This window comes from Xanthomonas sp. D-109, assembly GCF_017746095.1.
In the GTDB taxonomy this organism is placed as follows: Bacteria; Pseudomonadota; Gammaproteobacteria; order Xanthomonadales; family Xanthomonadaceae; genus Xanthomonas_A; species Xanthomonas_A sacchari.
Genome location: NZ_JAGHWV010000014.1, coordinates 886 through 53,156, shown reverse-complemented (window position 1 = coordinate 53,156; position 52,271 = coordinate 886). Strand labels below are relative to the sequence as shown.

Sequence of the window (52,271 nt, the reverse complement as noted above, 5' to 3'; positions counted from 1 at the left end):
CTGCGCGTGATTTGGAGTTGTCCTGGAGGTGGCCGCGCTGCGCGACGCCGCTCAGCCTGTCTACATGGACCGCGCCGGGGGGTGTGCGACAATCCGGCCATTCGCAGCCCTCATGGATCGCCAATGCTCCGTTTTGCTCTTTGCGCGCTGCTGGGCGCGGCTTCGCTCTCCGCCTGCGCACAGTCCACCACGCCGCCGGCCGGCGCCGCCGCGTCGTCCAAGGCCGCACCCGCCGTCAGCGGCGCACCGGGCGAGCAGCGCGTGCGGTCGGCGCTGCTGCAGCTCGATCCCAACTTCAAGCCCGACTACATCGGTGCCGCGCCGTTCCCCGGTTTCCGCGAAGTGGTGGTGGGCGGCCAGGTGCTGTACGTCTCCGACGACGGCCGCTACCTGTTCCAGGCGCAGCCGTTCGACATCCAGGAAAAGCAGTTCGCCTCCAGCGAGGGCCTGCTGAGCTACCGCCGCAAGCTGCTGGAATCGGCGCCGCGTGCCGACCGCATCGTGTTCGCCCCGGCCAATCCCAAGTACACCATCAGCGTGTTCACCGACATCGAATGCGGCTACTGCCGCAAGCTGCACAGCGAGATCGCCGAGCTCAACAAGCAGGGCATCGCCGTGGAGTACCTGGCGTACCCGCGCATGGGCCTGGGCAGCCAGGACTACAAGGACATGGTCGCGGTGTGGTGCGCGGCCGACAAGAAGAAGGCGCTCACCGACGCCAAGGCCAGCGGCAAGGTGCCGAGCGCGGCCAACTGCAAGAACCCGGTGACCATGCAGTACAACCTGGGCCAGCGCCTGGGCGTGAACGGTACCCCGGCGATCTTCGCCCCGGACGGCACCCAGATCGGCGGCTACCTGCCCCCGGCCAAGATGCGCGAAGCGCTCGATAAGCGCGCGGCGGAAGCGACGAAGGCTGGCGGAAGCCGCTGAGCGGCCGGGAATGGGGAAACGGGAATCGGGAATGGGCGCGACGTCGCTCGTTCCCGCGGCCACGACCGCTGAACGCTCGTCTCTCCCCCTTGGTCGGCGGTGCGGCCTTTGCGCCACCGCTGTTGCCGCTCCGCGTTTTGCCGCTGGAGCGCCGCGTCCGCTGGCGCCCAACCACCGCTAGCGCGTCCGCTGACGCCGACCCCGCTCGGCGGCCGGCTGTGCCGATTCCCCATTTCCGAATCCCCCTTCCCAGCTCTCCGCTACAATAGCCAGCCCGTTTCCTCACACGGTTCCCCGGACATGATCGTCCTCGAGGGCGCTTCCGCCCTTTCGCCGTTCCGTCGCGCTCGGCTCGAAACCCGCCTGCAGTCCCTCGTTCCCGGCGTGCGCATCGCCGGCGCCTGGCACGTCTACTTCATTGACGGCGAGAACGCCGCCTCGCTCGACCTGGTCGCGGCCCGCCGCATCCTGCAGGCGCAGGACGCGCCGGCGCCGGCCGACGCGGGCACCTGCTCGCGCTACGTGGTGCCGCGGCTGGGCACGCGCTCGCCGTGGTCGAGCAAGGCCACCGAACTGGTCCGCGGTGCCGGGCTGGCGATCCGCCGGGTCGAGCGCGGCACGCGCCTGGACCTGGCCGGCTGGCCGCAGGCGCCGGTCGACCAGGCCGCGCTGGCCAAGCTGCTGCACGATCCGATGACGCAGTCGCTGCTGGACGATGCCGCACAGGCGCAGGCGCTGTTCCAGGCGCCGGCGCGCGGCGAGGTCGAGCGCATCCCGCTGGACCAGTTGGAAGCGGCCAACGCGCGCCTGGGCCTGGCCCTGGCCCAGGACGAGATCGACTACCTGCGCCAGCGCTTCGGCGAGCTCGGCCGCGATCCGGCCGATGTGGAACTGATGATGTTCGCGCAGGCCAATTCCGAGCACTGCCGGCACAAGATCTTCAACGCCAGCTGGACCATCGACGGCAAGGAGCAGGACCGCTCGCTGTTCCGGATGATCAAGCACACCCACCAGCAGACCCCGCAGCACACGCTCAGCGCGTACAGCGACAACGCGGCGGTGGTGGAAGGCCATCCGGCCGCGCGCTACCGCCCGGATCCGGCCAGTGGCGAGTACCGCAGCGAGGCGGTGACGCCGTCGGCGTTCTGCATCAAGGTCGAGACCCACAACCACCCGACCGCGATCGCGCCGTTCCCGGGCGCCTCCACCGGCGCCGGTGGCGAGATCCGCGACGAGGGCGCCACCGGCCGTGGCGGCAAGCCCAAGGCCGGCCTGACCGGCTTCAGCGTCTCGCACCTGCGCATTCCCAGCCTGCCGCAGCCGTGGGAGGGCGCGCGTCCGCTCAACCCGCGCATGGCCCCGGCGCTGGAAATCATGCTGGACGGCCCGCTCGGCGGCGCCGCGTTCAACAACGAATTCGGCCGGCCCAACCTGCTTGGCTATTTCCGCAGCTTCGAGCTGCCGGAGACGCAGGACCTGACCCGCGCCTACGACAAGCCGATCATGCTGGCCGGCGGCCTGGGCGCGATCGACCGCGTGCAGGTGGAGAAGATCCCGCTGCAGCCCGGCGATGCGGTGATCGTGCTCGGCGGCCCGGCGATGCTGATCGGCCTGGGCGGCGGCGCGGCCAGTTCGGTGGCCTCCGGCGACAGCGCCGAGGACCTGGATTTCGCCAGCGTGCAGCGCGACAACCCGGAGATGGAGCGGCGCGTGCAGGAGGTCATCGACCGCTGCGTGGCGCTGGGCGCGGACAACCCGATCCGCTGGTTCCACGACGTCGGCGCCGGCGGCCTGTCCAACGCCATTCCCGAACTGCTGCACGATTCCAGCGTAGGCGGCCTCATCGACCTGGACCGCGTGCCCAGCGACGACCCCTCGCTGTCGCCGATGCAGCTGTGGTGCAACGAATCGCAGGAGCGCTACGTGCTCGGCGTGCCGCAGGCGCGCCTGGCCGAATTCGCCGCGATCTGCGAGCGCGAACGCTGCCCGTTTGCCGCGGTGGGTGTGGCGACCGCCGAGGAACGGCTCGTCGTGGGTTACGGGGTGCTCGGCGGTGGGAATGGAGAATCGGGAATCGGGAATGGTGAAACGCCAGCCGACCCCGCTGTTGCCCATTCCCCATTCCCCACTCCCCATTCCCAGCATCCGATCGATCTGCCCATGGACGTGCTCTTCGGCAAGCCGCCGAAGATGCACCGCGACACCCGGCAGCCGCCGGCGCCGCGCTGGCCGGAGCTGGACACCGATGCGCTGGACCTGCGCGAGGCCGGGCTGCGCGTGCTGGCCCATCCGACGGTGGCGGCGAAGAGCTTCCTGGTCACCATCGGCGATCGCAGCGTCGGCGGGCTAACTGCGCGCGAGCAGATGATCGGTCCCTGGCAGCTGCCGCTGGCCGATTGCGCGATCACGTTGGCCGGCTTCGATACCCACGCCGGCGAAGCGATGGCGATCGGCGAGCGCACCCCGCTGGCCCTGCTCGACGCCGCCGCGGCCGCGCGCATGGCGGTGGGCGAAGCCATCACCAACCTGTGCGCGGCGCCGGTGCAGGCGCTGGACCAGGTCAAGCTGTCGGCGAACTGGATGGCCGCGGCCAACCACGACGGCGAGGACGCGCGCCTGTACGCCGCGGTCAAGGCGGTGGGCATGGAGCTGTGCCCGCAGCTGGACCTGAGCATCCCGGTGGGCAAGGACTCGCTGTCGATGCAGGCGCAGTGGGCGGTGACCGCCGTGAATCGGGAATCGGGAATCGGGAATGGGGAAAAGCGCGATGCGTCCGCCACCGATGCCGCCGCTTCTCCGATTCCCGATTCCCCATTCTCCAGTCCCGGCGCCACGCACAAAAGCGTCTCGCCCGTCTCCCTCATCGTCTCCGCCTTCGCGCCGGTGGCCGATGCGCGGGCGCAGCTGACGCCGTTGCTGGCGCGCGAGGCCGAGAGCGAGCTGTGGCTGATCGGGCTGGGCGGCGGCAAGCAACGCCTGGGCGGTTCGGTGCTGGCGCAGGTGCATGGCGACGGTGCGCTGCCGGCGTTCGGCGGGGCGGTGCCGGATCTGGACGATCCGCAGCGGCTGCGCGCGTTCTTCGAGTTGATCCGCGATGCGCGCGAGGCCGGCATGCTGCTGGCGTATCACGACCGCAGCGATGGCGGCGCGTTCGCCGCGCTGTGCGAGATGGCGTTCGCCTCGCGGCAGGGCCTGGACATCACCCTCGATGCCTGGGGCGACGATCCCTTCCGCAGCCTGTTCAACGAGGAACTGGGCGCGGTGGTGCAGGTCGCCAAGGAAGACCGCGCGGCGTTCGCCGACCTGGTCGAGCGCCATGCGCTGACCGAGTGCGCGCAGCGCATCGCCCGCCCCAGCACCGCCGCGGCGGTGCGCGTGGCCCTGGGCGGCAAGACCCTGGCCGAATGGCGTTGGGACGAGCTGTTCGATGCCTGGTGGTCGGTGACCCACGCCATGCAGACGCTGCGCGACAACCCCGACAGCGCCGCCGAGGAACGCGCGCTGGCGCGCGATTTCGCCGCGCCCGGGCTCAAGCCGAAGCTGGCCTTCGACCCTGCCGAGGACATCGCCGCGCCGTTCGTCGCCAGCGGCCAGCGGCCGAAGGTGGCGATCCTGCGCGAGCAGGGCGTCAACGGCCAGATCGAGATGGCCAATGCGTTCGAGCGCGCCGGGTTCCGCGCCTTCGACGTGCACATGAGCGACCTCATCGCCGGCCGTGTGGACCTGGCCGACTTCGTGGGCCTGGCCGCCTGCGGCGGCTTCAGCTACGGCGACGTGCTCGGTGCCGGCCGCGGCTGGGCGACCTCGATCCTGGAGCGGCCGGCGCTGCGCGATGCCTTCGCCGCGTTCTTCGCGCGTCCAGACACCTTCGCCCTGGGCGTGTGCAACGGCTGCCAGATGCTCAGCCAGCTCAAGGACATCATTCCCGGTGCCGAGCACTGGCCGCGCTTCCTGCGCAACCGCAGCGAGCAGTTCGAGGCGCGCACCAGCCTGCTGGAAGTGGTGGAATCGCCGTCGATCTTCCTGCGCGGCATGGCCGGCTCGCGGATCCCGGTGGCGGTGGCGCACGGCGAAGGCCGCGCCGAGTTCGACACGGCCGTGGACCAGGCCGCCGCGCGCGTGGCGCTGCGCTTCGTCGACGGCCATGGCGCCGTCGCCACGCAGTACCCGCTGAACCCGAACGGCTCGCCCGACGGCATCACTGGCCTGACCAGCGACGACGGACGGGTGACGATCCTGATGCCGCACCCGGAACGCACCCTGCGCTCGCTCAACCTCAGCTGGCATCCGGCCGAGTGGCCGGACGACGCGCCGTGGCTGCGCATGTTCCGCAACGCGCGGGTGTGGGTGGGCTGAACCCGGCGTTGCCCAGGCGCGCTCGCCGTGGTGGCGACGCGCCTGCGCGACGGCGACTGCGCGACGGCGACGGCGCGGTGTCGCCCAGTCCGATCGAGCGTCGACGCGCTGGGTCGCGCGTCGCTGCGTCCCATGTGGGAGGGACTTCAGTCCCGACGCAGGACCGTGTCCGGGGCCGGCTGAGTCGGTGGTCCGACAGACCGATACCGTCGATGTTTCCCGTGTATCGAATGGGATCCCTCTGCAAATCCCGCAGTCGGGACGATCCGACCGTGCGCGGTCGCGGCTGAAGCCGCTCCTACGAAAAACTGCAGGGTGTTGTCCCGCGCGCTGCCGTCAGGGCGGTCGCGTTCGTGCGCCTGCGTCACCGTCGCGGTGAACAAGCCGGTGGTGTGCACCCACCTGGCGCTCCGGGCTGCATGGTCACACTGCGGCCGCATCCATTCCGCCATCCGCCACCCGGGTCACGCCGCCGCGTGACCACGGGCATCTGTTTCGCGCAATCGGCGCCATTCGGGTCCGTCTGGCGCGATCGCGCATCTCGATTGTGCAGGTCCTGGCGCGCATAACACACGTTTGCGTCAAGTCCTTGACGAAAAACGAAATCGCTCCAAACGCGGCATGTCAAGGCTGGCAAGGTCCGTGCCGAAAAGTTGGCGCGAATGGGTTGTTTTCATTGATATTTATCGAAAAATTAACGAAACAAGCCTGAATTCGCGGTCTGTGTCACGGCGTGTGTCGCAGCAAGTCAAAAACTTGACGTACTTGAAAGGCCGGGTTAACACTCGAGTCAGTTCCGCATTCCACCTCGGTTCATCTACAGCTCCGAGCAGCGACAGGCGTGAGCCTCTCGCGTCCCGGTTGGGACGTGCGGCACCTAAAAAACCGACAGGGGGTCGGCCGGCCGGAACGCCGGGCGAGGGTGGCTTTTTGACCGAAAACCAGCCGAATTGAGGAGCAGTCGTCGATGAATCGGATTTATCGCAAGGTCTGGAACAACGCGTTGGGGATGTGGGTGGTGGCGTCGGAACTGGCCAGCGGCGATGCCCGCGGCGCGGTCGTCCGCGATCGCCGTGCCGCACGCGCACACGGCCTGGCCCTGGCCGGCGCGATCGCCCTGGCGCTGGGCGCCGGCGCCCTTCCCGGCAGCGCCCAGGCGCAGGCCGTGCAGATCGGCGACAACGCCAACGCCAGCGGCGACTACGCCACCGCGGTCGGTGCCGAGAGCAACGCCAGCGGCGCGCAGAGCACCGCGACCGGCGCGGCCAGCAACGCCAGCGGCGACGGCAGCGTGGCCAGCGGCACCCTCAGCGACGCCAGCGGCGTGGAAGCCAGCGCGCTCGGCTACTACAGCACCGCCAGCGGCGATGGCGCGACCGCGCTCGGCGCCGAGAGCATCGCCTCCGGCGCCGCCAGCGCCGCGGTCGGCGTGGCCGCCGATGCGACGGGCGAGTACGCCACCGCGGTCGGCGGTTTCTCCAGCGCCAGCGGCTTCAACAGCACCGCGCTGGGCAACAGCGCGGTCGCGCAGGGCCGCAACAGCGTGGCGCTGGGCGCCGACGCGGTGGCCGATCGCGACGACAGCGTGTCGGTCGGCAAGGCCGGCGGCGAACGCCAGATCACCAACGTGGCCGCCGGCACCGAGGCCACCGATGCGGTCAACGTGGCGCAGCTGGACGCGGTCAAGCAGACCGCCGACACCACCGCCAAGTACTTCCAGTCCAGCGGTAGCGACGCCAGCGATGCCGGCGCCTACGTCGAGGGCGCCAATGCGGTGGCTGCCGGCGAAGGCGCCAACGCCATCGGCAACGGCGCCAGCGCGCTCGGCAGCGGCGCCACCACGCTGGGCGGCAACGCCACTGCAGTCGGCAGCAACGCCACCGCCGTCGGCGCCTCGGCGACCGCGGTCGGCGGTGCGCTGTCGATCGTCGACGACAACGGCGAGGTGCTGCTGGAAGGCACCACCACCGCGGCCGCGCAGGGCGCCAGCGCGTTCGGCGCCGGTGCGCAGGCCAATGGCGCGTTCTCCACCGCGCTGGGCACCGCCGCGCGCGCCGACGGCACGCAGAGCACCGCCACCGGCTTCTCCGCCGCCGCCACCGGGCTGGCGGCGACCGCCACCGGCGGCTTCAGCCAGGCTGGCGGCGACTTCGCCTCCGCGTTCGGCTACGGCGCCAACGCCAGCGGCGGCGACGCCGTGGCGGTTGGCTTTTCCAGCCTTGCCAGCGGCGTGTCCAGCACCGCCGTCGGCGGCAGCGTGCTCGGCCTGTTCACCACCGAGGCGCAGGGCGAGGGCGGCAGCGCGTTCGGTGCCGGCGCCTGGGCCAATGGGGACTTCTCGACCTCGGTCGGCTGGCTGAGTTCTGCCGACGGCGCCTCCAGCGCCGCGTTCGGCGCCGCGTCCTGGGCGCAGGCCGACGATTCCACCGCGCTGGGCTACGGCGCCAAGGCCGCGGCCAGCGGCAGCGTCGCGCTCGGCCAGGGATCGGTCGCCGATCGCGCCGACACCGTCTCGGTCGGCAGCGCCGGCAAGGAGCGGCAGATCGCCAACGTCGCCGCCGGCACCGAGGGCACCGATGCGGTGAACCTGGACCAGCTCGACGCGGTCAAGCAGGTGGCCGACGGCACCGCGCGGCTGTTCGCCGGCAGCGGCGACGGCACTGCGCTGGCGCAGGGCCAGCAGGCCACCGCCGCCGGCGCCGACGCGCTGGCCGATGGCGACTACGCCACCGCCGTCGGTTCCACCAGCACCGCCGCCGGCCTCGGCGCCGCGGCGCTGGGCAGTGGCGCGGTCGCCAGCGGCGACCACGCCAGTGCGGTCGGCACCGATGCCACGGCGGTCGGCACCTCGGCCACGGCGATCGGCAGCACCGCGACGGTGTACGAGTACGACGAGAACGGCTTCATCGTCGGCAGCCGCGAACAGACCACCCAGGCGCTCGGCGTGGCTGCGACCGCGGTCGGCGGCGGCGCGCAGGCGCTGGATCCGCTGAGCACCGCGGTCGGCACCGGCACCTCGGCCAGCGGCGTGCAGAGCACCGCGCTGGGCTATCACGCGCAGACCTTCAAGGATGGCGCCACCGCGGTCGGCGGCCTGTCCGAAGTGGCCGGCGACCTGGGTACGGCGGTGGGCTACGGCTCGCGCGCGGCCGGCGATTACGCCACCGCGGCCGGCATCGGCGCGCGGGCGACCGCGACCAGCACCGTGGCGATGGGCATGAACTCGCTGGCCAGCGGGACCGACAGCGTGGCGATCGGCGGGGTCAGCACCGCCGCGGCGAGCGCCGGCAACAGCGTCGGCATCACCGCGGCCACCGGCGTCGGCAGCGTGGCGCTGGGGGCAGGCGCGGAGAGCCAGGGCGATTACGCGATCGCCATGGGCTACAACGCCAATGTGTTCCCGAACCTGGAGAACGGCACCGCCGACTCGGTGGCGATCGGCCACAGCGCCGGTTCGTTCGCGCCGCACACCGTCTCGCTCGGCGCGCATGCGCTGTCCGCGGGCGAGGGCGGGGTGGCGATCGGCCAGGCGGCGACCGCGTGGAACGCCAACAGCGTGGCGCTCGGTGCCGATGCGGTGACCTCCACGTTCCACGACAGCAGCACCGCGCTCGGTGCCAACAGCGCGGCCAATGGCGCCGACGCGACCGCGATCGGCTACGGCGCGCGGGTCAGCAGCTGGGTCGCGGATGCGCAGGATCGCTCGGCGTCCAGCGCGGTCGCGCTTGGCGCGTATTCCTACGCGAACCGCGACAACAGCGTCTCCGTCGGCGACGTGGGCAACGGCCTGACCCGGCAGATCACCAGCGTCGCCGCAGGCACCGAAGCCACCGACGCGGTCAACGTGGCGCAGTTGCAGGAAGCCGGCAAGTACCTGCAGGCCAGCGCCGGCAACAGCGATGCCGGCGCCTACGTCGAAGGCGACGACGCGCTCGCCGCCGGCGAGGCCGCCAATGCCATCGGCAACGGCAGCACCGCGCTCGGCGCCGGCGCCGATGCGCTCAACAGCGGCGCCACCGCGGTGGGCAGCGGCGCGGTCGCGGCCGGGCAGAACAGCGCCGCCTTCGGCACCAACGCGCAGGCCACCGGGCCGGCGGCGGTGGCGGTCGGCGGGGTGGCGGTGGACGCCAACGGCGATCCGCTGATCACCAAGAGCGGGGTGGCGGTGGACACCGGCGCCACCAGCGCCGGGGTCGGCGGTACCGCGCTGGGCGCCAGCGCCGATGCCAGCGGCTTCGCCGCCTCGGCGGTGGGCGTGGGCGCCTACGCCGGCGGCGCGCAGGCGTCGGCGTTCGGCGCGGTGGCCAATGCCACCGGCGACTACGCCACGGCGGTCGGCACGCAGAGTGCGGCCACCGGCACCAGCAGCGTGGCGGTCGGCGGTCCGGCCGACCTGATCCCGGGCCTGGGCCTGTTCGTGCAGACCCAGGCCAGCGGCGCCAACGCGGCCGCATTCGGCGCCGGCGCGATCGCCTCGGGCGACGACTCCACCGCCAACGGCAGCATGACCGAGGCCTCGGGCCTGCAGAGCACCGCGCTGGGCTACTTCGCCTACGCGCCGGGCGACTACGCCAGCGCGCTGGGCGCGCAATCCTGGGCCAGCGGCGCCAACAGCACCGCGGTAGGCTTCTACAGCACCGCGCTGGCCGCCGACAGCGTGGCGCTGGGTGCGAACTCGGTGGCGCGTCGGGCCAACACGGTCTCGGTCGGCGATGCCGGCAGCGAGCGGCAGATCGTCAATGTCGCCGCGGGCACGCAGTCCACCGATGCGGTCAACCTCGCGCAACTGGATGCGGTGCGCGCCACCGCCGAAGGCACTTCCAAGTTCTTCGCGCATGGCGGCGACGGCACGGTCGGCGCCTATGCCGACGGCGCCGGCGCGCTGGCTGCCGGCGATGCGGCCAATGCCTACGGCGCCGGCGCGGCGGCGTTCGGCAGCGGTGCGGCGGCGATGGGCGATGACGCGGTGGCGCTGGGCAACGGCAGCACGGCCGCCGGCACCGGCGGCACCGCCATCGGCGGCCGCGGCCAGGCCTACGACCAGTACAACCAGCCGATCGTCGATGCCGACGGCAAGCCGGTGCTGGTCGGCGCCAATGCCGGCGAGAACGCCACCGCGCTCGGCGCGGGCGCGCAGGCCACCGGCAGCGTCGCCACCGCCACCGGCTACGGTGCGCAGGCCACCGGCGACCACAGCACCGCCGGCGGCTACAAGGCGCGCGCGACGGGCAACTACAGCCTGGCGCAGGGCGACAACGCCTGGGCCAGCGGCGAGGACGCCAGCGCGGTCGGCGCCTACGCCTGGGCCACGGCCGATGGCGCGTCGGCGTTCGGCACCTCGGCCTGGGCCACCGGCGCCAACGCCTCGGCGTTCGGCACCGGGGCGTGGGCCAGCGGCAGCGGCGCCACCTCGATCGGGTTCAACAGCTGGGCGCCGGGCCTGAGCGCCACCGCAGTCGGCCGCGGCGCGTTCGGCTACGGCAACTACAGCGTGGCGCTGGGCTTCCAGGCGCTGGGCAACCAGGTCAACACCATCGCCATCGGCACCAACACCGTGGCCGATGCGGAAAGCGCGATCAGCATCGGCGCCGGCAGCGAGACGACGGCATCCAATGCGGTGGCGCTGGGCGCCGGGGCGGTCGCCGACCGCGCCTACAGCGTGTCGGTGGGCAGTGCCGGGCAGGAGCGGCAGATCACCAACGTCGCCGCCGGCACCGAGGCCACCGATGCGGTCAACGTCGCCCAACTGGATGCGGTGAAGCAGGCCGCGGCAGCGACCAGCAAGTACTTCCAGGCCAGCGGCAGCGCCGACAGCGATGCCGGCGCCCTGGTCGACGGCGACAATGCGCTGGCCGCCGGCGAGGCCGCCAACGCCACTGCCGACGGCGCCACTGCGCTCGGTGGCGGCGCCAATGCCGTGGCCGCCGGGGCGACCGCGATCGGCTTCAATGCCGTCTCCAGCGGTGTCGATGCGGTCGCGCTGGGCAACGCCAGCCAGGCGTCGGGCGAGAACAGCATCGCCATCGGCAGCAACGCCCAGGCCAGCGAGATCGGCGCCACCGCCAGCGGCGCCGGCGCGCAGGCCAGCGGCACCTATTCCACCGCCACCGGCAACGAAGCGGTGGCCTCGGACAACCAGGCTACGGCCACCGGCTTCCGCAGCGCTGCGTCGGGCATCGGCGCCACCGCCCTGGGCGGCTACAGCGAGGCCACGGGCTATCTGTCCTCGGCGCTGGGCTATGGCGCACTCGCCTCAGGCAGCTACGGCACCGCGGTCGGCGTGTCCTCCACCGCTTCCGGCAGCAGCAGCGTGGCGGTGGGCGAGTACAGCGTGGCCTCCGGCGAGGAGAGCGTGGCGGTCGGTGGCACCTCGTTCTTCGGCCTGATCCCGGCCGAGGCCTCGGGCGCCAACAGCGCCGCGTTCGGTGCCGGCGCCGGTGCCACCGCCGACTTCAGCAGCGCGCTGGGCAGCCTCAGCTACGCCAGCGCCGACAGCGCCAGTGCGTTCGGCTACGGCGCCTATGCGTCGGGCGTCAACAGCGTGGCCCTGGGTGCGAACTCCGAGGCGGCACGCGACAACACCGTCTCGGTGGGCAGCGCCGGCAAGGAGCGGCAGATCATCAGCGTCGCCGCCGGCACCGAGGCCACCGATGCGGTCAACGTCGCGCAACTGAACGAGGTGAAGCAGTCGGCCGATGCCACCGGCAAGCAGTTCAAGGCCAGCGGCGGCAGCGACCCGGCCGACGATGTCGGCAGCTACGTGGAAGGCACCTACGCCACCGCCGCCGGCGAGGCCAGCAACGCCTACGGCACCGGTGCCTCGGCGTTCGGCAGCGGCGCGCTGGCCGGCGCCCGCTACGCCACCGCGTCCGGCTACAACGCCACCGCCACCGGCGAATCCAGCACCGCGATCGGCGGCTCGCTGTACTACACCGACGCGTCCGGCAACGTGCTGCTCGACGGCACCACCACCGCCAGCGCCGCCGGTGCCACCGCGCTGGGCGCGGGTGCGCAGGCCAGCGGCACGTTCAGCAGTGCCAGTGGCGCCGGCGCCATCGCCAGCGGCCTGCAGGCCACGGCCGACGGCTACAAGGCCACGGCCGGCAGCGACTACAGCACCGCGGTCGGTGCCTTCAGCGCCGCCAGCGGCACCCGCACCAGCGCGTTCGGTTACGGCGCGGCGGCGGCGGGCAACTACGCCTCGGCGCTGGGCTGGGGCAGCACCGCCTCCGGCGCCTATGCCGCGGCGCTGGGCTACAGCGCCCGCGCCACCGGCGAGGATGCGACCGCGCTCGGTGCCTCGGCCTGGGCCACCGCGGCGCAGACCACCTCGGTCGGCCAGTTCGCCTGGGCCACGGCGCAAGGCGGCACCGCGATCGGCCAGAACGCCTTCGCCTATGGCGGCACCAATGCCACGGCGCTGGGCATCAACGCCTCGGCCAGCGGCGCCGGCAGCGTCGCCCTGGGCTCGGGCGCGCGCACCAGCGAAGCCAACGTGGTGTCGGTGGGTGGCGGCAACGGCGTCACCGCGCCGGCCACGCGCCGCATCACCAATGTCGGCGCAGCGGTCAACGCCACCGATGCGGTGAACAAGGCGCAGCTGGACGCGGTGGCCACCGCTGCCGGCGACACCAGCGCACGCTTCCAGAGTTCCGGCACCGCGGTGGCCAGCGCCAGCGGCGTGGACAGCACCGCGGCCGGTGCCGGCGCCACCGCCAGCGGCCTGCGCAGTTCCGCGCTGGGCGTGGGCAGCGTCGCCGCCGGTGCCGGTGCCACCGCCACCGGTGCCGGCAGCTCGGCGACCGGTGCGCGCAGCACCGCGATCGGCCTGCAGACCAATGCGATCGGCGAGAACGGCGTGGCGATGGGCTACAACAGCTTCGTCCGCAACAGCGGCAGCAACGGCGTCGCCCTCGGCGCCAATGCCGGCGTCTCGGCGGACAACGCGGTCGCGCTCGGCGCCGGCTCGCGGGTGTATGAGGCCGACACCGTGTCGCTGGGCAGCGGCAACGGCCGCGGCGGCCCGGCCACCCGGCGCATCGTCAACCTGACCGCCGGCAGCGTCGCCGCCGGCAGCACCGACGCGATCAACGGCGGCCAGCTGTACCAGTCGCTGAGCAACATGGCCACGTTCCTGGGCGGCGGCGCCGGACTGGGCGCGCAGGGCCTGTTCGTGGCGCCGACCTACGTGATCCAGGGCGCCAGCTACAACAACGTCGGCGCGGCGCTGGCGGCGCTGGACGGCAAGGTCAGCGAACTGGATGCGCGCACCGGTGGCAGCGCCACGGCGGCACGCAGCGCGCGCATGGTCGGCACCAGTGCGGTGGCCGCGCAGGCCACCGAGGCGGCGCCGGCGACCGCGACGGAGACCACGGCGACCGCGGCGACGGCCACGACCGCATCGGTGTCCGGCAGCATCGGCACCGCCCAGGTCGGCGAAAGCACGGCGGTGGCCTCCAGCGCCACGGCGGTGGGGACCGCCGCGCGCGCCAACGACGTCACCGGCACCGCGATCGGCGGCAGCGCCTACGCGCACGGTCCCAACGACACCGCCATCGGCAGCAACGCCAAGGTCAATGCCGACGGCAGCACCGCGGTGGGCGCCAACAGCCACATCGCGGCGGTGGCGACCAACGCGGTGGCGATGGGCGAGGGCGCCAGCGTCAGCGCGGCCTCGGGCACCGCCCTCGGCCAGGGCGCCAGCGCCACCGCGCAGGGCGCGGTCGCACTGGGGCAGGGGTCGGTGGCCGATCGTGCGCAGACGGTCTCGATCGGCAGCGCCGGCAACGAGCGCCAGCTCGCCAACGTCGCCGCCGGCACCCAGGCCACCGATGCGGTCAACAAGAGCCAGCTCGACAACGGTGTGGCTACGGCCAAGTCGTACACCGATGCGCGCTTCGGCACCATGGCCGACAGCTTCGAGGTGCTGCGCGGCGATGTCGATGCGCGGTTGCGCGACCAGGACCGCCGCATCGACCGCCAGGGCGCGATGAGCGCGGCCATGCTCAACATGGCCACCAGCGCCGCCGGCATCCGCACCCAGAACCGGGTCGGCGCCGGCATCGGCTTCCAGAACGGCGAGTCGGCACTGTCGGTGGGCTACCAGCGCGCCTTCAGCGACCGCGCCACGGTGACCATCGGCGGTGCCTTCAGCAGCGACGACAGCTCGATCGGCATCGGTGCCGGTTTCGGCTGGTGATCCATCGCGGACGGCGGCGGGTGCCGCCGTCCGCCACGCAATGGCCTGAGGGGGCAGACCACAGGACCTTGGCTGGGCCGGCCAACGGATTCGGAAAAGGGAGTTTTACGGCCGCAACTGTCGCCTGATCCACGAAACTTTGAAGAGGACGTCAACGTGATCGACAAGCAAAACCTTCGTATCAATGCCATCGCCGCCGCCATGCTGGCGATGTCGCTGGGAGCCTCGAGCGCGATCGCGGCGGGCGCTTCGGCACCGCTGCCGGTCAAGGAACCGGGTACCTCCGCGCCGGCCGATGCGGTGACCTCCAACCGCATCCTGGTGCGCTACAACGCCGGCAGTGCCGCGGCCAGCGACCGCAGCGCCAAGCTGTCGGCGGTGCAGTCGGCGGTGGGCCGCGCCAGCCTCGGCGGCGGCAACGGCATCTCGCGCGCGGCCGCGGCCAGCGTGCGCGCCGAATACGTGCGCACCCTGGGCATCGGCGCGGACCTGATCCGCCTGACCGGCAAGCTGAGCAAGGCCGACCTGGACAAGGTGGTGGCCGAGATCGCCGCCGACCCGGCGGTGAAGTACGCGCAGGTCGACGCCAAGCTGCGCCCGGTCGAGGTGCTGCGGGCCAAGGCGCAGGTACAGCCGCAGTTCGTGCCCAACGACCCGCTGTACGCGCAGTACCAGTGGCACTACAGCAACGCCAACGGCGGCATCAACGCGCCGGCCGCGTGGGACGTGTCCAAGGGCGACGGCGTGGTGGTGGCGGTGCTCGACACCGGCATCCTGCCGAACCACCCGGACGTGGCGGTGAACCTGCTGCAGGGCTACGACTTCATCTCCGACAAGGAAGTCTCGCGGCGTGCGACCGACGACCGCGTGCCGGGCGCGCTGGACTACGGCGACTGGGTGGAGAACGACAACGAGTGCTACGCCGGCTCCGTCGCCGACGACAGTTCCTGGCACGGCAGCCACGTCGCCGGCACCGTCGCCGAGGCGACCAACAACGGCGTCGGCATGGCCGGCGTGGCGCCCAACGCCACCGTGCTGCCGGTGCGCGTGCTCGGCAAGTGCGGCGGCTACACCTCCGACATCGCCGACGCCATCATCTGGGCCTCGGGCGGCACCGTGTCCGGCGTGCCGGCCAACCAGAACCCGGCCGAGGTCATCAACATGAGCCTGGGCGGCGGCGGCGCCTGCGACAGCGTCACCCAGGACGCGATCAACGGCGCGGTGTCGCGCGGCACCACCGTGGTGGTGGCCGCCGGCAACAACACCGCCAATGCCGCCAACTTCAGCCCGGCCAGCTGCGACAACGTGATCGCGGTCGGTGCCACCCGCATCACCGGCGGCATCACCTACTACTCCAACTACGGCGCCAAGGTGGACCTGTCCGGTCCGGGCGGCGGCGGCAGCGTCGACGGCAACCCGGGCGGCTATGTCTGGCAGAACGGCTACACCGGCGCGACCACGCCGACCTCCGGCAACTACACCTACATGGGCATGGGCGGCACCTCGATGGCCTCGCCGCACGTGGCCGCGGTGGCGGCGCTGGTGCAGAGCGCGCTGATCGCCGCGGGCAAGGCGCCGCTGACCCCGGCTGCGCTGGAGACCCTGCTCAAGCAGACCGCGCGTCCGTTCCCGGTGTCGATCCCGTCCAGCACCCCGATCGGCACCGGCATCGTCGATGCCAAGGCCGCGCTGGACAAGGCGCTGGAAGAACCGTGCGATCCGGCCACCGAGCAGTGCGCGCCGACGGCGACCGCGCTGACCAACAAGGTGGCGGTGGCGGGCCTGGCCGGTGCCGCCGGCAACGAGGCGCTGTACAGCTTCGAGGCCAAGGCCGGCGCGGTGCTGAGCTTCCTCACCTACGGCGGCAGCGGCAACGTGTCGATGTACGTGAGCTTCGGCAAGGAGCCGGGCACCGGCAACGCCGACGCCAAGTCGACCCGTCCGGGCAACAACGAGACGGTGCGCTTCACCGCGCCGCAGGCCGGCACCTACTACATCAAGCTGGTCGGCGAGAGCACCTACAGCGGCGTCAGCCTGGTCGCGCGCCAGTAAGCGCACGCGGCGCAGGGATGCGCCATGGTGTCCCAGGAAACCCGGCTCCGGCCGGGTTTCCTGCGTCTGCAGCAGGCGCACATGCCCCAGTCGCGTGCTCCGGTGGCCGACGCGCAACCGTCCACCATCGCCTGCCGGAATGTCAGGCCGATGACGGCGGCGCGTCCTGCCAGCGCCGACGTCCTGGCCGCCGGTAGACAGCGACGCCGGCGCGCGCCGGATTCGGCGTCGGGTCATGCCGAACTGCTAAAGTCGCACGGTCATCTGGGAGGGATCGCGTGAATGCGCTCGTGAAGGACACTGCCGTCGCCGTGGAGACGCCCGAAACCCGCATCATCGCGGCGTTGCTGGCCAAGGGCCGGCTCAAGGACGGCGACCTGGCGCGCGCGCGGCAACTGCAGCGCGAGTCCGGTGGCGGCCTGCTGGCGCTGCTGGCGCGCCTGGGCCTGGTCTCCGAGCGCGACCATGCCGAGCTCAGCGCCGAGGTCCTGGGCCTGCCGCTGCTCGACGCCAAGCAGTTGCCGGCCACCGCGCCGGAGAGCCTGCCCGAGGCGCAACCGCTGTCGCTGCGCTTCCTCAAGCAATTCCATGTCTGTCCGCTGGGCGAGCGCGACGGCGTGCTGGAGCTGTGGATGGCCGATCCGCACGACGCCTACGCCGCCGACGCGGTGCGCCTGGCCACCGGCCTGCAGGTGCTGCCGCGGGTCGGCCTGCGCTCGGAGATCGACGACCTGATCGAGCGCTGGTTCGGCCAGGGCCGCAGCGCGATGGGCGCGATCGTGGAAACCGCCGACGGCGACAGCGTCGCCGCCGACGACATCGAGCACCTGCGCGACCTGGCCTCCGAGGCGCCGGTGATCCGCCTGGTCAACCTGGTGATCCAGCGCGCGGTGGAACTGCGTGCCTCGGACATCCACATCGAACCGTTCGAGAGCCGGCTGAAGGTGCGCTACCGCGTCGACGGCGTGCTGATCGACGGCGAGAGCCCGCCGGCCAACCTGACCGCGGCAGTGATCAGCCGCGTCAAGATCATGGCCAAGCTCAACATCGCCGAGCGCCGCCTGCCGCAGGACGGCCGCATCATGCTGCGGGTGCAGGGCAAGGAGCTGGATCTGCGCGTGAGTACCGTGCCCACCGCGCACGGCGAGAGCGTGGTGATGCGCCTGCTCGACCGCGAGACCGTGGTGTTCGATTTCCACCGGCTCGGCTTCACCGACGCGTTCCTGCCGCAGTTCCGCAAGGTGCTGGAGCAGCCGCACGGCATCCTGCTGGTCACCGGCCCCACCGGCTCGGGCAAGACCACCACGCTGTACACCGCGCTGAGCCAGCTCAACACCGCCGACGTCAAGATCATCACCGTCGAGGACCCGGTCGAATACCAGATCGAGGGCATCAACCAGATCCAGGCCAAGCCGCAGATCGGCCTGGATTTCTCGCATGCGCTGCGCAGCATCGTGCGCCAGGACCCGGACATCATCATGATCGGCGAAATGCGCGACCTGGAGACGGCGCGCATCGCCATCCAGTCCGCGCTGACCGGCCACCTGGTGCTGTCCACGCTGCACACCAACAACGCCGCCGGCGGCATCACCCGCCTGCTCGACATGGGCGTGGAGGACTACCTGCTGACCTCCACCATCAACGGCATCCTCGCCCAGCGCCTGGTGCGGCGGCTGGAGCCGACCCATGCCGAGCGCTATGCGGCCTCGCCGGAGGAGATCGAGAAATTCGAGCTGCGCCGGCTGCAGCCGGAAGGCGAGATCTTCCTGTACCGCCCGCGGCCCTCGGCGATCGCGCCGACCGGCTACGTGGGCCGCACCACCATCATGGAATTCCTGGTGATGAACGACGTGCTGCGGCGCGCGGTGATGCGCCACGCCGGCATGGGCGAGATCGAGCAACTGGCGCGCGAGGCCGGCATGCGCACCATGTACGAGGACGGCCTGGCCAAGGCGCTCAGCGGCCAGACCACGATCGAGGAAGTGCTGCGCGTGACGGAGGAAACCTGATGCGCGCGGCGTGCGCTCCGGCGGTGACGACGTGTCGCTGCGCCATGCGCCGGCGGTCCGCGCTCGGGAACGCAGGGGCCGCGCACGACGCGCGTTCCCATTCCCGATTCCCCATTCCCCACTCCCAGCCCTGATGCCCCTGTACCGCTACAAGGCCCTGGACTCGCATGGCGAGATCCTGGAAGGGCAGATGGAAGCCGCCAGCGAGGCGGAAGTCGCGCTGCGCCTGCAGGAGCAGGGGCACATGCCGATGCAGGCCAGGCTGGCGGCCGAGGGCGGCGGCACCTCGCTGCGCGGGCTGTTCCGGCCCAAGCCGTTCGACGGCGCGGCGCTGGTGCAGTTCACCCAGCAGTTGGCGACCCTGCTCGGCGCCGGCCAGCCGCTGGACCGCGCGCTGTCGATCCTGCTCGAACTGCCCGAGGACGAGCGGTCCAAGCGCACCGTCGGCGACATCCGCGACGCGGTGCGCGGCGGCGCGCCGCTGTCCACCGCGCTGGAGCGCCAGCACGGGCTGTTCTCGCGCCTGTACATCAACATGGTGCGCGCCGGCGAGGCCGGCGGCAGCCTGCACGACACCCTGCAGCGCCTGGCCGAATACCTGGAGCGCAGCCGCGAACTGCGCGGGCGCGTGATCAACGCGCTGATCTATCCGGCGATCCTGGTCAGCGTGGTCGGCTGCGCGCTGCTGTTCCTGCTCGGCTACGTGGTGCCGCAGTTCGCGCAGATGTACGAGAGCCTGGACGTGGCCCTGCCGTGGTTCACCCAGGCGGTGCTGAGCGTGGGCCTGTTCGTGCGCGACTGGTGGATCGTGCTGCTGGTGGTGCCCGGGGTGACCATCCTGGCGGTGGACCGCAAGCGCCGCGACCCGGCGTTCCGCGCCAGTTTCGATGCCTGGCTGCTGCGGCAGCGCTTCGTTGGCGTGCTGATCGCGCGGCTGGAGACCGCGCGCCTGACCCGCACCCTCGGCACCCTGCTGCGCAACGGCGTGCCGCTGCTGGCGGCGCTGGGCATCTCCCGCAACGTGCTGTCGAACCTGGCGCTGACCGCCGACGTCGGCGCCGCCGCCGACGACGTCAAGAACGGCCACGGGCTGTCGGCATCGCTGTCCAAGGGCAAGCGCTTCCCGCGCCTGGCGCTGCAGATGATCCAGGTCGGCGAGGAATCGGGCGCGCTCGACATCATGCTGCTGAAGACCGCCGACACCTTCGAACAGGAAACCGCCCAGGCCATCGACCGCCTGCTGGCGGCGATGGTGCCGGCGATCACCTTGGTCCTGGCCTCGGTGGTCGGCCTGGTGATCATCTCCGTCCTCGTCCCGCTCTACGATCTGACCAATGCGATTGGGTGAGGTGCCACGCTTATGCGCCATGGCGCATGTGGCGCCGAACGCCCGGCCAGGGATGGCCGGGCCGGTGGTTCCGGCGCTCGTAGTGCTGCGCCACGGATGGCAGCGCGTGCGTCTAGCGCAGCGGATCAATGAATCGAAAGAGGCCATGCGCTTGCGAACCGCAGGTTCGCGCATGGCCGAACGCCCGGCCATGGATGGCCGGGCCGGTCTGTCCGGCGCCGGCGATGTGACGCCATGGACGGCAACGGCCTTGCCTGGTGCGTCCGCGCGGTGCCCCATGGCGCATGCGGCGCCGAACGCCCGGCCCCGTCCGGGCCTCAGGCGACTGCCACGGAATGTGACGCCGCGCGGTCCCGGCCGGGAACCTTCGGCCGCCGCCCCTGTCCCATTGCCAGCGGCGCCTTGCGCGCCGGCCGCGGCCGTGCGTGCGCGCGGCACGGATCCTCCGGCGGCAGGTGTGACGGCGTGCGTGACGCGCCGCTGTACCGCCGGCCGCCGCCGGCTGCCATCGTCACCGTGTTCGGCTACATAGGTCTTCCACCGCAAGGATCCGATGCAATGCGCACTCTCCGCCGCTCCCTGACCCGTTCCCCGTCCGCCGCACGCCAGGCGGGCATGAGCCTGCTGGAAATCATCATCGTCATCGTGCTGATCGGCGCGGTGCTGACCCTGGTCGGCAGCCGCGTGCTCGGCGGCGCCGATCGCGGCAAGGCCAACCTGGCCAAGTCGCAGATCCAGACCATGGCCGGCAAGATCGACAACTACCAGCTCGACACCGGCAAGCTGCCGTCCAAGCTCGACGACCTGGTCACCGCGCCGGGCGGCGTCAGCGGCTGGCTCGGCCCGTATGCCAAGCCCGCCGAACTGAACGACCCCTGGGGCCACCCGATCGAGTACAAGGTGCCCGGCGACGGCCGTCCGTTCGACCTGATCAGCCTCGGCAAGGACGGCCAGCCCGGCGGCAGCAGTTACGACGCCGACATCAAGTACGAGTGATCCGGCGCCGTGATCCGGGCCCCTGCCGGCGCGCTGCGCTTCGGCGTGCCGGCGTGCGCGCCGGCCGCGCGTGCGCGCATGCGCGGCGTCTCGCTGCTGGAGATGCTGCTGGTGGTGGGCCTGATCGCGATCGCCGCGCTGCTGGCGGCCTCGGTGCTGACCGGCGGCATCGACGGCATGCGCCTGCGCTCGGCGGCCAAGGAGATCGCCTCGCAACTGCGCTACACCCGCACCCAGGCGATCGCCAGCGGCCAGCCGCAGCGGTTCCTGATCGATCCGCAGGCGCACCGCTGGCAGGCGCCCAACGGCCGTCACGGCGAGGTCCCGCCGTCGCTGACGATCCGCTTCACCGGCGCGCGCCAGGCGCAGCGCCGCGAAGGGGAGGGCGCGATCCAGTTCTTCGAGGACGGCGCCTCCAGCGGCGGACGCATCGAGCTGCAGGCGCGTCAGGCGCGCTGGCGCATCGACGTGACCTGGCTGACCGGCGAAGTCACGGTCGGGCGTGCGCCGGAGCAGGCGGGCTCATGAACCGCCAGCGCGGCTACACCCTGATCGAGGTGATCGTGGCGTTCGCGCTGCTGGCGCTGGCACTGACCCTGCTGCTCGGCTCGCTGTCCGGCGCCGCGCGCCAGGTGCAGCGCGCCGACCAACTGAGCCGTGCCACGCTGTACGCGCAGTCGCTGCTGGCGGCGCAGGGCGTGGAGCAGCCGCTGCAGCCCGGACGCAGCCAGGGCACGCTGGACCAGGACCGCTACCGCTGGACCCTGGACGTGGCGCCTTACGCGGATCCGCGGCGGCCGCCCGACGCGGCGGTGGTGCCGGGCGCACCGATCCTGCTGCAACTGACCCTGCAGGTGCGTTGGGGCGATGCGCCGGCGCAGGCGCTGCAGTGGAAGACCCTGCGCCTGGTCGCCCCGCAAGGCAATGGGGTGCCGCAATGACCATGCGCGCGCCGCAGCGCGCCAGCGCGCGCGGCTTCACCCTGATCGAGGTGCTGCTGGCCACGGTGCTGCTGGTCGGCGGCCTGACCCTGGCCTTCGCCACGCTGCGCTCGGCGATGGCGATCAGTGGCCGCGGCGAGGCGATCGCCGGACGCAGCGAACGCATGCGCGCGGTCGAAGGTTTCCTGCGCCGGCGCCTGAGCGGCGCGCAGTCGCTGCCGCTGGATATCGACACGCACACGCTGCAGCCGGTGCGTTTCGTCGGCGAACCGCAGCGCATGCAGTTCGTGGCCGATCTGCCCGAGTACCTCGGCCGCGGCGGCCCCTACCTGCACGACCTGCGGGTCAGCGGCGAGGGCGACCATCGGCAACTGGCGATCGCGCTGGTGCAGGTGCAGGCCGGCAAGCAACTTACCGAGACCCCGCCGCGCCCGCCCGAGCCGCTGGCGCGCGACCTGCGCGAGGTGCGCTTCCGCTACCGCGGCCTGGACCCGGAGCGCGGCACCATCGGCCCCTGGCAGGAGCGCTGGGAGCGCACCGACACGCTGCCGCTGCTGGTCTCGATCGAGTTGCGCAGCGGCGACGGCACGGCGTGGCCGCCGCTGGTGGTGGCGCTGCGCCAGGCCGGTGGTGCGGAGATGCGGCAATGAGCCCGGCGCATCGCCACCGCGGCGCCGCGCTGGTGCTGGTGCTGTGGCTGATCGCGCTGCTGACCGCGCTGATCGGCGCCTTCGCACTGACCGCGCGCACCGAGAACCTGCAGGGCAAGGTGCTCGGCGATGGCGCCGAGGCGCAGGAGCGCGCCCGCGCCGGCCTGGAATACGCGCTGACCCGGCTCGCCGGCACCCCCACCCAGCCGGGCTGGCGTGCCGACGGCCGGCGCTACCGCTGGCAGTACGAAGGCGCCACGGTCGACCTGCGGGTCACCGACGAAAGCGGCAAGGTCGATCTGAACATGGCCGATGCGCCGCTGCTGGCGGCGCTGGTGCGGGCGGTCGGCGAGGATCCGCAGCGCGCCGAGCGCATCGCCGCGGCGATCGTGGACTGGCGCGACCCGGACAACCTGACCCAGCCCAACGGTGCCGAGGATCCGGACTACGCCGCGGCCGGCCTGCCCTACGGCGCCAAGGATGCGCCGTTCGAAAGCCTGGCCGAGCTGCAACTGGTGCTGGGCATGGACCCGGAGCTGTACGCCAAGCTGCTGCCCAACCTGACCCTGTACGGCGGGGTGTCGCGGCCGACGCCGGACTTCGCGCCGGGGCCGGTGCTGACCGCGCTGGGCCTGGACGCGCAGCAGGTGCTGGCGCAGCGCGAACGCACCGACCAGACCCAGCTCGGCATGGTCGGCATGGGCGGTGGCGGCACCTACAGCATCGAAAGCCGGGCGCGGCTGGGCAATGGCCGCGAGGGCGTGTTGCGCGCGGTGGTGCGCCCAGGCTCGTCGGCGCTGCCGGGCTCCGCCTACACTGTGTTGCGTTGGGAAGAAGGAACGACGGTGCGATGACGGCGTGGCGCGACACGATGGACAAACTTGGCGTACGCATCGCCCCCGGTGCGGGCGGGCTGCTGGCCTGGTGGCAGCGCTCGCTGATGGCGTGGCTGCCGCCGCGCTGGCAACTGCAGCTGGGCTGGTCGCAGGCGCGGCTGCTGCTGTGGCGCGAGGGCGAGCAACTGATGCTGGCGCGGCAGGTCGAGTCCGAACTGGGCGCGCCGCTGGCGCTGCCGTGGCCGCTGCTGCCCGCCGAACTGGAGGCGCTGCTGGGGCCGCGCCTGGCGGCGCTGCCGCGGGTGTGGCTGCTGCCGGCCGAGGCGGCGCTGCAACGCCGGCTGCGGCTGCCGGCGGCGGCGGCCGAGCACCTGCGCGAGGTGGTGAAGTTCGAGATCGACCGGCAGACCCCGTTCCAGGCCGACCAGGTGATCTACGACGTGCGCGCCGACGGCCGCCGCGACGACGCCCAGCTCGATGCCGAACTGGTGGTGGCCCCGCGCCGCGTGCTGGACGACCTGCAGGCCAGCGCTGGTGCGCTGCGCCCGACCCTGGCCGGCATCGACGTCGCCGGCAGCGATGGCGCGCCGCTGGGGGTGAACCTGCTGCCGCAGGAACAGCGCCACCGCCGCGCCGACCCGATGCGGCGCTGGAACGCGATCCTCGCCGCCACCGCGCTGCTGGCGCTGTGTGCGGCCGGCTGGCAACTGCTGGACAACCGGCGTGATGCGCTGGAACACCTGCGCACGCAGGTGGACAGCGGCGCGCAGCGCGCACGCGCCGTGGCCGCGCAGCGCCAGCAACTGCTCGATCTGGTCGAGGGCGCCGCGTTCTTCGACCAGTTGCGCGCCGAGCGCCCGGCCTCGGTGCAGGTCTGGAACGAACTGAGCAAGCGCCTGCCGGAGGGCACCTATCTGGAGAAGTTCTCGATCGAGGGCAACCAGTTGCAGTTGATCGGCCTCAGCAGCGAAGCCTCGTCGCTGGTCGGGCGCCTGGAAGGCTCGCCGCTGTGGCGCACGCCGTCGCTGACCGGCGTGCTGCAGGCCGACCCGGGCAGCCACCGCGACCGCTTCACCCTCACCGCCGAGCTGGCCGGCACCAAGCGCAAGGAGGCCGCCGATGCCGGTGCAGGTCGATAAGCGCGACCGCTGGCTGGCGCTGGGGCTGCTGCTGGCGGCGCTGGCGCTGGGCTACCTGGTGCTGGTGCATCCGTGGTGGACCGTGCCGATGCGCGAGGTCGATGCGCAGATCCAGGAACTGCAGCAGCGCGAACTGCGCGTGCGCATGCAGCTGCAGCAGGCGCCGCAGGTGGCGCAACGGCTGCAGCAGGCGCAGCGCGACCTGGCCACGCGCCCGGGCTTCCTGCGCGAGACTTCGGCCGAGCTGGCCTCGGCCGGCCTGGTGCAGCGCCTGGAAAGCGCGGTGGCCACGGCCAGCCCCGGCAACCGCAGTTGCGCGATCAGCAACCGCTCGCCGCTGGCCGCCGACAACCGCAGCGACCGCTTCACCCGCGTCGCGGTGCAGGTGCGCCTGCGCTGCGGCACGCCGGAACTGGCGGCCGTGCTGCATGCGCTGGAGAGCGGCACGCCGGCGCTGTTCATCGACAACCTCAACGTGATGGCGCAGCGCTACCAGCTCTCGCCGGGCGAGAGCGGCAATGGCCTGGACGTTGCCTTCGAACTGGCCGGCTACCTGCGCCCGAACGCGATGCCGGCGCCGCCGGCGGCGTCCGCCGGTCCCGACCCGTCTGCCGCGACGGCACCCGCCGCCGCCACGCCGGTGATGAACGCCGGCGGGTCCGCCGGCGCCGGGCCGAGCGAGCCGGCGTCCATGCCGCCGCCGCCGCCGCCACCGGGCACGCCCGGCGCGACCAACCCGCCGGGTGCGCCCGGCGCCGCGAATACCGCGCCGGCGGACCTGCCGCAACAGGTGGAGGGCCGCCATGCGAATTGAAGCGATGGGCCTGCGCACCGTGTGGCTGGGCACGCTGGCGCTGTGGGGGCTGCTGGTCTGGGCGCTGGGCCTGGGCGGGCTCGGCGAGCGCGTGGCGCCGCTGCCCGACGATCCGTCGATGCTGCAGCGGCTGCCGGGCTTGCCCGCGGCCACCACGCAGCGCCTGGGCGATTTCTCGCAGTACGGCGAGATCGCCGCGCGCCCGGTGTTCGCCGAGGATCGCCGTCCGCATCCGTTCTTCCTCAGCGCCGACAACGGCCAGGCCGCCGCGCCCAACGTGCGCCTGACCGGCGTGCTGCTCACCGACCGCTTCAAGATGGCGACGCTGACCACCGAGCAGGGCGAATCGCTGCGCCTGAAGGAAGGCGGCGACGCCGTGCAGGGCTGGCGGCTGCTGTCGCTGTCGCCGCGGCAGGCCACGGTCAGCGGTTCCGGCGGCACCCAGACCCTGGAATTGAAGGTGTTCGACGGCAAGGGCGGGCAACCGCCGACCGTGCTCGGCCAGGCCGGACGCGCCGCTGCGCAGGGGCAGATGCCGCCGCCGGCGTCCGCGCCCAATGGCCAGTCCAACGCCAACGCGCCGCGACCGCAAACCCCCTCCGCGTCCAACCCGGCGCCGAACCAGGCACCGACCCCGAGCGCGCCGCCGCCGTCCTCGCCGGCCCCCTCGTCGGAGCAGTTGCAGGCCATCCGCGAGCGGATCGAAGCGCGGCGCCGGCAGTTGCAGCAACAGCGCCAGAACAACCCCTCAGGTCAGAACCCTTGAAGAGTGATCGCATGACGCCGCGTCTGTTTTCCCTGTTCCTCGCCATCGGCCTGGTGGCCGGCTGCGCCACCACGCCCTCGCCGGACGTCCGCCGCGGCGCCGCGATCAACCCACAGGTCGGCGCGGCCGGCAGTACCCAGACCGACGGCGACGGCGGCCCGGCCGATCCCAATGCCTTGCCCGAGCGCGCCACCCCGGTGATCCGCCGCGGCAGCGGTACCATGATCAATTCCGCGGCCGCCGCGGCGCCGGCGCCGTCGCTGGGCAACGCCAGCAGCGGCAGCGCCACCTTCAACTTCGAGGGCGAATCGCTGCAGGCGGTGGTCAAGGCCATCCTCGGCGACATGCTCGGGCAGAACTACGTGATCGCGCCGGGCGTGCAGGGCACGGTGACCCTGGCCACGCCCAAGCCGGTGTCGCCGGCGCAGGCGCTGAACCTGCTGGAGATGGTGCTGGGCTGGAACAACGCGCGCATGGTCTACAGCGGTGGCCGCTACAACATCGTCCCCGCCGACCAGGCCCTGGCCGGCACGGTGGCGCCGAGCACCGCCTCGCCGGCCAACGCGCGCGGTTTCGAGGTGCGCGTGGTGCCGCTGAAGTACATCTCCGCCAGCGAGATGAAGAAGGTGCTCGAGCCCTACGCGCGGCCGAACGCCATCGTCGGCATCGACAGCTCGCGCAACGTCATCACCCTGGGCGGCACTCGCGCCGAGCTGGAGAACTACCTGCGCACGGTGCAGATCTTCGACGTCGACTGGCTGTCGGGCATGTCGGTGGGCGTGTTCCCGATCCAGTCCGGCAAGGCCGAACAGGTCGCGGCCGACCTGGAGAAGGTGTTCGGCGAGAACAGCAAGACCCCCAGCGCCGGCATGTTCCGCTTCATGCCGCTGGAGAACGCCAACGCGGTGCTGGTGATCACCCCGCAGGCGCGCTACCTGGACCAGATCCAGGAGTGGCTGGACCGCATCGACAGCGCCGGAGGCGGCGCGCGGCTGTTCTCCTACGAGCTCAAGTACATCAAGGCCAAGGACCTGGCCGACCGCCTGGCCGAAGTGTTCGGCGCCGGCGGCAACAACCGCGGCGACTCCAATGCCTCGCTGATGCCGGGCTCGCAGATGAGCCAGTTGAACGGCGGCGGCCTGGGCGGCTTCAACGGCAGCGACAGCAGCAGCCTGGGTGGCGGCTTGGGCAGCAGTGGCAGCAGCAGCGACAGCCTGGGCAGCAGCAGTTCCTCCGGCAGCAGCAGCGGCGGCTTGGGTAGTGGCAGCCTGCAGCTGTCGCCGCGCACGTCCGGCAACGGCAGCGTGACCCTGGAAGTGCAGGGCGACAAGGTCGGCGTGTCGGCGGTGGAGGAAACCAACACCCTGCTGGTGCGCTCCACCCCGCAGGCCTGGCGCTCCATCCGCGACGTGGTCGAGAAGCTCGACGTGATGCCGATGCAGGTGCATATCGAGGCGCAGGTGGCGGAGGTCAATCTGTCCGGTGATCTCAAGTACGGTGTCAACTGGTACTTCGAGCAGGCGGTGAATGCGTCCTCCACTGCCAACAACATCGGCTTCAGCGGCGGTGGCGCGAATCTGCCCAGCGCGGCCGGCCGCAAGATCTGGGGCGATATCGCCGGCGCCATCACCGGCAGCAGTGGCCTGGGCTGGACCTTCCTCGGCAAGAACGCAGCGGCGGTGATCACGGCGTTGGACGAAGTCACCGACGTCAAGTTGCTGCAGACGCCATCGGTGTTCGTACGCAACAACGCCGAGGCCACGCTCAACGTGGGTACGCGCATCCCGATCAATTCGGTCAGCGTCGACACCGGCCTGGGCACCGGCACCACCTACTCGTCGGTGAACTATATCGACACCGGTGTGATCCTGAAGGTGCGTCCGCGCGTGACCAAGGACGGCATGGTGTTCCTGGATATCGTGCAGGAAGTCAGTTCGCCTGGCGCGGCGTCGACCAACTGCGGCACCAGCGCCGGCACCAGTACTGCCTGCAACGTGCCGATCAACACGCGCCGGGTCAAGACCGAGGCGGCTGTGCAGAGCGGCGACACCATCATGCTGGCCGGCCTGATCAACGACAGCACCTCCGACGGCAGCAACGGCGTGCCGTACCTGAGCAAGCTGCCGGTGGTCGGCGCGCTGTTCGGGCAGAAGACCCAGAATCGGGATCGCCAGGAAGTGATCGTGCTGATCACGCCGTCGATCGTGCGCAACCCGCAGGAAGCGCGCAATCTCACCGACGAGTACGGAGCGAAGTTCGAGGCCATGAAGCCGCTGCCGGCACGCGGCAAGAAGTAAGCGGGTGAGCCTGCCCATCGTGCTGCTGGCGCTCGGCGTCGACGACGTCGCGCTGGACGCCTGCCTGGGCGCGCTCGAAGCGAACACGCCGGTCGGCACCCGGGTGTGGCTGGCCGACGATGCGCAGGCCGGCCCGCGCGGCATGCGGGTGATCGAGGCCTGGTTGGCGCGCACGCGCCTGCAGGCCGACTACACGCGGCGGCCGCGCATGCTCGGCGAGGTGGCGCACCTGGACGAGATGCTGCGCGCCTGCGGCGATGCCGACGTGGCGGTGCTGGCCGCCGACGCGCAACCCGGGCCGGGCTGGCTGCTGCAGTTGAGCGCCTGCCTGGCGCGCGATGCGGCCATCGCCAGCGCCACGCCGTGGAGCAACGCCGGTGAAGCCTGTGCATGGCCGCGACTCGGCGAGATCAATCCGCTGCCGGAGGATCCCGAGCGCCTGGCGCGGGCCTGCGCGTCCCTGCCGCCGCTGCATCCGGAACTGCCGTCGGCGGTGTGCCACGCGGTGGTGCTGCGCGGCGTGGCGCGGCAGCGCGCCGGCGGCCTGGACGCCAGCAGCTATGGCTCCTGGTATGCGGCGCTGACCGACCTGTCGCTGCGCATGGCCGGACTCGGCTGGCGCAACGTGCTGTGCGAGACCGCGCATGTCGCCTGCAGCGGCGAAGGCCGCGCCGCCGACGGCGACATGGACGCGCTGGCCACGCGCTGGCCGGCCTGGCACGCGCGCCTGGCCGGCTTCCTGATGCACGATCCGTTGCGCGCCTGCCGCGAGGAGTTGCAGCGCCTGTACGACACGCTGCCGCCGCCGGATCCGCAGCGCGCGCTGTTCGATGCCTAGTGCGTCTGGTGTCGAGGTCGCTCCCATAATTCAGCCATGGTGACAACAAGTGCAAGGGCAAAGCTTTCGCCTTGCGGCGAGTTACTTTTCTTTGCTTGTGCAAAGAAAAGTAACCAAAAGAAAGCACACCCTGCCTCGCGCCCTCCGCGCTAACGCGCTCCGGGTTCGCGTCCATCCCGGGGATCCGCGGAAGGGGCATCCTGCCCCTGCCGCGGACGGCGCACATCCCTGTGCGCCGCCCTTCGGGTGTTTCCCCGCGATGGCCGCCGCTTCGGAAGGGAACCCGGTAAGTCAAAAGCAAGGGCAAGAGCAACAATCAAAGCCAAGCGACCGCAACTCCCGCAGGGACTGGCGGTGATCGGTGTCCGGGCGCAATGAGGGAGGGAGTCTCGCCCCCTTTTTGTGGGGTCCAGTCCCGACGGCTTCCGAGGCCCGATCGTCCACCTACTCCGTTCGTCGTGGTTGCATGACAGTCGACTCCCACAGCGGCTTGCGGCGGGCCCGCCGGATGCACTGTGGGAGGGACTTCAGTCCCGACGCATTGCGCCATCGGAAAGCACGCACCGCTTTGCGCGTCGCGGCTGCATGACAGTTGACTCCCACAAACTGCGGTGCCTGATTGACATCGCCGCAGATCGGCTTATTTCGGCGGCGCGAACACATCTACCGACACTTCCAGCACGTCGTGGCGCCAGGATTCGATGTCGAACTCCACCGCGCGTCCGTCGGGATCGTAGCTGACGCGCTGCAGGCGGAAGCAGGGCGTGCCGGCGGTGGATTGCAGCAGTGCGGCCTGCTCGGCATCGAGCGTGGCCGGATACATCGACAGCCGGCTGCGCGCCTGTCGCAAGCCCAGGCGCTGGGTCAGCACCGCGCTCAGCGAGCCGGCCAGGTCGTGGTCGAGCAGGCGTGGTGCCCACGCGGCCAGGAGCGCGTTGGTCTCCAGCAGCACCGCGCGGCGCCCGATCCAGCGCCGGCGCCGCAGCACGAACACGTCGGTTGCCGGATCGTGCAGGTGCAGATGCCGGGCGAGCGCCGGGCCGGCCGGCTGGCGCTGCGCGGCGAGCAGTTCGGTCCGCGGTACGCCGCCCTGTGCGGCCACGTACTGCATGAAGCCGGCGATGCTGTTGGGATCGTGACGCACCCGCGGCGCGCTGACGAACCAGCCGCGACGGTTCTCGCGGTAGATGTGTCCATCCGATTCCAGTTGCTGCAGCGCCTCGCGCAAGGTGATGCGGGTGCAACCGAACAACGCGGCCAGTTCGCGCTCTACCGGCAGCCGCTGGTCGGCGCGCCATTCGCCGGCGGCGATGCGCCCAAGCAGCGCATCGGCGATGCGTTGGGCGAAGCCGGCGGCGGTGGCGGTGGGGAAGCTCATGTGGCGTTCTGGGCGTGGAGAAGCGTGGCTGACAAGACTACGCTGCCTGCAGGCATGCGGACGATGGATGGGTGTGCGATGTGCGCGCGGCTTTCCCGTGCCGACCGCACACCCGCCGTTCGCTTGCGCTGCGCGTTGACGACACTGGAGAAGTGAGCCACTCAGGCGATGGTGCGCGCGCGACGCAGATCCGCCTGCCACAGGCGCAGGCCGTACACCGCCAGCACCACGAATCCTGCATACAGCGCGGCAGTGGGATACAGCCCCTTGTACAGGAACACGCCGACGTAAACGCAGTCCAATACGATCCACAGGCCCCAGTTGGCGATGCGCTTGCGCGCGGCCCACACGCTGGCGACCACGCTGAACGCCGACAGCGCCGCATCCAGCCACGGCAGCGCGGCATCGGTGTGACGGTGCATCCACCAGCCCAGCAGCGCCGCGCCGGCGGCGCCGGCCAGCACCGAACGCACCCCTTCGGCCCACGGCAGCGGCCCGACCTGGACCTTGCCGTCTTCGCCCAGGCCGTTGCTCCAGCGCCACCAGCCGTAGCCCTGCAGCACCACGTACAGTCCCTGCAGCAGCATGTCCGAATACAGCTTCCACTGATAGAACAGCCACGCGTACAGCAGTACCGCCACCACGTTGACCGGCCAGCACCAGCGCACCCGCCGCGCGGTCAGCCACACACCCAACACGTTGACCAGCACGGCGAGCAGTTCGAGAGGAGACATGGTGTGGAGGCCGGGATTGGGGAGTGGGGATTCGGGATCGGGGGTGGTGCGCGAGCGCAGTGCAGTGCGCGCGTGTTGTAGGAGCGGCTTCAGCCGCGACAGGCGTTACCGGGAAAGCCCATCGCGGCTGAAGCCGCTCCTACGCTGGTCTTCGGCACAGCTGGCATTCGAGTCGTCTTGGATCAATGCATCCGTATTGGGATACTGAAAACGCATCGGATCTTGGTGCTGTAGGAGCGGCTTCAGCCGCGACCCGTCAGCAATAGCGCGTCGCGGCTGAAGCCGCTCCTACACGGGTGACGCGCCATGTTCCGCTTTTGGCTTTTACCAATCCCAATTCCCGATTCCCCATTCCCAGCTCCTCAACCAATCCCGAATCTCTATTCCCCATTCCCCGCTCCTCAAAACTCGAACTGCAACGCCAGCCGCGCCGTCCGCGGCGCACCCAGGAACAGATAATCGTCGCCTTCGTAGGCGCCGACGTCGCGCCAATAGCGCTTGTCGGTGAGGTTGTCCACGCTCAGTCGCAGCGTGGTCGGCACTGCGCCCAGGCGCGTGGTGTAGCGGGCGCCGAGGGTGTAGACGCTGTAGCCGCCGACGGCGACCTGGCCGCTGCGGTCGGCGTACTTGGCGCCGCTGTACTGCGCGCCGCCCAGCAGCGCCAGGCCGCTGACGCCGGGCACGTCCCAGCTGGCCTGGGCGCTGGCGCGCAAGCGCGGCACGTTCAGCGCCTGATGGCCTTCGTCGCCCGGCGTGCCGGTGTCCTCGGCGCGCGCGCGGATGCCGGCGACGCTGGCCTGCAGGTGCAGGCCGGCGCCCAGCGTGCCGGCGGCCGACAGTTCGATGCCGCGGTTGTGCAGGCGGCCCTGCTGCACGAACAGGAAGCTGCCGTCGGCCTGCGGCTGCGCGTACTGGTCCGCCTGGCGCATGTCGAACAGCGCCGCGCCCAGGGTCAGGCCGTCGCGCTCGTACTTCAGGCCGGCCTCGCGCTGGTAGGCGCTGGTCGGCGCGAGGATGCTGTCGGCGTTGCTGGCGAACCACGGCGCGGTGCCGCCCGGCGCCAGGCCCTTGGCGAAGCTGGCATACAGCGACAGCGACGGCTGCAGCTTGAACAGCAATGCCGCCTGCGGCAGCAGCACCGAGCGGCGCGTGCGCCGGGTCAGCATGCCGTCGCGGTCCCAGGCGCGTTCGTCGTAGCGCACCTGGCGCGCACCCAGCAGCAGTTGCCAGGCATCGCCGATGCCGATGCGGTCGCTGGCCAGCAGCGCGGTCTGCTCGCTGTCCAGGCGCCGGCGCTTGGGGCCGAGCGTGGCGTCGGCCGGCGCCAGCAGCGGCGGGTCGGCATCGATGTTGCCGCTGCCGATCATGGCGTTGATCGAGCCGTGGCGGTCGATGGTGCGATGCAGAGAGTCGACGCCGACCTGCACCTGGTGCTGCAACACGCCGGTGCTGGCGCTGCCGCTGGCGATCGCCTGCAGTTCGTCGTTGCGGCGGCTGTCGGCGGGGCTGCGGTAGTCGTAGATGTCGTAGTCGCCTTCGCGGCTGAAATGGTTGGGCACCGCGTCGCCGGCGCAACTGGCCGCGCCGTAGCAGCCCCAGGCGAAGCTGGAGTAGTCGTCGATCAGCGCGCGGCTGTGCGATGCGGCCACATGTACAGCCCAGGCGTCGCTGAAGCGGTACTCGTAGCGCGCCTGCGCGTTCAACGCCTCGATGCCGACCGGCCTGGACCACGGTTGATAGGCGAGCAGGCGATGTACCGACACCCCGCTCGGCAGTTGGGTGCCGCCGAGCAACTGGTAGCCCGGCACCGAGCGTTGCTGGCGGTCCTGGTATTCCACGTCCAGTTGCAGGGTCGATTGCGGATCGATCTTCCAGTCCGCGGCCAGCGACAGGAAGTTGCGGTGGCCGTCGGCGTGATCGACATAGCTGCGCAGGGTCTCGTGCGCGGCGTTGACGCGCAGGCCGAACTGGCGCTCGCTGCCGAACCAGTCGCCCAGGTCCACCGCCGCGCCGCGGCTGCCGTCGTCGTCGCCGCTCAGCACCAGGCTGCGCACGTGCTGCGGGCGCTTGGTCTGGTAGTCGATCACCCCGGCCGGGGTGGTGATGCCCGAGAGCACCCCGGACAGGCCCTTGAGCACCTGCACCTGCTCCTTGTTCTCCAGCGCCACGTTCTGTTCGCCGGCGATGGTCAGGCCGTTGATGCGGTAGCTGTTGGCCGCATCCAGCGAATAGCCGCGGACCAGGAAGTTCTCGTAGTAGCCGATCGGCGCGTAGCTGTCGCCGACTGCGGCGTCGGCGCGCAGTACCTCGCTGAGCACGCGCACCTGGCGGTCGGACAGCTGGCTGCGGTCGATGGTGTCGATCGCCATCGGCGTGTCCAGCAGCGGCGCATCGCCATAGCCGCTCAGGCTGCTGCGGTTCTGCGATTGCCGGCCCTGCACGTTGACCGCGTCCAGTTCGACCGGGGTCTGCGTGCTGGCGGACGGCGCCGCATCGTCGGCGGCCAGGGCCGGCAGCGGCAGGGCGGTGGCCAGGGCCAGCGCGAGGGCGTGCGGAGCGGGGAAACGGCGGGTGGGAAGCATGCGGAACGACCTCGGGCAAACGAAACGAAAGTGGGAAGCGGCAGCGCCGCGCGGTGCGCGCACGGCAGGCGTGACCGCGGACGTGTCGGTGTGGATGCGACGGTTCATGGCGCGGCCGCGGCACGCCGCTGCAGGTGCCGCAGCAGGCGCTGGCCTTCGTCATCGCCGAACCAGGCGGCGTGGCCGAGCAGGTAGCGGCGGTAGGCGATGTCGGCGTGCGCCTGCGAGCCGGTGATGCCGGCGAAGTACTCGATCTCGCTGAGCGCGAAATCGGCATGCACCAGCGGCAGCAGCGCGGCCAGCAGGCGCAGGTGCGCCGCGTCCAGCGGCAGCAGCGTCGAATAGCCGTGCAGCATCGCATCGAGCTGGTCGAGGTCGGCGACGGCGGTGCCGCCGTCGTCCAGTTGCAGCCACGGGATCAGGTTGCGCTCGATCGCGGTGGCCAGGTCGAACAGGGCGAAGGTGCGGTCGGCCAGGCCGAAATCGAACACCGCGCTGACCGTGCTGGCGGCGCCGTGGCCGCGCCACAGCAGGTTGGAGGCATGCCAGTCGCCATGCGTCCACAGCGCCGGCGGCGGCGTCTGCAGCAGCGGCCAGGCCTGTGCGTGCCAGGGCAACAGGAGCGCGCGCAGGTCGTCCTGCCAGTGGCGCGGCTGCAGCCACGCGGCCAGCGCCGGGCGCCGCGCCAGATCCTGCTCCAGCGCCTGCAACGGCTGCGGTTGGGCGAACAGGCGCAGGTTGGCGACCAGCACGGTGCTGCTGCGCGGCGGCGCGGCGTAGCCGGCGGCCGCGCGGTGCAGCGCCGCCAGCGCGTGGCCGGCGGCCGCGGCATGGGCGGTGTCGGCGAACGGCGTCCACGACATCGCCTCGCGATAGCGGTCTTCGCCCGCGCCAGCGCGCATCACCTCGTAGGTCCAGTGGCCGCGCCGCACCGCGCTGGCGCCGTCGCGGTCGCGCAGCACCTCCGGCACCGGCACGCCCTGCGCGCGCAGATGGGCGATGAAGGCGTGCTCCTCGCCCAAGGCATGCAGATCGCGCACGCGGCGGTGGTGGCGCTTGACGAACAGCGTGCCGCCGCCGGTCTCGACCTCCGCCGCCGCCGAGAACGGGCGCGGACTATGCCAGCGCAGTCCGCGCAGGTGACCGGGCAGGGCGTACTGCTGCAGCAGCGCCTCCACCTCGCCGTCGGACAGCGGCGGCCAGTCGGCGGCCACGGTCTGCGTGCCCATGCCGTGCATCTGGTGGCGGACGCTCATGCGCATGCCTCGCAGGGCAGGCGCGACCTGGCGCGCCAGACCAGTCGCCGCATGGCAGACGCGCCATGCGCGACGGCACTGCCATTGCGAGTGGTTGGTCTAGACCAGGGATGGGGAGGCCTGGGGCAGGGCCCGGTCGCGCGATCGGGAGCGGAGAAGCGGGCGCCGCCGGCATCTCGGCATGCGCGCGGGCTCGGGTGGCGCGCGCGGTGTGCGGGGTGGGGCGGCAGCCTGGGACAGGAAACAACGCTGGCCGGCATCTGCACTGGGCGAAGGAAAGGACACGGATCGCTCCGTCTCCCGCACGTGCGGGCCGCAAACGGCCGCGCAGTGCACGGGGCGCAGAGTATGCGCGGCAATCGCCGCCGCCGCCATGCCTGCTGCGCATGGGGCGGGCGGCGCATGCGGGAGACATACGGGATAATCGGCCGATGAGCGAACAGCAGATAGCCGTGGTGGTGGTGACCTACGAGAGCGGCAGCACCATCGACGCCTGTCTGCAGCGGCTGCGCGCGGCGGCCGGGGTGGCGCAGATCCGCGTGGTCGACAACGCCTCGCGCGACGACACCCTGGCGCTGGTGCAGCGGCATGCGCTGGACGATGCGCGGGTGCGCTTCATCGCCAATCCCGACAATCCCGGCTTCGCCACCGCCTGCAACCAGGGCGCCGCCGCCAGCGACGCGCCGTGGCTGGCCTTCGTCAATCCCGACCTGATGGTCGAGCGCGACACCCTGGCGCAGTTGCGCGCGCAGGCCGCTGCGCTCGGCGAGGCGCTGCTGGGCGTGGAGCAGGTCGACGAACACGGCCGCGCCGACGCCGCGGTGCGCCGCCGCGACCCGGACTTCGCGGCGATGCTGCGGCATCCGCTGGCCGGCTCGCGGCTGGCGCTGGCGGCCGACCCGGCGCAGCCGCTGCAGCCGGTGCCGGCGCTGTCCGGCGCGCTGATGCTGCTGCCGCGCGCGCTGTTCGTGCGCATCGGCGGCTGGGATGCCGGCTACCGGCTGCATGCAGAGGATCTGGACCTGTGCCGCCGGGTGCGCCAGGCCGGCGCCACCGTGGCGGTGCTGAACACTGTGCGCGTGCTGCACGTGCGCGGCGTGTCCAGCCGCAAGCGGCCGTGGTTCGTCGAGTGGCACAAGCACCGCGGGCTGTGGCGCTACTTCCGCAAGTTCGAGGCGCCCAGCCGGGCCTGGCCGGTGCGGGCGGCGGTGTGGGCGGTGATCTGGCTGCACGCCTGGGTCACTTTCGCCCGGCTGTGCTGGCGCCGCCCAGCCTGAACGAAATCGGCGCGCGCCGCGCGCGCGTGCGGCATGGCAGCATAAATTCGCTATATTGGGAAGTGCGTCACTTAACAAATGACGTGTTCCGCCGATTTCCTCCTGGACCGCGCCTGCTTTCCGGTTCGGGGGACCCCCACCAGGAACTCAACCATGCATGATTTCGACGGCGTGCGTCCGCACGCCTGCGCATCCGCCATGCCCATGCCCGGTGCCTGCCGCGCCACGCCTGCGCGCCGCGCGCGGCTGGCGCTGGCGCTGCTCGCCCTGGCGGCCGGCCCCTGCTGGGCCAGCGCCTGGGTCGACGAGGCCGGCCACGGGCTGGTGATCCTCAAGGCCAGCCATACCGATGGCGGCGCGGTGTTCAACAGCCACGGCCAGTCCGGCAACTTCCCCGATGCCGGGCGCAGCCGCCAGGACCAGCTCAATCTCTACGGCGAATACGGGCTGAGCGCGGACCTGACCCTGGTCGGCAACTTCTATTTCAGCAAGGTCGGTTACCGCAACGACAGCGGCTACGGCGACCGCCACAGCAGCGGCTGGTCCGATCAGGAAATCGGCCTGCGCTACCGGCTCGACCCGGACGGCCGCGACGGCCCCTGGCAGGGCGCGCTGCAGGTGCTGGCGCTGGTGCCCGCGTATGCGCGTCAGCGCGATGGCGAGCGGCCGGCACTGGGCCAGGGCGACTACGGCGCCGAGCTGCGCTACAGCGTGGGCCGCGGCTATCGCCTGGGCGAGCACGACGGCTATGTCGACCTGGGCACGGCGGTGCGCCTGCGCGGCGGCGACGCCTCCGACGAGGCGCGGCTGGACGTGTCCAGCGGCGTGGCGCTGGCGCCGCGCTGGATGCTGATCGGCGAGTTCAACGTGATCCAGAGCCTGGGCAACGGCAAGGGGCCGAACCGGATCTACGCGCCCGGCGACAACACGCCGATCCGCGGCAACAACTTCGATTTCAGCAAGCTGCAGGCCTCGGTGCTGTACACGTTGCCCGGCGGCACGCAGTTGCAGCTCGGCTACCAGCAGCCGGTGGCCGGGCGCAACACCGGCGGCGCGGGCGGTCCGTTCGTGGCCGCCTGGTGGCGGTTCTAGCCGTGTCCGGCGAACACGAGAGCGTCGCCGCCGAGGCGAGCGCCCCCGGCCGGCTCGGGCGGCTGCCGACCGAAGGCGGCCTGCAGGCGCCGATCGGCGAGGCGCTGGTCGCCGCAGGGGTGATCGACCCGCCGCAGCTGCAGAACGCGCTGTCGCTGCAGGCGCGCTGGCGCTCGCGGCTGGGCGACGTGGTGCTGGCCCAGCGCGGGGTTGCGCCACTGCGCTTCTACACGGTGCTGGCGGAGCATTTCGGGCTGCACTTCGTCAATCTGCTCAAGCAGCCGATCGACCCGGCGCTGTTCCAGCCGGAGCATCTGGCCGACTACGCGCAGCGCCTGGTGCTGCCGTGGCGCGAGGAGGACGGCCACCTGGTGCTGGCGGTGGCCGATCCCGGCCCGGAGATATTCGCCTGGGCGCGCGCCACCTACGGCGAGCAGGTGCGTTTCGTCGGCACCTCCAAGTTCGACATCGTCTGGAGCCTGCAGCAGCACGCCGACGCGCAGCTCACCCACGATGCGCTGAACCTGCTGGCCGAACATGCGCCCGAGCATTCGGCGCGGCAGGTGATCACCCGCGCGCAGTCGGTGTTCCTTGTGGCGCTCACGGTGGTGCTGGCCGCGGCCCTGGCGCTGTGGCCGCTGGTCACCCTGATCGCGCTCAACACGCTGATCGCGGTGGCGTTCCTGGCCACCTTCGGGCTGAAGCTGGTGCTGGCCTGGCGCGGTGCGCGGCGCCGCATCGACATCAAGGTCAGCGACGAGGAAGTGGCCGCGCTCGGCGACGAGGACCTGCCGGTCTACACGGTGCTGGTGCCGATGTACAAGGAGCCGGACGTGCTGCCGATCCTGGCCAACGCGCTGCGCCGGCTCGACTACCCGACCTCCAAGCTGGACGTGAAGCTGGTGCTGGAGGCCGACGACACCGAGACCATCGAGGCGGCCAAGGCGCTGGGCCTGGAGGCGTTCTTCGAGATCATCCGGGTGCCGCCGTCGCAGCCCAAGACCAAGCCCAAGGCCTGCAACTACGCGCTGCGCTTCGCCCGCGGGCAGATGCTCACCATCTACGATGCCGAGGACAAACCGGAGCCGGACCAGCTCAAGCGCGTGGTCGCCGCGTTCCGCAAGTCGCCGGCCGACGTGGCCTGCATCCAGGCGCGGCTGAACTACTACAACGCCGACGAGAACTGGCTCACGCGCATGTTCACGCTCGAATACACGTTGTGGTTCGACTTCTACCTGCCGGCGCTGGAGACCTTGCGCATCCCGATTCCGCTCGGCGGCACCTCCAACCACTTCCGCCTGGACATCCTGCGCAAGGTCCACGCCTGGGACCCGTACAACGTCACCGAGGACGCCGACCTGGGCGTGCGCCTGACCCAGCAGGGCTACCGGGTCAGCGTGGTCAACTCGACCACGTTCGAGGAAGCCAACGTCAGCATCCCCAACTGGATCCGGCAGCGCTCGCGCTGGCTCAAGGGCTACATGCAGACCTGGCTGGTGCACATGCGCGATCCGGTGCAGCTGTACCGCTCCACCGGCGTGCGCGGGTTCTGGGGCTTCCAGCTGTTCGTCGGCGGCACCTTCTTCACCGCGCTGGCCGCGCCGCTGATGTGGCTGAGCTACGGGCTGTGGCTGGCGGTGGGCTCGAAATTCTTCGACCCGTTCTTCCCGCCGGCGCTGCTGTACCTGAGCCTGCTCAACCTGCTGCTCGGTAATGGCTTCCTGATCTACATGACCCTGGTGGCGGCGTTCAAGCGCGACTACTTCCGCCTGGCGCCCTACGCGCTGACCGTGCCGCTGTACTGGCTGCTGCAGTCCATCGCCGCCTACAAGGGCCTGTGGCAGCTCATCCGCAACCCGTTCTACTGGGAAAAGACCACCCATGGCATCAGCAAGCACATGGCCGAAGAGCGCCGCGCCGCGCTCGACGACTGACGCGCCGCCGCGCGCGCGCGGCACCGCGGTGTTCGTGTTCACCGCGGCGCTGCTGGCGCTGCTGTGCCACCGGCTGCTCGCGCACGGCTACATGAGCGACGACGCGATGGCGCAGTACGCCAAGCTGCTGCTGTTGCGCGACGCGGCCGGCTTCCGCATCGAGTACCTGGGCTTCCTGTACGCGCAGGCCTCGCTGTACCTGGGCGTGCTGATCGGTGGCCTGCCGGGCCTGTCCACGCCGTTGCTGCCGTACCTGGTCGACGTGCTGGCCGGGGCGGCGCTGGTGACCCTGCTGTGGCGCGACATCGCCGCCGGCCTGGGCCGCGGCTGGGCCTGGGCGCTCAGTGCGGGTGTGGTGATCCAGCCGTTCTTCCTGTGGCCCACCCTGTCCGGCAACAACCAGGGACTGGGCCTGCTGGTGTTCTACGTGGCCGCGCGCGCGCTGCGCCATTTCCGCGACGATCCGGAAGCCTTCGCCTACCTGCGCCTGGCCGCGAGCCTGTGCCTGCTGTTCTTCGTCGACGAACGCGCCTGCTTCCTGGCCCTGGCGCTGGCGCCGTGGCTGTTCCTGATCGCGCCGCCGCGGCTGATGCGGCAGGCGCCGCTGGCCTTCTACCTGGTGTGCTACCTGCCGTTCCTGTTCGCGGTGGGGGCGTGGATGTACCTCAACTACATGTTCTTCGGCGATCCGCTGCTGTTCGCGCGCGACGCCACCTCCGCCTTCCGCGGCATCTCGGCGCAGGCGGCGCTGCAGCCGTGGCTGCAGCAGGCCGCGGCGCGGCCGTGGTGGCCGCCGCTGTGGCTGCTGCTGGCAGGCATCGTCAGCGCACCGCTGTTGCTGCTGCTGCGCCACACCCGCGACGGCGATACCTGGCGCAGCGTGCTCGCCGCCACCGCCACCGTGCTCGGTGCCGGCACGCTGGCCACCTGGGCGCATTTCAGTGCGCAGCCGCTGGACTTCCTGGCCCTGCTGCTGGTGCCGGCGGCGCTGGTGCTGGGCGACCTGCGCCGCAATGCGCGCTGGCTGGGCCTGGCGCTGTTGCTGGCCGGCGCGGTGTCCAGCGGCTGGGTGATCGCCCGCACCGCCACCTCCACCACCCGCGACTGGATCGCCGCGCTGCAGGCGCCGGCGCCGCCGCGGCATGCCGACGCCGCGCAATTGGGTGCGTGGCTGGCCGAGGCGCGGCTGCCGACCCTGCTCGACGACCGCGCCAGCTATCCGGTGATCGTCGCCCGCGGCGACGCCAGGCAACTGATCCTGCCGTTCGACCCGCGCTTCAAGCAGGCGCTGGTCGATCCGCGGCGGATGCCGGCGCAGGTGGTGGTGAGCGACCCGGCCAGCCAGGCCGGCGCGCTGGACAGCCTTAACCGGCGCTTCCCGCAGCTATGGCAGCAGGGCCTGCCGGGCTACAGTCTGGTCTACCACCAGGGCATCTACCGGGTATGGCGCCGATCGCCGTGAGACTGCTGGCCGCACTGCTGTTGGCGCTGAGCGCCGGCGGCTGCAGTGCGGCGCCGGCGCCGCCGTGGATGGGCGCCAACGTCAAGGTGTCGCCGCAGGCGCCCTGGGGTAGCGCCGCCGCGCAGCAGTCGCTGCGGCAACTGGCCGAGGCCGGCGCTTCGCGTGCGCTGTTGGTCGCCTTCGTCTGGCAGGCGTCGCCGCAGTCTTCGGCGCCGGTGCTGGGCAGCGACAGCAGCCCGGCGCTGGTCCGCGCTGGATTGCGGCAGATGCGCGCCGCCGGCCTGCAGCCGGTGCTGAAGGTGCATCTGTGGATTCCCGGACACTGGGCCGGCGAGGCCGCGCCGGCCGATCGCGATGCCTGGTTCGCTGCCTACCAGCGCGCGCTGCTGCAACTGGCCCAGGTCGCCGCAGAGGAACGCGCCAGCGCGCTGATCGTCGGCACCGAACTGCGCCAGCTGCAGGATGCGCCGCAGTGGCCGGCGCTGCTGGCGGCGGTGCGCCAGGTCTACCGCGGCCCGATCGGCTATGTCGCCGACGGCCTGGAGCAGGCCGAGCGCTTCGGCTACTGGGATCGCTTCGATTTCGTCGGCACCAGTCTGTATCCGGCGCTGGCCGCCGCGCCGGAGCAACGGCGCGCGCAGATGCGCGCGGCGGCCGCGCGGGTGCAGGCGCTGGGCGAGCGCAGCGGCCGCCCGGTGTGGGTGGCCGAGCTGGGTTTGCGCTCGGCGCACGGCAGCCTGGCGGCGCCGTGGGAAAGCCCGGAGCAGCGCACGGCTGAGGTCGACACGGCGTTGCAGGCGCAGGTGCTGCGCGAGTGGCGCGACGTGCTCGACGCGCAGCCGCGCATCGCCGGCATCGCTCTGTGGTGCTGGTACACCGATCCGGACGCCGGCGGCGCGCGCGACAGCGATTTCACCGTGCAGCACAAGCCGGCGCAGGCGGTGCTGAAGCGGTGAGGGTCAGGGATGCGCTTCGCCCTTGGCAGGAGTCAACTGTCATGCAACCACGACGAACGGAGTAGGCGGACGATCTGACCTCGGAAGCCGTCGTGACTGATCCCACAAAAGGGCGGCGAGAGTCCCTCTCACATCACGTCCGGACACCGATCATCGCGAGTCCATTTGGGAGTCGCAGTCGCTTGGCTTTGGCTGTTGCCCTTGCTTTTGACTTACCGGGTTCCCTTCCGAAGCGGCGGCCAGCGCGGGGAAACACCCGAAGGGCGGCGCACAGGGATGTGCGCCGTCCGCGGCAGGGGCAGGATGCCCCTTCCGCGGATCCCCGGGATGGACGCAAACCCGGAGCGCGTTAGCGCGGAGGGCGCGAGGCAGGGTGTGCTTGACCAGCCTTCGGCTGTGGTAAAGCGCTTCTTTTGGTTACTTTTCTTTGCACAAGCAAAGAAGCGCTTCTCAGCAGCCGAAGGCTGATCAAAGTAACTCGCCGCAAGGCGAAAGCTTTGCTCTTGCACTTGTTGTCACCATGGCTGACGCTCCCACAGAAAAACACGAAGACGGGGCATGCAACGCACTGAGCGCATAATCGGCCGATGATCATCGACTCGTTGCTGGACACCGACCTCTACAAGTTCACCATGATGCAGGCGGTGCTGCATCAGCATCCCGGCGCGCAGGTGGAATACCGCTTCAAGTGCCGCACCCCGGGCATCGACCTGGCGCAGTACCTGCCGCAGATCTCCGAAGAGATCGACGCGCTGTGTGCGCTGCGCTTCCGCGAGGACGAGCTGGACTACCTGCGCGCGATGCGCTTCATCAAGCCGGATTTCGTCGATTTCCTGGCGCTGTTCCACCTGGACCGCAAGTATCTGCAGTTGCAGGCCTCGACCAGCGTGCCCGGCGAGATCGAGCTGCACATCCGCGGGCCATGGCTGCACACCATCCTGTTCGAGGTGCCGCTGCTGGCGATCGTCAACGAGGTGTGGTTCCGCAATGCCGGCGGTGCCGACCATGCCGAAGGCCTGCGCCGCCTGCAGGCCAAGATCGCGTTGCTGCGTGACACCCCGGGCTACGACAACTGCGCCATCGCCGACTACGGCACCCGCCGTCGCTATTCGCGCGCCTGGCACGGCGAATTGCTGCCGGTGCTGCAGCAGACCCTGGGCAAGCAGTTCGTCGGCACCAGCAACGTGTACTTCGCCCGCCGCGACGGCCTGACCCCGCTGGGCACGATGGCGCACGAGTACCTGCAGGCGTTCCAGGCGCTGGGGCCGCGGCTGCGCGATTCGCAGGCGGCGGCGCTGGAATCGTGGGCGCGCGAGTACCGCGGCGATCTCGGCATCGCGCTGTCGGACGTGGTCGGCCTGGATGCGTTCCTGCGCGATTTCGATCTGTACTTCTGCAAGCTGTTCGACGGCATGCGCCACGATTCCGGCGATCCGTTCGAGTGGGGCGAGCGGGTGCTGGCGCATCTGCAGCGGCACCGGGTGGATCCGCGCAGCAAGATCCTGGTGTTCAGCGACGGCCTGGACATCGACAAGGTGATGCGGCTGTACGCGCATTTCCGCGACCGCTGCATGCTGGCGTTCGGCGTCGGCACGCACCTGACCAACGATCTGGGCCTGGTGCCGCTGCAGATCGTGATCAAGATGGTCCGCTGCAACGGCCAGCCGGTGGCCAAGCTCAGCGACTCGCCCGGCAAGACCCTGTGCGACGACCCCGCCTATCTGGCTTACCTGCGGCAGGTGTTCCAGGTGCCGGCCGAGGAGCAGCCCTGAGCCGGGAATGGCCGGCCCGAGCGCGCCGACCGCTGACGGCCGGGCAGGGGTCGCATTTCGCTCTGCGAGGGCTTTGCTGTGAAGAAAGAGTGAGATACACTGCGCATCAAAGTGAGAACTGTGTCGCAATAGTGACGGCCGCCAGCGGCCGGCCCGAGGCGCCATAGCCGCTACGCCGTTGTCGTTCCGTCCCTGGCCAGAGACTTCCTCGATGAGCGTTCACGCGTTGCAGACCCATTACCGCACCCACGCCTGTTCCCGGCAGTGGCGCGGTTTTCTGCGTGCGCTGGCCGAGGAATTCGCCGCGGAGCTGGGCGCCGAGGACCTGGCCCTGCTGATGGCGCGCATCGGCCGCCGCTTCGCGGTCGAGCACCCGGTCGGCGCCTGCAGCACCCTGCAGGAACTGGAGGACGCGGCCAACCGCGTCTGGGACCGGCTGGAATGGGGCTACGCGCGCTTCGAGGAGCACGCCGACCGCGTCGAGTTGCTGCACGCCGGCTCGCCGCTGCACATCGGCCTGGCCGGGCAGGCCAGCGGCGCCGACGGCTTCCTGGAGGGGGTGTATCAGGCATGGTTCGTGCAGGTGGGGATGTCGTCCGGCCTGGGCGTGCGTGCGTTGTCGTCCGGGAACGAAGACCTGCGGCGTTTCGTGCTGGCCAGGGCCGGCTGAGCGCGGCGGTAGCGACCGATTATTTTCAGATCGTCATGAGGGGCGTCATGTCCAAGAAGTCCAAGCAGACGGGTGCCGAAACCGGCGACGATGTCTCCAGCCTGTTCGCCAAGCTCGGCAGCAGCGGTGCCACCGCCTACCAGGATTTCTCCGCCGACCGGCTCAGCGCCGCGGAACCGGCCGCCGCGCCGCCAGCGGCGCCTGCCGCGCCGGCGCCGGTGTTGTCGGTGGTACGCGCCGCGATCGAGCCCAGGCCGGCCGCACCGGTGCCTGCCGCGCCGTTGCCGATGGCACCTGCCGCAGCGGCGGCGGCTGCGCCGGCTGCCGGCACGGCCGCCGCGACCGGCACGCCGTTGCAGCAGTTGTTCCAGCGCCTGCTCGAGGTCGGCCGCGAGGCCACCGTGCCGGCGCCGGGCGGGCCGCTCAAGCGTTTCTTGAATCGTTGATGTCACGCGGCGCCTGCGGGCGCCGCACCTGTTTGCCGTCGCCGCGCGGTGGGGAAGACCGCGCGCCGACCTCCTCCCCTTGTTAGGAATCGCCGATGAGCGCTGCCTCCGCGTCGCGTGCCGCGCGCCCGCTGCATGTCCTGGCCAATTGGTCGCTGTGGCTGCTGGGCGCCGTGTTGCTGGTCTTCGTCGTCGCCATCCCGATGGATGTGCCGCAGCAACTGCTGTTCTCGCTGGTGGTCTTCGCCGCGGCCATGCTGCTGCGGCGCAGCGGCAGCCGTTTGGCGATCCTGGTGATGATGGCGCTGTCGCTGGCGGTGTCCTCGCGCTACATCTGGTGGCGCCTGACCCAGACCGTGGGCATGAGCAGCCCGGTCGACCTGAGCCTGGGCCTTGGCCTGCTGCTGGCCGAACTGTACGCGTTCGTGATCCTGGCGCTGGGTTACTTCCAGGTGCTGTGGCCGCTCAACCGGCGGCCGCTGCCGCTGCCGGCCGACCAGCAGCAATGGCCCAGCGTCGATCTGTTCATTCCCACCTACAACGAACCGCTGTCGGTGGTGCGCTCGACCATCCTCGCCGCCAGCGTGATGGACTGGCCGGCCGACAAGCTCAACATCTACCTGCTCGACGACGGCCGCCGCGAGGAGTTCCGCGCGTTCTGCGCGCAGGTCGGCATCCACTACGTCACCCGCACCAACAACTTCCACGCCAAGGCCGGCAACATCAACGCCGCGCTGAAGAAGTCCAGCGGCGAGTACGTGGCGATCTTCGACTGCGACCACATCCCCACGCGCTCGTTCCTGCAGGTGGCGATGGGCTGGTTCCTGCGCGACGCCAAGCTGGCGGTGGTGCAGATGCCGCACTACTTCTTCTCGGCCGACCCGTTCGAGCGCAATCTCGGCAACCACGGCAAGGTGCCCAACGAGGGCGAGCTGTTCTACGGCCTGCTGCAGGACGGCAACGACCAGTGGGACGCCACCTTCTTCTGCGGTTCGTGCACGGTGATCAAGCGCAAGCCGCTGGAGGAAGTGGGCGGGGTGGCGGTGGAGACCGTCACCGAGGATGCGCACACTGCGCTGAAGCTGCACCGCCGCGGCTACCGCAGCGCCTACATCGCGGTGCCGCAGGCCGCCGGCCTGGCCACCGAGAGCCTGTCCGGCCACGTCGCCCAGCGCATCCGCTGGGCGCGCGGCATGGCGCAGATCGCGCGGCTGGACAACCCGCTGCTGGGCAAGGGCCTGCGCCTGTCGCAGCGGCTGTGCTACGCCAACGCGATGCTGCACTTCTTCTACGGGCTGCCGCGCATCGTCTACCTCACCGCGCCGCTGGCCTTCCTGTTCTTCGGCGCGCACGTGATCCACGCCTCGGCGCTGATGATCCTGGCGTATGCGCTGCCGCACATCCTGCAGGCCAACCTGACCAACCTGCGCACCCAGGGCAAGTTCCGCCACCTGCTGTGGAACGAGGTCTACGAGACCACCCTGGCCTGGTACATCCTGCGCCCGACGCTGGTGGCGCTGTTCAATCCCAAGCTCGGCAAGTTCAACGTCACCCCCAAGGGCGGCCTGGTGCCGCGCAGCTATTTCGACGGGCAGATCGCCAAGCCGTATCTGTTCCTGCTGGTGCTCAACCTGGCCGGCCTGGCCGCCGGGGTGATGCGCCTGCTCAGCGTGCAGGCCGGCGGCGAGGCGCAGACGATCTGGTTCAACCTGGCCTGGACCGCCTACAACGTGCTGTTGCTCGGCGCTACCATCGCCACCGCCAGCGAGATGCGCCAGGTGCGCCGCTCGCACCGCGTGCCGCTGGACATCCCGGCCACCCTGCACCTCGCCGATGGCCGCGAACTGGCCTGCCGCACGGTCAACTTCTCCACCGGCGGCATGGCGCTGCGCCTGCTCGCGCCGGTGCCGGTGGAGCCGGACCTGCCGGTGGAGATCGCGCTGCCGCAGCGCGGCAGTTCCAAGCGCCTGCCGGCGATGGTGCGCCACGACCGCGACGGCGAAATCAGCATCCAGTTCCGGCCGATGTCGATCGAGCAGGAACGCTGGCTGGTGGCCTGCACCTTCGCCCGCGCCGACATCTGGGTGTCGCAGTGGGGCCGCCACGACCGCGACCGCTTCTGGGTGTCGCTGGGACGCGTGTTCGCGGCCAGCATGCGCGGCTTCAAGCGCCTCGGCCAGCACGTCGCCAGCAGCGCGCGCAGCGGCTGGCGCGGCCGCACCGCCGGCGAGGAGGCTGCGCCGTGAGTCGCCGTTGCGTCGTGTCGCGTTCCTTCCTCTCTCTCACTTCCCTCCGGTTGCCGTCGATGCGTCTACCCGCCCTGGCTGCGTGCTGTCTCACGGTCCTCTCCGGCCTCGCCCTGGCCCAGGAGCCGACCCTTCCCGCCACCGCACCGGCGCCCGCCGCCGCCGCTGCGACCGCCATGCCGCAGCCGTCTCCGGCCGAACGCGAGCGCTCGGCCACGCTCAAGCAGCTCGGCGTGGACTACGAGATGACCCTGCGCGGCATCCAGGGCAGTGCCGGCATCGCCTTCAGCACCCGCACCGACGAAGTGGTGCAGGCGGCGAACCTGCACCTGGTCTACAGCTACTCGCCGGCGCTGCTGCCGGACCTGTCGCACCTGAAGGTCAGCGTCAACGGCGTCACCGTGGCGACCCTGCCGGTCAGCCGCGAGAACGCCGGCAGGCTGCAGCAGAGCGACGTGCCGATCGATCCGCGCCTGATCAGCGACTACAACCGGCTCAACCTGCAGTTGATCGGCCACTACACCCGCGACTGCGAGGATCCGGACCACACCAGCCTGTGGGCCAACATCGATCCGGCCACGCGGCTGTCGCTGACCGCCACCCCGCTGGTGCTGCGCAACGACCTGGCGCTGCTGCCGGTGCCGTTCTACGACAAGCGCGACACGCGCCGACTGGAACTGCCGTTCGTGTTCCCGCAGCGGCCGGACCTGGCCACGCTGCGCAGCGCCGGCATCGTCGCCTCCTGGTTCGGCGCGCAGGCCGGCTACCGCGGCGCCGCGTTCGGCGTGGCCATCGGCGACGTGCCGGCCACCGGCAACGCGGTGCTGTTCGCCACCGTCGCGACCCTGCCGGCGGAGCTGGCGGCGACCCAGGCCGGCCTGAGCGAGATCGCCGGCCCGACCCTGGCGATGATCGCCAATCCGCGCGATGCCACCGGCAAGCTGCTGCTGGTGCTGGGCCGCGACGACAACGACCTGCAGCAGGCCGCCACTGCGCTGAGCCTTGGTACGCCGCTCAACGGCCCGGTGGCGCGCATCGGCGAACTCAAGCAGGCGCAGCCGCGCAAGCCCTACGACGCGCCGAACTGGATCTCCAGCGATCAGCCGGTGCGCTTCGGCGACCTGGTGGCGCAGACCTCGCAACTGAACGTCAGCGGCTACCACCCCGACCTGATCCGGGTCGGCCTGCAGCTGCCGCCGGACCTGTTCGTGTGGCAGCGCGACGGCATCCCGGTCAACCTGCGCTACCGCTACACGGTGCCGGAAACGCAGAACAAGTCCGCGCTCAACGTCAGCATCAACGATGCCTTCGTCACCACGCTGCCGCTGACCGGCCACGCCTACGCCGAGTCGCTGCCGCTGCGCTGGTGGCACGAACTCTCGCCCAAGGGCGCGATGCCGGTGGAGCAGAAACTGCTGCTGCCGACCGGGCCGTTCTCGGCCAACAGCCAGCTGCGCTTCCATTTCTTCTTCGACCGCCCGCAGGCGCAGGCGTGCAAGAACACCTTCCCCGACGTGTCCGGCGCGATCGATGCCGACTCCAGCGTGGACCTGCGCTCGTTCCATCACTACATGGCGATGCCGAACCTGGCCGCGTTCGGCAATGCCGGCTTCCCGTTCACGCGCCTGGCCGACCTGTCCGAGTCCACCGTGGTGGTGCCGGACGAGATCGGCGACCAGGACATGGCCAACCTGCTGACCCTGCTCGGCCGGCTCGGCGCGTCCACCGGCTACCCGGCGCTGCGGGTGACCCTGATCCATGCCGCCGAGGTCGACCAGCACGCCGACAGCGACCTGCTGGTGTTCGGCAGCCTGCGCTCGCAGCCGCTGTTCCAGCGCTGGAGCGCGGCGCTGCCGATCGGCGACGGCGCCAGCGGCCGGCGCTTCTCGATGAGCGATTGGGTGCTCGACAAGCTGCCCGGTTTCCTCTCGTTCGACGCGCGCCGCACCGATCTGCCGACCACCGCCGAGGTGGCGGTGAAGCCGGCGCCCGGCGACGTGGTGCTGATGGGCTTCCAGTCGCCGCTGAAGGCCGGGCGCAGCGTGGTCGCGCTGCTGGCCGAGGACCCGGCCAGCGTCGAGGACTTCTTCGACGCCTGGCTGGAGCCGGCCACGCTGAAGGACTTCCAGGGCAGCGTGGTGCTGCTGCAGAAGGGCAAGGTGCGCAGCCTCGCCGGCAACCAGACCTACTACGTCGGCCACCTGCCGCTGCCGACCTGGGCGCGCTGGTACTTCTCGCAGCATCCGCTGCTGCTCGGCTTGGCGGTGGTGGTGCTGAGCGTGCTGCTGGCGCTGGCCGCGCGCGTGGTGCTGCGCCGGCATTCGGCGGCGCGATTGCAGGAAGGGCAGTGAACGCACACACCGGCCAACGCCGGCGCCTGCTCGGCGGCCTGCTTGCCGCCGCCGGTGCGGCGACGCTGCTGCCGCCGGCGCGCGCTGCGCTGGCGGTGGCGCCGGCCTGCGCGCCGTGGCGCGAGTGGACCGCATTCGTCGCCAAGCACCTCGATGCCAGCGGGCGGGTGATCGATTTCCAGCACGCCGACCAGCGCAGCACCTCCGAAGGCCAGTCTTACGCGCTGTTCTTCGCGCTGGTGGCCAACGACCAGGTGCTGTTCGAGCGCGTGCTCGGCTGGACCCGGCACAACCTGTGCGGCGGCCGCCCGCAGCAGGTGCTGCCGGCCTGGCTGTGGGGCCGCGCCAGCGACGGCAGTTGGCGCGTGCTCGACGGCAACAGCGCCAGCGACGCCGACCTGTGGATCGCCTACGTGCTGCTCGAGGCCGGGCGCCTGTGGCAGCGGCCCGGCTACACCCAGGCCGGCCTGCAGATGCTGGCGCTGGTGCGGCGCACCGAGCTGGCCGAGCTGCCCGGGTTCGGCAGCATGCTGCTGCCGGCGGCCAAGGGCTTCGTCCAGCCGCAGCGCTGGACGCTCAATCCCAGCTACCTGCCGCTGCAGTTGCTGCGGCGCTTCGCCGCGGTCGATCCGAAAGGGCCATGGGCCGGGCTGGCCACGCGCAGCGCGCGGATGCTGCGCGACAGTGCGCCGGTCGGGTTCGCACCGGACTGGATCGCCTGGGACGGCCGCGCCTTCGGCGTCGATCCGGACAAGGGCGCGCTGGGCAGCTACGACGCGATCCGCGTGTACCTGTGGGCCGGCATGCTCGATGCCGCCGATCCGCTGCGCAAGTCGCTGCTCGACGACCTGTCCGGCCCGCTGCAGCAACTGCGCGCGCAGGGCCGCCTCGACGAGAAGATCGATACCCGCCAGGGCGTCGGCAGCGGCCAGGCGCCGCCCGGCTTCGCCGCGGCCCTGCTGCCGTACCTGAGCGCGCTGCGCGAACCGGCGCTGCTCAAGGCCCAGGCGCAACGCATTCCCGCGCCCGGCGACACCGCCGCGGCCCGGCTTCCCTACTACGACCGGGTGCTGATCCTGTTCGGACGCGCCTGGCTCGACAACCGCTACCGCTTTTCCGCAGACGGCGCGCTGCAGCCCGCCTGGAGAACCCAATGCTCCGCATGAACCTCAAGCCCCTGTACCTGGCCGGCATGATCGACCTGTGCCTGCTCGCCGGCAGCGCGCAGGCGCAGAACGCCGGCGCCACCCAGCAACTGGTCAGCCAGGGCAACTACTGGCACGACCAGGGCCGCGACGATCTCGCCGCCGACGCCTGGCGCAAGTTGCTGCAGGTCGATCCGAACCAGCCCGACGCGCTGCTGGGCCTGGCCCAGATCGACCTGGCGCAGGGCCGCCAGACCGATGCGCGCAAGCGCCTGGCGCAACTGCAGAAGGCGCATCCGCAGGCGCCGCAGACCCAGCGCCTGGCGATGTCGATCGGCGGCACCGGCGACAACGCCGACCTGCGCAACGCACGCCGCGCCGCTGCCGCCGGCCGTTACGTGGACGCGGTGCGCGCCTACCAGGCATTGTTCGACGGCAAGGGCCCGCCGGACTCGCTGGCGCTGGAGTACTACCAGGCGCTGGCCGGCACCCCGCAAGGCTGGGACGGCGCCCGCGACGGCCTGCGCCGCCTGGCCGCCGCGCAGCCGGACAACACCGCCGCGGCGCTGGCGCTGGCGCAGGTGCAGACCTACCGCGAACCGTCGCGGCGCGAGGGCATCGCCCAGCTCGCCGCGCTGAGCAAGCGCACCGATGTCGCCGGCCCGGCCCGCGCCGCCTGGCGCCAGGCCCTGCTGTGGCTCAACGCCGGCCTCGCCGATGCGCCGCTGTACCAGGCGTTCCTGGCCGCCAATCCGAACGATGCCGAGGTGGCCAAGAAGGCCGCGCAACTGCAGGAGCGCCGCGCGCAGGGCGGCGGCGATCCGGCCGGCGAACAGCTGGGCGAGGGCTTCAAGGCGCTCAACGCCGGCAACCTGGCCCTGGCCGAGCAGCGCTTCGCGCAGGTGCTGCGCGCGCGTCCGCGCGATGCCGAGGCGCTCGGCGGGCTGGGTTCGGTGCGGCTGCGCCAGCAGCGTTTCGGCGAAGCGCAGGAACTGCTGCGCCCGGCCGCGGCCGCGGCCGCCAACGGCAAGTGGCGCAGCGCGCTGGACAGCGCGCGCTACTGGCTGCAGCTGCAGCAGGCGCAGGCCGCGCGCGCCCGCGGCGACAACGACGCCGCGCTGCGCCTGGTCCAGCAGGCGCTCAAGCTCAAGCCCGAGGAGGCCGCCGGCTACGCGCTGCTGGGCGATCTGCAGTCGGCCAGCGATGCCGCCGCCGCCGAAAAGAGCTACCGCGAGGCGCTGCGCCTGCACGCCGACGATGCCGGCGCGCTGCAGGGCCTGATCGCCCTGTACAGCCGCCAGGGCCGCGCCAACGAGGCCAGTGCGCTGTTCGCCAGGCTCAGTCCGGCGCAGCGCCAGCAGGCCGGCGGCGAGTCGGCATTGAACGCCAACCTGCAGCGCGCCCGCGCGCAGCAGGCGCTGGAGGCCGGCGACACCGTCACCGCGCAGAGCGAGCTGGAGAAGGCGATGGTCGACAACCCGGGCGACCCGTGGGTGCGGCTGGACCTGGCGCGGCTGTACCAGCAGGCCGGGCGTCCGGACCAGGCGCGCAGCGTCATGGACGGCCTGCTCGCGGTGCATGGCGACATGCCCGAGGCGCTGTACGCCAATGCGCTGCTGGCGCAGGAACGCGGCGACTGGGCCGGTGCCTACGCCAGCCTGGAGCGCATCCCGGCCAGTGCGCGCACCGCCGAGATGAGCGCGCTGCGCAACACCGCCTGGGTGGAACAGCAGGCGGCCCAGGCGCGCCTGCTGCAACAGCAGGGCCGCGGCGGCGAAGCGCAGTTGCTGCTCGGCCGC

At 71.4% G+C, this 52,271-nt stretch carries 32 protein-coding genes and 1 pseudogene; 29 read left to right on the top strand and 4 right to left on the bottom strand.

The features are described from left to right. Window positions 1–123 precede the first annotated feature (123 nt). The 17 genes and pseudogenes from J7357_RS14600 (at window position 124) to J7357_RS14520 (ending at window position 29,171) form a co-directional block, all read left to right on the top strand. Entirely contained in the window at window positions 124–930 is an 807-nt protein-coding gene (locus J7357_RS14600) for a DsbC family protein (RefSeq protein ID WP_209247537.1), read from the top strand. 300 nt (window positions 931–1,230) lie between these two features. After that, window positions 1,231–5,286: a phosphoribosylformylglycinamidine synthase gene (purL, locus tag J7357_RS14595; RefSeq protein WP_209247535.1), complete on the top strand. Its 4,056-nt coding sequence runs from the start codon at window positions 1,231–1,233 to the stop codon at window positions 5,284–5,286. 967 nt (window positions 5,287–6,253) lie between these two features. Continuing rightward, entirely contained in the window at window positions 6,254–14,485 is an 8,232-nt protein-coding gene (locus J7357_RS14590) for an ESPR-type extended signal peptide-containing protein (RefSeq protein ID WP_209247533.1), read from the top strand. A 156-nt stretch (window positions 14,486–14,641) separates the two neighbouring features. Further along, the gene (locus tag J7357_RS14585) at window positions 14,642–16,537 is read left to right on the top strand and encodes a S8 family peptidase (RefSeq protein WP_209032427.1); all 1,896 of its coding nucleotides are present in this window, start codon (window positions 14,642–14,644) and stop codon (window positions 16,535–16,537) included. Between the two features lie 24 nt (window positions 16,538–16,561). After that, on the top strand, window positions 16,562–16,819 hold the full coding sequence (locus J7357_RS14580; protein ID WP_209247532.1) for a hypothetical protein: 258 nt from the start codon (window positions 16,562–16,564) through the stop codon (window positions 16,817–16,819). Further along, entirely contained in the window at window positions 16,816–18,546 is a 1,731-nt protein-coding gene (gspE, locus tag J7357_RS14575; protein ID WP_010343590.1) for a type II secretion system ATPase GspE, read from the top strand. The genes J7357_RS14580 and gspE overlap by 4 nt, the downstream gene beginning before the upstream one ends. A gap of 133 nt (window positions 18,547–18,679) precedes the next feature. Further along, window positions 18,680–19,894, top strand: a complete 1,215-nt coding sequence (locus J7357_RS14570; RefSeq protein WP_019799989.1) for a type II secretion system F family protein — start codon at window positions 18,680–18,682, stop codon at window positions 19,892–19,894. Between the two features lie 558 nt (window positions 19,895–20,452). After that, window positions 20,453–20,890 carry a type II secretion system major pseudopilin GspG gene (gene gspG, locus J7357_RS14565; RefSeq protein ID WP_209247530.1) on the top strand — a complete coding sequence of 146 codons (438 nt, stop codon included), beginning with the start codon at window positions 20,453–20,455 and terminating at the stop codon, window positions 20,888–20,890. A 78-nt stretch (window positions 20,891–20,968) separates the two neighbouring features. Continuing rightward, window positions 20,969–21,418: a GspH/FimT family pseudopilin gene (locus tag J7357_RS14560; RefSeq protein WP_244667575.1), complete on the top strand. Its 450-nt coding sequence runs from the start codon at window positions 20,969–20,971 to the stop codon at window positions 21,416–21,418. Next, a complete protein-coding gene (locus tag J7357_RS14555) occupies window positions 21,415–21,831 on the top strand; it encodes a prepilin-type N-terminal cleavage/methylation domain-containing protein (protein ID WP_209247526.1) in 417 nt (138 codons plus the stop codon). The genes J7357_RS14560 and J7357_RS14555 overlap by 4 nt, the downstream gene beginning before the upstream one ends. Then, window positions 21,828–22,481, top strand: coding sequence for a type II secretion system protein J (locus J7357_RS14550; protein WP_209247524.1), 654 nt, complete (start codon window positions 21,828–21,830; stop codon window positions 22,479–22,481). Before J7357_RS14555 ends, J7357_RS14550 begins: the two co-directional genes overlap by 4 nt. Further along, entirely contained in the window at window positions 22,478–23,335 is an 858-nt protein-coding gene (locus tag J7357_RS14545) for a type II secretion system protein GspK (RefSeq protein ID WP_209247522.1), read from the top strand. Before J7357_RS14550 ends, J7357_RS14545 begins: the two co-directional genes overlap by 4 nt. Further along, on the top strand, window positions 23,332–24,456 hold the full coding sequence (locus J7357_RS14540; protein WP_209247520.1) for a PilN domain-containing protein: 1,125 nt from the start codon (window positions 23,332–23,334) through the stop codon (window positions 24,454–24,456). The genes J7357_RS14545 and J7357_RS14540 overlap by 4 nt, the downstream gene beginning before the upstream one ends. Further along, window positions 24,437–25,081, top strand: a pseudogene (gene gspM, locus J7357_RS14535) (type II secretion system protein GspM); the annotation flags it as partial. The gene J7357_RS14540 and the pseudogene gspM, both read left to right, overlap by 20 nt. A gap of 178 nt (window positions 25,082–25,259) precedes the next feature. After that, window positions 25,260–26,036 (top strand): type II secretion system protein XpsN, encoded by a 777-nt coding sequence (gene xpsN, locus J7357_RS14530; protein WP_209247518.1) that lies wholly within the window; start codon window positions 25,260–25,262, stop codon window positions 26,034–26,036. 11 nt (window positions 26,037–26,047) lie between these two features. Beyond that, window positions 26,048–28,333 carry a type II secretion system secretin GspD gene (gene gspD / locus J7357_RS14525; RefSeq protein WP_209247516.1) on the top strand — a complete coding sequence of 762 codons (2,286 nt, stop codon included), beginning with the start codon at window positions 26,048–26,050 and terminating at the stop codon, window positions 28,331–28,333. A 4-nt stretch (window positions 28,334–28,337) separates the two neighbouring features. Beyond that, on the top strand, window positions 28,338–29,171 hold the full coding sequence (locus J7357_RS14520; RefSeq protein WP_209247514.1) for a glycosyltransferase: 834 nt from the start codon (window positions 28,338–28,340) through the stop codon (window positions 29,169–29,171). 640 nt (window positions 29,172–29,811) lie between these two features. On the opposite strand, the gene J7357_RS14515 is transcribed toward J7357_RS14520, so the two are convergent. The 4 genes from J7357_RS14515 to J7357_RS14500 all read right to left on the bottom strand — a co-directional run bounded on the left by J7357_RS14515 (window position 29,812) and on the right by J7357_RS14500 (window position 35,121). After that, on the bottom strand, window positions 29,812–30,549 hold the full coding sequence (locus J7357_RS14515; RefSeq protein ID WP_209247512.1) for a UTRA domain-containing protein: 738 nt from the start codon (window positions 30,547–30,549) through the stop codon (window positions 29,812–29,814). Between the two features lie 161 nt (window positions 30,550–30,710). After that, the gene (gene pnuC, locus J7357_RS14510; RefSeq protein WP_209247510.1) at window positions 30,711–31,283 is read right to left on the bottom strand and encodes a nicotinamide riboside transporter PnuC; all 573 of its coding nucleotides are present in this window, start codon (window positions 31,281–31,283) and stop codon (window positions 30,711–30,713) included. Between the two features lie 401 nt (window positions 31,284–31,684). Continuing rightward, the gene (locus J7357_RS14505; RefSeq protein ID WP_209247508.1) at window positions 31,685–33,865 is read right to left on the bottom strand and encodes a TonB-dependent siderophore receptor; all 2,181 of its coding nucleotides are present in this window, start codon (window positions 33,863–33,865) and stop codon (window positions 31,685–31,687) included. A gap of 104 nt (window positions 33,866–33,969) precedes the next feature. Beyond that, on the bottom strand, window positions 33,970–35,121 hold the full coding sequence (locus J7357_RS14500; RefSeq protein WP_209247507.1) for a phosphotransferase: 1,152 nt from the start codon (window positions 35,119–35,121) through the stop codon (window positions 33,970–33,972). A 431-nt stretch (window positions 35,122–35,552) separates the two neighbouring features. Here J7357_RS14500 and J7357_RS14495 point away from each other — a divergent pair, with 431 nt between their 5' ends. The 12 genes from J7357_RS14495 to J7357_RS14440 all read left to right on the top strand — a co-directional run. Beyond that, window positions 35,553–36,398 carry a glycosyltransferase family 2 protein gene (locus J7357_RS14495; protein ID WP_209247505.1) on the top strand — a complete coding sequence of 282 codons (846 nt, stop codon included), beginning with the start codon at window positions 35,553–35,555 and terminating at the stop codon, window positions 36,396–36,398. 153 nt (window positions 36,399–36,551) lie between these two features. Further along, window positions 36,552–37,490, top strand: a complete 939-nt coding sequence (locus J7357_RS14490) for a hypothetical protein (protein ID WP_209247503.1) — start codon at window positions 36,552–36,554, stop codon at window positions 37,488–37,490. Window positions 37,491–37,552: 62 nt separating this feature from the next. Beyond that, on the top strand, window positions 37,553–39,424 hold the full coding sequence (locus tag J7357_RS14485) for a glycosyltransferase family 2 protein (protein ID WP_244667573.1): 1,872 nt from the start codon (window positions 37,553–37,555) through the stop codon (window positions 39,422–39,424). Continuing rightward, complete coding sequence (locus tag J7357_RS14480; RefSeq protein WP_209247499.1) at window positions 39,372–40,886, top strand: hypothetical protein; 1,515 nt, start codon at window positions 39,372–39,374, stop codon at window positions 40,884–40,886. Before J7357_RS14485 ends, J7357_RS14480 begins: the two co-directional genes overlap by 53 nt. After that, window positions 40,877–41,842 (top strand): glycosidase-like protein, encoded by a 966-nt coding sequence (locus J7357_RS14475; protein ID WP_209247941.1) that lies wholly within the window; start codon window positions 40,877–40,879, stop codon window positions 41,840–41,842. Before J7357_RS14480 ends, J7357_RS14475 begins: the two co-directional genes overlap by 10 nt. Window positions 41,843–42,429: 587 nt before the next feature. Continuing rightward, window positions 42,430–43,614: a nicotinate phosphoribosyltransferase gene (gene pncB / locus J7357_RS14470; protein ID WP_209247497.1), complete on the top strand. Its 1,185-nt coding sequence runs from the start codon at window positions 42,430–42,432 to the stop codon at window positions 43,612–43,614. Window positions 43,615–43,825: 211 nt separating this feature from the next. Further along, the gene (locus J7357_RS14465; protein WP_209247495.1) at window positions 43,826–44,284 is read left to right on the top strand and encodes a cellulose biosynthesis protein BcsD; all 459 of its coding nucleotides are present in this window, start codon (window positions 43,826–43,828) and stop codon (window positions 44,282–44,284) included. 47 nt (window positions 44,285–44,331) lie between these two features. Continuing rightward, window positions 44,332–44,730 carry a hypothetical protein gene (locus J7357_RS14460; RefSeq protein WP_209247493.1) on the top strand — a complete coding sequence of 133 codons (399 nt, stop codon included), beginning with the start codon at window positions 44,332–44,334 and terminating at the stop codon, window positions 44,728–44,730. A gap of 95 nt (window positions 44,731–44,825) precedes the next feature. Then, window positions 44,826–46,976 (top strand): UDP-forming cellulose synthase catalytic subunit, encoded by a 2,151-nt coding sequence (gene bcsA, locus J7357_RS14455; RefSeq protein WP_209247491.1) that lies wholly within the window; start codon window positions 44,826–44,828, stop codon window positions 46,974–46,976. A gap of 59 nt (window positions 46,977–47,035) precedes the next feature. Beyond that, window positions 47,036–49,327: a cellulose biosynthesis cyclic di-GMP-binding regulatory protein BcsB gene (bcsB, locus tag J7357_RS14450; protein WP_209247489.1), complete on the top strand. Its 2,292-nt coding sequence runs from the start codon at window positions 47,036–47,038 to the stop codon at window positions 49,325–49,327. After that, entirely contained in the window at window positions 49,324–50,493 is a 1,170-nt protein-coding gene (gene bcsZ, locus J7357_RS14445) for a cellulose synthase complex periplasmic endoglucanase BcsZ (protein ID WP_209247487.1), read from the top strand. The genes bcsB and bcsZ overlap by 4 nt, the downstream gene beginning before the upstream one ends. Then, a partial coding sequence (locus tag J7357_RS14440) for a tetratricopeptide repeat protein (RefSeq protein ID WP_244667547.1) occupies window positions 50,481–52,271 on the top strand: 1,791 nt, incomplete at its 3' end. The genes bcsZ and J7357_RS14440, both read left to right, overlap by 13 nt.

Coding starts and splice junctions, on each gene's coding strand:
- bcsA (WP_209247491.1), top strand. CDS start 44,826: ATGAGCGCTGCCTCCGCGTCGCGTGCCGCGCGCCCGCTGCATGTCCTG.
- J7357_RS14490 (WP_209247503.1), top strand. CDS start 36,552: ATGCATGATTTCGACGGCGTGCGTCCGCACGCCTGCGCATCCGCCATG.
- J7357_RS14465 (WP_209247495.1), top strand. CDS start 43,826: ATGAGCGTTCACGCGTTGCAGACCCATTACCGCACCCACGCCTGTTCC.
- purL (WP_209247535.1), top strand. CDS start 1,231: ATGATCGTCCTCGAGGGCGCTTCCGCCCTTTCGCCGTTCCGTCGCGCT.
- pnuC (WP_209247510.1), bottom strand. CDS start 31,283: ATGTCTCCTCTCGAACTGCTCGCCGTGCTGGTCAACGTGTTGGGTGTG.
- J7357_RS14495 (WP_209247505.1), top strand. CDS start 35,553: ATGAGCGAACAGCAGATAGCCGTGGTGGTGGTGACCTACGAGAGCGGC.
- bcsB (WP_209247489.1), top strand. CDS start 47,036: ATGCGTCTACCCGCCCTGGCTGCGTGCTGTCTCACGGTCCTCTCCGGC.
- J7357_RS14500 (WP_209247507.1), bottom strand. CDS start 35,121: ATGAGCGTCCGCCACCAGATGCACGGCATGGGCACGCAGACCGTGGCC.
- J7357_RS14570 (WP_019799989.1), top strand. CDS start 18,680: ATGCCCCTGTACCGCTACAAGGCCCTGGACTCGCATGGCGAGATCCTG.
- J7357_RS14550 (WP_209247524.1), top strand. CDS start 21,828: ATGACCATGCGCGCGCCGCAGCGCGCCAGCGCGCGCGGCTTCACCCTG.
- J7357_RS14540 (WP_209247520.1), top strand. CDS start 23,332: ATGACGGCGTGGCGCGACACGATGGACAAACTTGGCGTACGCATCGCC.
- J7357_RS14545 (WP_209247522.1), top strand. CDS start 22,478: ATGAGCCCGGCGCATCGCCACCGCGGCGCCGCGCTGGTGCTGGTGCTG.
- J7357_RS14515 (WP_209247512.1), bottom strand. CDS start 30,549: ATGAGCTTCCCCACCGCCACCGCCGCCGGCTTCGCCCAACGCATCGCC.
- gspD (WP_209247516.1), top strand. CDS start 26,048: ATGACGCCGCGTCTGTTTTCCCTGTTCCTCGCCATCGGCCTGGTGGCC.
- J7357_RS14580 (WP_209247532.1), top strand. CDS start 16,562: ATGGTGTCCCAGGAAACCCGGCTCCGGCCGGGTTTCCTGCGTCTGCAG.
- gspG (WP_209247530.1), top strand. CDS start 20,453: ATGCGCACTCTCCGCCGCTCCCTGACCCGTTCCCCGTCCGCCGCACGC.
- J7357_RS14600 (WP_209247537.1), top strand. CDS start 124: ATGCTCCGTTTTGCTCTTTGCGCGCTGCTGGGCGCGGCTTCGCTCTCC.
- J7357_RS14590 (WP_209247533.1), top strand. CDS start 6,254: ATGAATCGGATTTATCGCAAGGTCTGGAACAACGCGTTGGGGATGTGG.
- pncB (WP_209247497.1), top strand. CDS start 42,430: ATGATCATCGACTCGTTGCTGGACACCGACCTCTACAAGTTCACCATG.
- J7357_RS14555 (WP_209247526.1), top strand. CDS start 21,415: ATGAACCGCCAGCGCGGCTACACCCTGATCGAGGTGATCGTGGCGTTC.
- J7357_RS14505 (WP_209247508.1), bottom strand. CDS start 33,865: ATGCTTCCCACCCGCCGTTTCCCCGCTCCGCACGCCCTCGCGCTGGCC.
- xpsN (WP_209247518.1), top strand. CDS start 25,260: ATGCGAATTGAAGCGATGGGCCTGCGCACCGTGTGGCTGGGCACGCTG.
- J7357_RS14460 (WP_209247493.1), top strand. CDS start 44,332: ATGTCCAAGAAGTCCAAGCAGACGGGTGCCGAAACCGGCGACGATGTC.
- J7357_RS14560 (WP_244667575.1), top strand. CDS start 20,969: ATGCGCGGCGTCTCGCTGCTGGAGATGCTGCTGGTGGTGGGCCTGATC.
- J7357_RS14480 (WP_209247499.1), top strand. CDS start 39,372: ATGGCATCAGCAAGCACATGGCCGAAGAGCGCCGCGCCGCGCTCGACG.